Annotated in this window: 40 protein-coding genes, 3 tRNA genes and 1 pseudogene (2 of these 44 cut by a window edge); 18 read left to right on the top strand and 26 right to left on the bottom strand. The window is 65.9% G+C overall.

The window, feature by feature from the left end; all coding sequences use genetic code 11:
- A protein-coding gene (locus tag AC5Y5W_RS09580; RefSeq protein ID WP_500010388.1) for a glycoside hydrolase family 13 protein crosses the window boundary here: on the top strand, positions 1–486 show its 3' portion. Its footprint begins 1,086 nt before the window's first position; the window shows 486 of its 1,572 coding nt (coding positions 1,087–1,572); the start codon falls outside the window, past its left edge; its stop codon occupies positions 484–486.
- Here AC5Y5W_RS09580 and AC5Y5W_RS09585 read toward each other — a convergent pair whose 3' ends face one another.
- The 5 genes from AC5Y5W_RS09585 to AC5Y5W_RS09605 all read right to left on the bottom strand — a co-directional run bounded on the left by AC5Y5W_RS09585 (position 487) and on the right by AC5Y5W_RS09605 (position 9,027).
- Complete coding sequence (locus tag AC5Y5W_RS09585; protein WP_499884408.1) at positions 487–900, bottom strand: acyl-CoA thioesterase; 414 nt, start codon at positions 898–900, stop codon at positions 487–489.
- Positions 897–5,849 (bottom strand): NAD-glutamate dehydrogenase, encoded by a 4,953-nt coding sequence (locus tag AC5Y5W_RS09590; RefSeq protein WP_500010389.1) that lies wholly within the window; start codon positions 5,847–5,849, stop codon positions 897–899. The genes AC5Y5W_RS09585 and AC5Y5W_RS09590 overlap by 4 nt, the downstream gene beginning before the upstream one ends.
- A gap of 49 nt (positions 5,850–5,898) precedes the next feature.
- The gene (gene ettA / locus AC5Y5W_RS09595) at positions 5,899–7,575 is read right to left on the bottom strand and encodes an energy-dependent translational throttle protein EttA (RefSeq protein ID WP_500010390.1); all 1,677 of its coding nucleotides are present in this window, start codon (positions 7,573–7,575) and stop codon (positions 5,899–5,901) included.
- Between the two features lie 72 nt (positions 7,576–7,647).
- Positions 7,648–8,076: a single-stranded DNA-binding protein gene (ssb, locus tag AC5Y5W_RS09600; protein ID WP_500010391.1), complete on the bottom strand. Its 429-nt coding sequence runs from the start codon at positions 8,074–8,076 to the stop codon at positions 7,648–7,650.
- A gap of 183 nt (positions 8,077–8,259) precedes the next feature.
- Positions 8,260–9,027 (bottom strand): LppX_LprAFG lipoprotein, encoded by a 768-nt coding sequence (locus AC5Y5W_RS09605; protein WP_500010392.1) that lies wholly within the window; start codon positions 9,025–9,027, stop codon positions 8,260–8,262.
- Between the two features lie 206 nt (positions 9,028–9,233).
- Here AC5Y5W_RS09605 and AC5Y5W_RS09610 point away from each other — a divergent pair, with 206 nt between their 5' ends.
- A complete protein-coding gene (locus AC5Y5W_RS09610; protein ID WP_500010456.1) occupies positions 9,234–10,571 on the top strand; it encodes an MFS transporter in 1,338 nt (445 codons plus the stop codon).
- Between the two features lie 5 nt (positions 10,572–10,576).
- Here the strand turns inward: AC5Y5W_RS09610 and AC5Y5W_RS09615 are convergent, their stop codons facing one another.
- From AC5Y5W_RS09615 to lipQ, 5 genes are all read right to left on the bottom strand, one after another.
- On the bottom strand, positions 10,577–12,589 hold the full coding sequence (locus AC5Y5W_RS09615) for a bifunctional copper resistance protein CopD/cytochrome c oxidase assembly protein (RefSeq protein ID WP_500010393.1): 2,013 nt from the start codon (positions 12,587–12,589) through the stop codon (positions 10,577–10,579).
- A 23-nt stretch (positions 12,590–12,612) separates the two neighbouring features.
- Entirely contained in the window at positions 12,613–14,955 is a 2,343-nt protein-coding gene (locus tag AC5Y5W_RS09620; RefSeq protein ID WP_500010394.1) for a glycerol-3-phosphate 1-O-acyltransferase, read from the bottom strand.
- Positions 14,952–16,568 carry an HAD-IB family hydrolase gene (locus AC5Y5W_RS09625; protein ID WP_500010395.1) on the bottom strand — a complete coding sequence of 539 codons (1,617 nt, stop codon included), beginning with the start codon at positions 16,566–16,568 and terminating at the stop codon, positions 14,952–14,954. The genes AC5Y5W_RS09620 and AC5Y5W_RS09625 overlap by 4 nt, the downstream gene beginning before the upstream one ends.
- A gap of 53 nt (positions 16,569–16,621) precedes the next feature.
- Complete coding sequence (locus tag AC5Y5W_RS09630; RefSeq protein ID WP_500010396.1) at positions 16,622–18,094, bottom strand: wax ester/triacylglycerol synthase family O-acyltransferase; 1,473 nt, start codon at positions 18,092–18,094, stop codon at positions 16,622–16,624.
- Between the two features lie 183 nt (positions 18,095–18,277).
- Positions 18,278–19,558 (bottom strand): esterase LipQ, encoded by a 1,281-nt coding sequence (gene lipQ / locus AC5Y5W_RS09635; RefSeq protein ID WP_500010397.1) that lies wholly within the window; start codon positions 19,556–19,558, stop codon positions 18,278–18,280.
- Positions 19,559–19,752: 194 nt separating this feature from the next.
- Here lipQ and AC5Y5W_RS09640 point away from each other — a divergent pair.
- The 3 genes from AC5Y5W_RS09640 to glgX all read left to right on the top strand — a co-directional run bounded on the left by AC5Y5W_RS09640 (position 19,753) and on the right by glgX (position 22,841).
- Positions 19,753–19,826: transfer RNA gene (locus AC5Y5W_RS09640), tRNA-Arg, on the top strand.
- A 67-nt stretch (positions 19,827–19,893) separates the two neighbouring features.
- Positions 19,894–20,646, top strand: a complete 753-nt coding sequence (locus tag AC5Y5W_RS09645; RefSeq protein ID WP_500010398.1) for an enoyl-CoA hydratase — start codon at positions 19,894–19,896, stop codon at positions 20,644–20,646.
- Between the two features lie 29 nt (positions 20,647–20,675).
- Complete coding sequence (gene glgX, locus AC5Y5W_RS09650; RefSeq protein WP_500010399.1) at positions 20,676–22,841, top strand: glycogen debranching protein GlgX; 2,166 nt, start codon at positions 20,676–20,678, stop codon at positions 22,839–22,841.
- Positions 22,842–22,850: 9 nt separating this feature from the next.
- Here the strand turns inward: glgX and AC5Y5W_RS09655 are convergent, their stop codons facing one another.
- Genes AC5Y5W_RS09655 through AC5Y5W_RS09675 form a run of 5 tightly spaced genes read right to left on the bottom strand, consistent with a single transcriptional unit; the run spans position 22,851 to position 28,870 of the window.
- Positions 22,851–23,669, bottom strand: coding sequence for an HpcH/HpaI aldolase/citrate lyase family protein (locus AC5Y5W_RS09655; RefSeq protein WP_500010400.1), 819 nt, complete (start codon positions 23,667–23,669; stop codon positions 22,851–22,853).
- Positions 23,669–24,163: a MaoC family dehydratase gene (locus AC5Y5W_RS09660; protein ID WP_500010401.1), complete on the bottom strand. Its 495-nt coding sequence runs from the start codon at positions 24,161–24,163 to the stop codon at positions 23,669–23,671. The genes AC5Y5W_RS09655 and AC5Y5W_RS09660 overlap by 1 nt, the downstream gene beginning before the upstream one ends.
- Positions 24,160–25,320: an acyl-CoA dehydrogenase family protein gene (locus tag AC5Y5W_RS09665; RefSeq protein WP_500010402.1), complete on the bottom strand. Its 1,161-nt coding sequence runs from the start codon at positions 25,318–25,320 to the stop codon at positions 24,160–24,162. The genes AC5Y5W_RS09660 and AC5Y5W_RS09665 overlap by 4 nt, the downstream gene beginning before the upstream one ends.
- A complete protein-coding gene (locus AC5Y5W_RS09670) occupies positions 25,317–27,314 on the bottom strand; it encodes an acetyl/propionyl/methylcrotonyl-CoA carboxylase subunit alpha (protein WP_500010403.1) in 1,998 nt (665 codons plus the stop codon). Before AC5Y5W_RS09670 ends, AC5Y5W_RS09665 begins: the two co-directional genes overlap by 4 nt.
- A 5-nt stretch (positions 27,315–27,319) precedes the next feature.
- A complete protein-coding gene (locus AC5Y5W_RS09675; RefSeq protein ID WP_500010404.1) occupies positions 27,320–28,870 on the bottom strand; it encodes a carboxyl transferase domain-containing protein in 1,551 nt (516 codons plus the stop codon).
- An 81-nt stretch (positions 28,871–28,951) separates the two neighbouring features.
- Between AC5Y5W_RS09675 and AC5Y5W_RS09680 the strand changes: the two genes are divergently transcribed.
- Both AC5Y5W_RS09680 and AC5Y5W_RS09685 read left to right on the top strand, forming a co-directional pair.
- Positions 28,952–29,575 (top strand): SACE_7040 family transcriptional regulator, encoded by a 624-nt coding sequence (locus AC5Y5W_RS09680; RefSeq protein WP_500010405.1) that lies wholly within the window; start codon positions 28,952–28,954, stop codon positions 29,573–29,575.
- A gap of 67 nt (positions 29,576–29,642) precedes the next feature.
- Positions 29,643–30,383: an MmpS family transport accessory protein gene (locus AC5Y5W_RS09685; RefSeq protein WP_500010406.1), complete on the top strand. Its 741-nt coding sequence runs from the start codon at positions 29,643–29,645 to the stop codon at positions 30,381–30,383.
- Here the strand turns inward: AC5Y5W_RS09685 and AC5Y5W_RS09690 are convergent.
- Entirely contained in the window at positions 30,380–31,708 is a 1,329-nt protein-coding gene (locus AC5Y5W_RS09690; RefSeq protein ID WP_500010407.1) for an MFS transporter, read from the bottom strand. The genes AC5Y5W_RS09685 and AC5Y5W_RS09690 overlap by 4 nt on opposite strands.
- Before the next feature lie 79 nt (positions 31,709–31,787).
- On the opposite strand from AC5Y5W_RS09690, the gene cmrA reads away from it, so the two are divergent.
- The gene (gene cmrA / locus AC5Y5W_RS09695; RefSeq protein WP_500010408.1) at positions 31,788–32,591 is read left to right on the top strand and encodes a mycolate reductase; all 804 of its coding nucleotides are present in this window, start codon (positions 31,788–31,790) and stop codon (positions 32,589–32,591) included.
- Between the two features lie 4 nt (positions 32,592–32,595).
- Here cmrA and AC5Y5W_RS09700 read toward each other — a convergent pair whose 3' ends face one another.
- Complete coding sequence (locus tag AC5Y5W_RS09700) at positions 32,596–34,167, bottom strand: helicase HerA-like domain-containing protein (protein ID WP_500010409.1); 1,572 nt, start codon at positions 34,165–34,167, stop codon at positions 32,596–32,598.
- 101 nt (positions 34,168–34,268) lie between these two features.
- On the opposite strand from AC5Y5W_RS09700, the gene orn reads away from it, so the two are divergent.
- Both orn and AC5Y5W_RS09710 read left to right on the top strand, forming a co-directional pair.
- Entirely contained in the window at positions 34,269–34,925 is a 657-nt protein-coding gene (gene orn / locus AC5Y5W_RS09705) for an oligoribonuclease (RefSeq protein ID WP_500010410.1), read from the top strand.
- A 35-nt stretch (positions 34,926–34,960) separates the two neighbouring features.
- A tRNA-His gene (locus AC5Y5W_RS09710) sits at positions 34,961–35,036 on the top strand.
- 464 nt (positions 35,037–35,500) lie between these two features.
- On the opposite strand, the gene AC5Y5W_RS09715 is transcribed toward AC5Y5W_RS09710, so the two are convergent.
- The 3 genes from AC5Y5W_RS09715 to AC5Y5W_RS09725 all read right to left on the bottom strand — a co-directional run bounded on the left by AC5Y5W_RS09715 (position 35,501) and on the right by AC5Y5W_RS09725 (position 37,588).
- Complete coding sequence (locus tag AC5Y5W_RS09715) at positions 35,501–36,799, bottom strand: type II toxin-antitoxin system HipA family toxin (RefSeq protein ID WP_500010411.1); 1,299 nt, start codon at positions 36,797–36,799, stop codon at positions 35,501–35,503.
- A complete protein-coding gene (locus tag AC5Y5W_RS09720; protein WP_500010457.1) occupies positions 36,789–37,088 on the bottom strand; it encodes a helix-turn-helix domain-containing protein in 300 nt (99 codons plus the stop codon). The genes AC5Y5W_RS09715 and AC5Y5W_RS09720 overlap by 11 nt, the downstream gene beginning before the upstream one ends.
- 272 nt (positions 37,089–37,360) lie before the next feature.
- Positions 37,361–37,588: a hypothetical protein gene (locus tag AC5Y5W_RS09725; RefSeq protein WP_500010412.1), complete on the bottom strand. Its 228-nt coding sequence runs from the start codon at positions 37,586–37,588 to the stop codon at positions 37,361–37,363.
- Positions 37,589–37,793: 205 nt separating this feature from the next.
- Between AC5Y5W_RS09725 and AC5Y5W_RS09730 the strand changes: the two genes are divergently transcribed.
- Positions 37,794–38,474 (top strand): hypothetical protein, encoded by a 681-nt coding sequence (locus AC5Y5W_RS09730; RefSeq protein WP_500010413.1) that lies wholly within the window; start codon positions 37,794–37,796, stop codon positions 38,472–38,474.
- A gap of 19 nt (positions 38,475–38,493) precedes the next feature.
- On the opposite strand, the gene AC5Y5W_RS09735 is transcribed toward AC5Y5W_RS09730, so the two are convergent.
- Entirely contained in the window at positions 38,494–39,708 is a 1,215-nt protein-coding gene (locus AC5Y5W_RS09735) for a L,D-transpeptidase (protein WP_500010414.1), read from the bottom strand.
- Between the two features lie 142 nt (positions 39,709–39,850).
- On the opposite strand from AC5Y5W_RS09735, the gene AC5Y5W_RS09740 reads away from it, so the two are divergent.
- The 4 genes from AC5Y5W_RS09740 (at position 39,851) to AC5Y5W_RS09755 (ending at position 42,555) form a co-directional block, all read left to right on the top strand.
- Positions 39,851–39,923: transfer RNA gene (locus AC5Y5W_RS09740), tRNA-Lys, on the top strand.
- Positions 39,924–40,188: 265 nt separating this feature from the next.
- A complete protein-coding gene (locus AC5Y5W_RS09745; protein WP_500010415.1) occupies positions 40,189–41,160 on the top strand; it encodes a metal-dependent hydrolase in 972 nt (323 codons plus the stop codon).
- Complete coding sequence (locus tag AC5Y5W_RS09750) at positions 41,157–41,345, top strand: ferredoxin (protein WP_499884435.1); 189 nt, start codon at positions 41,157–41,159, stop codon at positions 41,343–41,345. The genes AC5Y5W_RS09745 and AC5Y5W_RS09750 overlap by 4 nt, the downstream gene beginning before the upstream one ends.
- Before the next feature lie 4 nt (positions 41,346–41,349).
- Positions 41,350–42,555 carry an NAD(P)/FAD-dependent oxidoreductase gene (locus AC5Y5W_RS09755; protein WP_500010416.1) on the top strand — a complete coding sequence of 402 codons (1,206 nt, stop codon included), beginning with the start codon at positions 41,350–41,352 and terminating at the stop codon, positions 42,553–42,555.
- A 51-nt stretch (positions 42,556–42,606) separates the two neighbouring features.
- Here the strand turns inward: AC5Y5W_RS09755 and AC5Y5W_RS09760 are convergent, their stop codons facing one another.
- Complete coding sequence (locus AC5Y5W_RS09760; RefSeq protein ID WP_499884437.1) at positions 42,607–42,834, bottom strand: DUF3618 domain-containing protein; 228 nt, start codon at positions 42,832–42,834, stop codon at positions 42,607–42,609.
- A gap of 163 nt (positions 42,835–42,997) precedes the next feature.
- On the opposite strand from AC5Y5W_RS09760, the gene bcp reads away from it, so the two are divergent.
- A complete protein-coding gene (bcp, locus tag AC5Y5W_RS09765; protein WP_500010417.1) occupies positions 42,998–43,471 on the top strand; it encodes a thioredoxin-dependent thiol peroxidase in 474 nt (157 codons plus the stop codon).
- Here bcp and AC5Y5W_RS09770 read toward each other — a convergent pair.
- The 4 genes and pseudogenes from AC5Y5W_RS09770 to AC5Y5W_RS09785 all read right to left on the bottom strand — a co-directional run bounded on the left by AC5Y5W_RS09770 (position 43,422) and on the right by AC5Y5W_RS09785 (position 55,873).
- A pseudogene (locus AC5Y5W_RS09770) lies at positions 43,422–44,797 on the bottom strand (dipeptidase). The gene bcp and the pseudogene AC5Y5W_RS09770 overlap by 50 nt on opposite strands.
- Positions 44,798–44,981: 184 nt before the next feature.
- Positions 44,982–45,377, bottom strand: a complete 396-nt coding sequence (gene acpS, locus AC5Y5W_RS09775) for a holo-ACP synthase AcpS (RefSeq protein ID WP_500010418.1) — start codon at positions 45,375–45,377, stop codon at positions 44,982–44,984.
- Positions 45,378–45,441: 64 nt separating this feature from the next.
- A complete protein-coding gene (locus tag AC5Y5W_RS09780; protein WP_500010419.1) occupies positions 45,442–54,657 on the bottom strand; it encodes a fatty acid synthase subunit beta domain-containing protein in 9,216 nt (3,071 codons plus the stop codon).
- Between the two features lie 493 nt (positions 54,658–55,150).
- Positions 55,151–55,873 carry a DUF1906 domain-containing protein gene (locus tag AC5Y5W_RS09785; protein ID WP_500010420.1) on the bottom strand — a complete coding sequence of 241 codons (723 nt, stop codon included), beginning with the start codon at positions 55,871–55,873 and terminating at the stop codon, positions 55,151–55,153.
- 299 nt (positions 55,874–56,172) lie between these two features.
- Between AC5Y5W_RS09785 and AC5Y5W_RS09790 the strand changes: the two genes are divergently transcribed.
- Both AC5Y5W_RS09790 and AC5Y5W_RS09795 read left to right on the top strand, forming a co-directional pair.
- A complete protein-coding gene (locus AC5Y5W_RS09790) occupies positions 56,173–57,411 on the top strand; it encodes a serine/threonine-protein kinase (protein WP_500010421.1) in 1,239 nt (412 codons plus the stop codon).
- A gap of 82 nt (positions 57,412–57,493) precedes the next feature.
- Positions 57,494–57,671: the start of an aromatic ring-hydroxylating oxygenase subunit alpha gene (locus tag AC5Y5W_RS09795; RefSeq protein WP_500010422.1), read on the top strand. It continues 962 nt past the right edge of the window; 178 of the gene's 1,140 nt are visible here — the first part of the coding sequence; it begins with the start codon at positions 57,494–57,496; its stop codon lies off the right edge, out of view.

Below are 57,671 nucleotides of genomic sequence, written 5' to 3' on the forward strand. Positions count from 1 at the left end.
GTGTTCATCTACAACGGGGAAGAGCTCGGACTACCGAACGCGGAGTTGCCCGATGAGGTGCTGCAGGACCCGACGTGGGAACGCTCGGGGCACACCGAGCGTGGCCGCGACGGGTGCCGCGTTCCGATGCCGTGGGACGGTGACATACCGCCATTCGGGTTCTCGACCGCTGCCGACACGTGGCTGCCGATTCCACCGGACTGGGCGGCACTGACCGCCGAGAAGCAACGTGCCGATACCGGCTCGACGCTGGCGTTCTTCCGGCGCGCGCTCGAACTCCGCAGCCGCCGAGCGGAATTCAAAGGCTCCCGGATCGACTGGCTGACCGCGCCGCCCGGTGCGTTGATGTTCACCCGCGGCGAGTTGGTGTGCGTGCTCAACGCCGGGAATCGGCCGCTACGGCTGCCCGAGGGTGAAATTCTGTTCGCGAGCGCACCCGTCGCAGACGGTGAATTGCCGTCGAACGCTGCGGCCTGGCTGTTGTAGCTACCGCTGCCACCGCTGCAGGTACTCCCGATGGTGCGGCGTGAGCCGCACCAGCCGCTGCTCGTCGATGTGGACTGCGGCGAGCTGTGTTTCGGCCACCACCGCGGGTTTGGCGGCCGGATCGGCGTTGACTGACCGCACCTCATAGCCGACCGTGAAGTCCACCGCTCTCAGCCGCTTCACCCACATGGTCACCTGCAGCGGCGAATCCGCCAGTCGGAGCTGATCTTTGTAGGTGACCCGCACGTCGGCGATCAGCAGACCGATGGTGGTGATATCGGCACCGAAGGGTTCCCGCAGAAACGGCACGCGGGCCTCTTCGAGAATGGTGACCATGGTGGCGTGGTTGATGTGCTGGTACATGTCGATGTCCGACCACCGCACCGGCACAGGTGCGACAAAGCCATTGGTCACCCCGATGATCCCCGTCCGCTAGTGCGCGTCATGCGCCGAATCTGACGTGCTGCCACCGACAGCGTAGCCAGGTCCTTGTCACCGCTTTCATAGATCTCGGTGAGCGTGCGACGTGCCCGCTCGACTCGCGACGCGCTGGTGTGTTCCCATTCGCCGATCTTCTCTTCGGCGCTCTCGTCCGGCTCGCCGACAGCCAGCACGTCGAAACACAAAGCGCGCAAAGAGGCGTAGATGTCATCGCGAATAGCCAAGCGCGCCAACGAATGCCAGCGGTCTATCCGGGGCAGCTCAGAGACCGCGGTCAGCAGCCCGTCGGTACCGAGGCGGTCCATCAGCGCGAAGTAGGTGTCGGCGACCTCCGCGGCGTCCCGGTCGTCGATGTCCGCGATGTCGATGATGTCGAGCAGGCTGTAACGGTACAAACCGGTGGCAACGCTGTAGGCCAACTCGTCCGGGACGCCCTGGGAGATGAATTCGGCGGCTTCCCTCTCGACGATGGCTTTGTCGTCACCGCGCACCCACTCCGAGATCCGTGGCGCCAACGCCCGTACTGTCTTGGCGAACCGGTTGATCTCGGCGCCGACTGCCAGCGGCTGTGGCCGGTAATTGAGCAGCCAACGCCCGGACCGGTCGATCAGCCGGCGGGTATCCAGCGTCATGCGGTCCGACAGTGAAACGGACAAGCCGGCCGCGCGGATCTGGCGCCACAACTCCCCCACCCCGAAAATCGCATCGGTCGCCACATAGGTGCGGACCGCGTCGACCGGGCTCACGCCAACATCTTCGGTGATGCGGTAGGCATAGGTGATGCCGCTGGTGTCGATCAAATCGTTGATCAGCAGGGTGGTTACGATCTCGCGGCGCAGCTGATGGGAACGGATCTCGGCACCCAACCGCTCCCGCAGCACCGCCGGAAAGTACTGCGGCAACCAGGAAGCGAACACTTCCTGATCGGGTAGGTCGGTGCCCAGCAACTCGTCTTTGAGCACGAGCTTGACATGTGCCATCAGCGTGGCCAGTTCCGGTGAGGTGAGCCCGAGCCCGGCCTCGGCGCGCCGGTGGATCTCCTTCTCCGTCGGCAGGGCTTCGAGCTCGCGGTTCAGGCCGCGTTCTGCCACAAGGTATTTGATCTGGTCGGCATGGACCGGCAGCAAGCTGGCGGCATTGGCCCGGCTGGTACCCATCAGGTCGTTCTGGTCGATGTTGTCGGCGAGCACCAAGTCGGCGACTTCGTCGGTCATCGACTCCAGTAGCTCGGTACGTTCCTCGGGCTTGACCTTGCCGGCGGTGACCGCGGCGTCGACCAGGATCTTGATGTTGACCTCGTGGTCGGAGCAGTCCACACCGGCTGAGTTGTCCATCGCGTCGGTGTTGATCCGGCCGCCGCACAGGTCGAACTCGACCCGGCCAAGGGAGGTGACGCCGAGGTTTCCGCCCTCGGCAACGACCTTGGCGCGCAGCTGGTTCGCGTTGACTCGTACCAAATCGTTGGCCCGGTCGCCGACATCGGAGTCGGATTCGGTTTCGGCCTTGATGTAGGTGCCGATACCGCCGTTGTAGAGCAGGTCCACCGGCGCTTTGAGGATCGCGCGCACCAGGTTGGGCGGTGCCATCTCGCTGACGTCGTCCTCGATCCCCAGCGCGGAGCGGACCTGATCGCTGATCGGGATGGTTTTGTGTTCGCGGCTGTGGACCCCGCCGCCTTCGCTGATCAGCGACGTGTCGTAGTCGTCCCAGCTGGAGCGAGGCTGCTCGAACAGCCGGCGGCGTTCCTCCCAGGAAGCCGCGGCATCCGGATCGGGGTCGAGGAAGATGTGCCGGTGGTCGAAGGCGGCGACCAACCGAATGTGTTTGGACAGCAGCATGCCGTTGCCGAACACGTCGCCGCTCATATCGCCGATCCCCGCCACGGTGAAGTCTTCGCTTTGAGTGTCGACGCCCATCTCCCGGAAATGGCGCTTGACGGCCTCCCACGCGCCACGGGCGGTGATGCCCATGGCCTTGTGGTCATATCCCACCGAACCGCCGGAGGCGAACGCGTCGCCTAGCCAGAACCCGTACGACTTGGCGAGGTCGTTGGCGATGTCGGAGAACGCGGCGGTGCCTTTGTCGGCGGCCACCACCAGGTAGGCATCGTCGCCGTCGCGACGCACCACCTCGGGTGGGGCGCTGACCTCACCGGTGGTGTGGTCGACGTTGTCTGTGATCTCGAGCAGGCCCGAGATGAACAGTTTGTAGCAGGCCACGCCCTCCTCGCGGCTGGCGTCTCGGTGTGCGGCGGGGTCACCGGTGGGCAGCGGCGGCCGTTTGACGACGAATCCACCCTTGGCGCCGACGGGGACGATGACGGCGTTCTTCACTGCCTGCGCCTTGACCAGGCCCAGGATTTCGGTTCGGAAGTCGTCTCGACGGTCCGACCAGCGCAGCCCACCGCGTGCCACGTAACCGAATCGAAGGTGCACGCCTTCGACGCGCGGCGAGTAGACGAAAATCTCGAACTTCGGTCGAGGCAGCGGCAACTCGTCGATCAGTTGGGCGTCGAGCTTGAGCGCGAGTACGTTTCGGCTTCGAGCCGAGCCCTGCTGTGTCACGAAATAGTTGGTCCGTAACGTTGCCTGAATCAGCGAGGCGAACGCTCGCAGAACGCGGTCGGTGTCGAGGCTCTGCAGCGCGTCGATGTTCGCGGCGACGGTCGCGGCCGCGGATTGGGCATCCCGGCTCTTCGGCGAACTGGACGGGTCCGGATCGAACAACGCCTCAAATAGCGCGACCAGCGCCCCTGCGGTGTCCGGGTTTTCGGTGAGCACCGATTCGATATGTGGCTGGCTGTAGGGGAAACCGGCCTGCCGCAGATACTTTGCGTAGCTGCGTAGCACTACGACTTGCGGCCAGGTGAGGTCGGCGCGCAGCACCAGCTCGTTGAATCGGTCGATCTCGACGCGCCCCTGCCAGATCGCGGTCACCGCGTCGGCGAATCGCTGTGCGGCGGCTTCGCGCTCAGGCCCTTCTGACGCCAGGGAGATAGTGGGATGCGGCGAGATCTTGAATTGATAGATCCACACCTCCAATCCGTCGGAACGGGCGACGCTGAACGGTCGCTCCTCGAGCACCACCACGCCCATCGATTGCAGCATCGGCAGCAGTCGGCTCAGAGACGCTGTCCTGCCGCCCAAATACCACGTCAGCAGCGCGATCCCGTCGCCGTCGTCGTGATCGGAGAACACCAGTTTGACCGAATCGTCGCTCAACGACTCGATGACCGCGATCTCCTTGATGGCGTCGGCGGGAGCGACGGCCTGTTTGTATGCCTCCGGGAAAGCCGCCGCGTAGTGTTCGGCCTCGCGTTGCGCGATGGAGCCGCTTTGCACAGCACCGAGCAACCGGTCGCCCCATGTGCGGGTAGCCTCAGTCAGCAGGCCCTGGATGCGTACGCGGTTGGCCTCGGAGGTGTCGACGCCCGACGAAGCGGATGCTTCCGACAGCCGGACGACGAAATGCACTAGCGCCCAAGGCGCCTCGCTGACCCGGGCGGTATATTCCAGGCTGGTGCCACCGAATTCGCGGACCAGGGTGTCCTGCATTTCCAGCCGGACGGCAGTGGTGTAGCGGTCGCGCGGCAGATAAACCAGACACGACACGAGTTGTCCGAGCCGATCGGCGCGCAGGAACAGCAGTGCCCGTCGCCGCGACCCGAGATCCACGACGGCCCTCGCCATCGTTAGCAGCCGTTGGGCGTCCAGGGCGAACAGCTCCGAACGCGGCACCGTCTGGATGATGTCGAGCAGCAGTTGCCCCGGATGACTGGGGTCGCGTTCGGACAACGCGAGCGCCTCTTGCACCTGGCCGGCGATCAACGGGATCTCCAAGACGTTGGCGTTCATGGCGGCGACGGTGAAGAGTCCGACGAACCGATGCTCGACGACGCGGTTGCCGCTGTTTTCCCGGATGACGACGATGTAGGGGTAGGCGCCGAAACGCACATAACTGGGAGCGGTCGCCTGGGCGAGCACCAGTAGCTTGTTGTCTTCGGTCAGCCGGGGCCGCGACGCCTTGCGCAGCCTCAGCACGCCCAGTCGCGCTGATTCGTCGACGGACACCTGCCCGTCGAGCACCGGGCCACGTTGGTAACCCAGCAGGATGAAGTGTCCGTCAGCCAGCCAGCGCAACAGGGCGGCGACATCACGTCGGTCCGGGCCCGAAAAGCGTCCGTCCCGGTCGGTTTCGACGTTGTCGGCCAGTCCGTTGAGGGTCGCGGTCATCGCGGTGGAATCGGCTGCGACCTGGCGGACGTCGGCCATCACGTTGGGCAGCAGTCGTTCGGCCTCGGCGAGGGCTTTGCGGTGTGCCGACGGTGAGAGCTGCACGTGGATCCACATCTCAGTGATCTGGTGGCCATCGCCCGGCGCGGGCCCGGCGCTGTTCGGTCCGACGCTCACCAGATCGCCAGAGGGGTTGCGGCGCACCGCGAATACCGGATTCATGATGCCGACATAAGCCACCCCCAGCCGATGCAGCAGGACCGCGACGGAGTCCATCAGCATGGCGCCGTACTCGGTGACCACTTGCATCGCGGGGCCGATGCCCGCACGGTCGTCGGCCGGATAGACCGCCACCCGAGTGTCGCCGGGGCGGCGGTGCTGCGCCAGGCGGAAATGGGCGCTGAGCATCGCCGGTGTCACCGCCCCGGCAGCGGCGCGGTTGATAACGGCGGTATCAGCGAACTGCCGGTCGGTGTCGGGCGCGTCGCCGTGCGGGCCACGGTAGGTAGCGGTGTAAGCCTTCGGAATCCAGTACGGAATGTCGTCCGCCCCGGCGAATTCGGTCCAGCCGGCCGGCAGCTGGAAGTCGTGCTTTGACGCCGGTGCAGGACGTGCCGGAGGCCCGGGGTGGGGATGGCCCCGATTGGCGGGGCCCGGATGTTCCGGTCGTCCCCCTGGGTCAATCGTCATGCCGACGGCTCCTGACTCAGCACGCCTACCAGCGCTGCTGCCGCCGACACTAGTCGCGAGTGAGCCTGCGGTGGGTCACTCTGTGCGGACGGGCGGCCTCCACGCCGAGTCGTTCGACCTTGTTTTCTTCATACGCACCGAAGTTGCCTTCGAACCAGAACCACTTGGCCTCGTTGTCGGCGTCGCCCTCCCACGCCAAGATGTGCGTACAGGTGCGGTCCAAAAACCAGCGATCGTGTGAGATCACCACCGCGCAGCCGGGGAATTTCTCCAATGCGTTCTCCAACGAGCTCAACGTCTCGACGTCGAGGTCGTTGGTGGGCTCGTCGAGCAGGATCAGGTTGCCGCCTTCTTTGAGCGTCAGCGCCAAATTGAGTCGGTTGCGTTCGCCACCAGACAGCACCCCGGCCGGCTTCTGCTGGTCGGGTCCCTTGAAACCGAAGGCGGAGACATAGGCGCGCGACGGGATCTCGCTTTGCCCGACCTGGATGTGGTCGAGGCCATCGGAGACGACCTCCCACACGGTCTTTTTGGGGTCGATCCCGGCGCGAGTCTGATCGACGTAGCTGATCTTGACGGTCTCGCCGACCTTGACGGTGCCGCTGTCGGGTGGTTCGAGGCCGACGATGGTCTTGAACAGCGTGGTCTTGCCGACCCCGTTGGGTCCGATGACACCGACGATGCCGTTGCGGGGCAGCGTGAACGACAGATCCTTGATCAGCGGGCGCCCTTCGAAGCCCTTGTCCAGGTGTTCGACCTCGACCACCACATTTCCCAACCGCGGGCCGGGCGGGATCTGGATCTCCTCGAAGTCGAGCTTGCGGGTCTTTTCCGCCTCGGCGGCCATCTCCTCATAGCGCTGCAATCGCGCCTTGCTCTTGGCTTGCCGTGCCTTGGCGCCGGAACGCACCCAGGCCAGCTCGTCTTGCAGGCGCTTTTGCAGCTTGGCGTCCTTGCGGCCCTGCACCGCCAGCCGCTCGGTCTTCTTCTCCAAATAGGTGGAGTAGTTGCCCTCATACGGGTACGCGCGGCCCCGGTCGAGTTCGAGGATCCATTCGGCGACGTTGTCGAGGAAGTAGCGGTCGTGGGTGACCGCCAGGATCGCCCCCGGGTAGCTGGCCAGGTGCTGCTCGAGCCACTGCACGCTTTCCGCGTCCAGGTGGTTGGTCGGCTCGTCGAGCAGCAGCAGGTCGGGTTTGGACAGCAGCAGCTTGCACAACGCGACCCGACGCCGCTCGCCGCCGGACAGGTGGGTGACCGGCTCATCGGGCGGCGGGCAGCGCAACGCGTCCATCGCCTGCTCGAGCTGGGAGTCGATGTCCCAGGCGCCGGCGTGGTCGAGCTCTTCTTGCAGCCGACCCATCTCCTCCATCAGCTCGTCGGTGTAGTCGGTGGCCATCAGTTCGGCGACCTCGTTGAACCGGTCGAGCTTGATTTTCAGTTCGCCGAGACCTTCTTCGACATTGCCGCGAACGGTCTTCTCCTCGTTCAGCGGCGGCTCCTGTTGCAGGATGCCGACGGTGGCGCCGGTGGCCAGGAAAGCGTCCCCGTTGTTGGGCTTGTCCAGGCCGGCCATGATCCGCAAGACGCTCGACTTGCCGGCCCCGTTGGGGCCCACGACACCGATCTTGGCACCGGGCAGAAAGCTCAGTGTGACGTCGTCGAGGATGACTTTGTCGCCGTGCGCCTTGCGGACCTTTTTCATCGTGTAGATGAACTCAGCCATGCAGCAGTGTTACCTCTCTGGTCTTTCGGAAGTGCTCGTGGCCCATCCTAGGCAACGCTGCGGCAACGCCGACTAAGCCGATAGCGGCAGGCCGGTCTCGACTTCCGCCACGGCCTCAGGCTGCGATGACGCGTCGGTTTCTGCGGCAACCGTCTTTTCCACCCGCGCGATGCAGCGGGACAGATCGGGGCCGACGGCTGTGGCCCGCATTTCCAGCGACGACCGGCGGATGCCCTCTTTGTCCTCGTACTCGCTGGTGTGCACGTGGCCGGCGACGATCACTGCCGAGCCCTTGCGCAGCGACGCGCCCACGCCGGTGACCAGCCGGCCCCAGCAGTTGACGGTGACGAATAGTGAATTGCCGGGCTCCCAGGTGCCGTCGGGGCCCCGTCGGCGCGAGTTGCTCGCGACGCGGAACTTGATCACCTCTTGGTCGCCGACCTGGCGGCGTTGTAGGTCGTTGACGATGTTCCCGACTACGGTCAGCGGCGTTTCGAACATTGCTCATCCCTTCCGGATTGCGGCGGTCGCTTCGGTGCCCGCCGGTGCTGCTCACATTGAGCGCCGGCGGCGCGACACTCCGGCCGGATCAACCTCCGCAATGGGTGGCAGCTGTGGAGAAACTGCCTTCTGGGGATAAGGCTCCGCTAGCAACGGCGCCGCGACGAAACGCCTAGTCGGCGATCACGCCAGCGCAGGCCTGTCGACAGTGACCGGTACGTTCCAATTCGAGAAAAACATCTCGATGTAGTCGTCCTTGCTCGGTCCGAACATGGCCTGCACGAGCTGGTGGTCTCCGCTTTCCTGGATCCAGACAGTGGTTGACATCCGCTTGGTGGTGCCCAGCGGCACGATTTTGTTCACCGCGTCCGCGGTGACCTTGCCGGAAACCCGAATTGTCTGCTGGCCGCCGACGGTTTCACGGCCTTCGACTTTGGGATCGATGAAATCGGACATCATGTTGGCCAGCCCAGTGTCCGGGTTCAGCATTGCGGCTACGTCGTAGACGTTGGACGTAGGCCCGTAATCTTTGAAGCCCTCACCGGGCAGCGCCACATACAGGCGGCTGTCGAATTCGACAAATGCGATCTCAACTTCCGCGGCCATGATCGTGATCTTGGCATTGCCCTTGGCCGCGGGACCGGGTTCCCTGGACAGGTCGCCCTCCAACCTCTTGACCGGCATCTCCGCAATTTTGCCGGCCACAGATTGCACCACGTGCACGCTCTTGAGGTCCTTGGTGGTCGTGCTGGACTCCTTGAGCAATGCCGCCGGGTCCGGCAGCGGCTCGTCGGCCTGCTTCGAGGGCGAAGTCGACGATGACGCTGACGACGACAACGGTGGCGACGACGTTGACGACGACGGCGGCGGCGGCGAGGACGCGGGAGCGCAGCCGGCGACAAGGGCAACAAGGACGCTTGCAACGGCCGGTACGGCTAGAAGCCTGGACATGCCAGACATCGTAGGGGGCACCGCTGCCGCCAGCGCAGGCCGCTTTGGTTGCGGCGGTATTCGCCTTGGAACGTCGAGGAATTGGGCGAGCCGGGCGAGTGATATACCGTCTTGCGGTGGCTACCACAAGCCGACGAGACAGCGATGAACACACTCACCACCGGAAGTGGGCACGCCACGAGATCCGGGTTTCTGATCCGGCGGCCATGCGCCGATCGATCGCCGGCACCGCGATCGGCAATTTCATGGAGTGGTACGACTTCGGCATCTACGGCTTCCTGGCCACCACGATCGCGCGGGTGTTCTACCCCACCGACAGCTCCAGCGCAGTTGGTCTGATCGCCACCTTCGGCACCCTGGCGGCCGCGTTCGCAGTGCGGCCGTTCGGCGGGGTTGTCTTCGGTTCGCTCGGTGACCGGATTGGCCGCAAAAAGGTCCTGGTCATGACAGTCACGCTGATGGCGGTAGGCACCACGGTGACCGGTTTGCTTCCCGGCTACGAAAACATCGGCATCTGGGCGCCGGTCCTGCTCATCGTCACCCGAATCCTGCAGGGCTTCTCCACCGGCGGCGAGTACGTCGGCGCGATGACCTACGTGAGCGAACACGCCCCGGACCGCAGCCGCGGCACGCTGGCCGGGTTTCTGCCGCTGGGCACGCTGAGCGGGTATGTAGTGGGCGCGGCAGTGGTGACGGGCTTGCAGACGCAGCTGTCCATCGCCGACATGGCGAGTTGGGGCTGGCGCATCCCATATCTGCTGGGCGTCCCGTTGGCCCTCGTCGCGCTGTTCATGCGGTTGCGGATCGAGGAGTCGCCGGCCTACGAGCAGATGAGCGAGAGCGAGAGCGAGACCGGTAAGGGCGGCTGGCAGCAATTCGAGCAGACGGTCGTGCAGCATCGGAAGTCGCTGCTGATCGTCATGGGGTTGGTGCTGGCGGAGAATGTCACCAACTACATGCTCACCGGGTATTTGCCCACGTACTTCAAGCAAGTCGGCCGCATCAGCGGCAGCAGTGGACTGTTGATGATCGTGGCGGTGCTGGTCATGATGCTGGTGGCGGTGGTGTCGGTCGCAAAGTTGTCCGACCGCATCGGCCGCAAACCGATCCTGTGGACCGGGTGTGGCCTGCTCATCGTGGCCTCGATCCCGGCATTCCTGCTGATCCGCCATGGCACGGGCTACGCGGAAAGGCTCATCGGGGTGATGCTCATCGGGATGATGCTGCTGTGCTTCAGCAGCGTCACGCCGTCGACGCTACCGGCGCTCTTTCCCACCAATGTGCGTAACTTCGCGGTGGCCATCGGGTTCAACATCTCGGTATCGGCGTTCGGCGGTACCACCCCGCTGATCGCCGAGGCACTGGTATCCGGCACCGGCAGAGTGATGGTGCCGGCCTACATCCTGATGGCCGCGGGTGTGGTGGGCGTGGTCGCGGTGTGGTTTACCCCGGAGGTGGCCGGTAAGCGCTTACCCGGTTCCGGACCGTCGGTGAAGACCGAGCAGGAGGCGCACGCCATCGTCGAGGCAGGGCTGCGGGAGTAGCCGGCTTAGCGCTGGCCGGACGTGTCGCGGCGGGCCAGTTCGGCCAGCATCGCGTTATAGGCGGCCAACTCGGCGTCGTCGTCTCGTTCGGCGGCGCGGTCCAGCCGCTTGGCGGTGCGCTGATCGCTGCGGCTCCACTGCACCAGCAACGCGATCATCACGATCACGAGCGGCATTTCACCTGCTGCCCAAGCGATTCCACCACCGAGTCGTTGGTCGCCGAGCAGATCGGTATGCCAACTCAGCTGCAGCGAGCGATAGAAGCCTTCGCCGAGGATGTCGCGAGTGCCCATGAGGACCACCCCGAAGAAGGCGTGCAGCGGCAACGACGCAAACACGACCGCCACTTTGGCCAGCGGCGGGATCGGCCGCGGTGTGGGGTCGATGCCGATCACCACCCAGTAGAAGAGGTAGCCGGTGAGGAGGAAGTGCACGTTCATCAAGACGTGGCCGACATGGCTGCCGGCTGCGGCGTCGAAGATGCCGCCGAAGTACAGCCCGTAGAACCCCGCGACGAACAACACGGTGGCGACCACCGGGTTGGTGAGGAACCGCGACAAGCGGCTGTGCAGCGCGGCCAACAGCCATTCCCGCATACCGGGTGGCTCACCACGCCCGGCAGCCGGCAGCGCCCGCAGGGCGAGACTGACCGGAGCGCCCAGCGCCAACAGAATCGGAATCAGCATCGACAGCACCATGTGGGCGGCCATGTGCATGCTGAACATGGCCGGCATGTAGCGGCCCACCCCCGAGGACGTCACGAACAGCAGCACGCCGCAGCCCAGCAGCCAGGTCAACGTCCGGCCGCGCGGCCAACTGTCGCCGCGGCGATGCAGTCGACGCACGCCGGCCACATACAGCGCCGCGGCCACGATTGCCGCGGTGCCGAAGATCAGGTCGAAGCGCCAGTCGAACAACACCCGGACGACAGTGGGCGGTCCGGCGAAGTCGTATCCGATCGCTACCTCGGGAATCGACGGCCGGATGATCGGCGGCGGTGGCGGCGGTGTGCGGCCCAGCCCGACGGCGATCCCGAAGGTCACGCCGAGCACCGCGGCCTCGATCAGCGCCAGCCGGATCAGAACGCGTCGCGCGTTCGGATCTTTTTGCAGCGCAGCGACTCCGGTGCGTCGTTGTCGGTAGCCGACGACACCGAGCAGACACAAGGCGACGAACTTGGCGATCACCAGCCGCCCGTAGTCGGTGGTCATCAGATCCGACGGAACAACCCGCACCAGGGCATTGACGACTCCGCTGAGGGCCATCGCGGCAAAACACCACAGCGCCAGCGCGGAGAACCGCCGCGCCACCAGGTCGGCGTGTCCGCCGCCGCGCGTGGCATGGGCCAACAGCACCAGCAGGCCCCCGGCCCACAGACCGGCGGCGACGAGGTGGATGAGCAGGCTGTTGGTGGCCAGGTCATGCGACCCGCCCGCCGACGAGTGTCCGGTCAGGCCGAGGGGCACCAGCGTCACCAGGGACCCGGCCAGCAGCAGCGGCGTCCACGACCAGCGCAGCACCGCCAAACTGGCCATCATCACCGCGGCGGCGATCAACGCGGTCCACCGCCAGGCGTCCGCCGTGTTGATCAGCCCGGCCAGCGACCAGAGTGTCACCGGGTTGAGATGGGCGGACAGCGGCTGACCGGAGACGTCGGAAATGGTCAGCGGGACCAGCAGCGCCGCACACACCGCCCACCCGCCGGACGCGACGGTGCCCAGCCGCAACGCGCGATAGCCGTCTGCGTCGAGCACCCCGCTGTCTTGCGGTGGCACCAGAAATGCCGCGAACAGAAACGACCCGACCGCCAGCACCGCAGCGATCTCCCCGGCGGCGCGTACGAACGGTAATCCCAGCGTGGTCGCCGGACCCGGATCGGGCAGTCCGGTAGCGATCAGCGCGTCGGCCAGCGACAACGCCGCAATACCGGCGGCTGTGCAGCCGGCCAGTGCAGCGACGCCGGCCAGCAGCGGCCACACCGTAGCGCGCCGCCGGCTGGCAATCGCCGCATCCGTCATGGATACAGGGTAGAAGCGGGTAGCTAGCTTGCCGCGCGCCGCCGGGCCTCGACTTCACGGGCGACGAACTGATGGCGCGCGATCTGCGCCACGTGGTCGAAATCGTGCAGAATCTCGCGCAACTCGCGCCTGAACGCGTTGCGTCGCTCGGCCAGGTCCGCGGCAGGCTCCAACAGGTGCTGGTCGGCCACCACCTGGCGGGCGGTGGCGAACAACAGCGTCGACACCGGTTCGCTGCTGCTGACCCGGCCCTGCGCGACGTATTGGCGGCCGACGCCGAGCGCCAACTGGGTCAATTCTTTCTCACCGATATCGGCCGGGGCGTCGCGCAGAACGTCGGAGACGATCTCGTAGGCCTCGAAAAACACCCGAAGCATGGCGTCTGACATCAACGGTCGCTTCTCGAAGAGCATCGCGTCGATCTGGTCGCCGCCGGCCGCGACGTGAGCTTCCCAATCCTGGTGCCACGCCATCTCTTCGGCGATGTTGTCGCGGAACGCCGCTGAATCGGCGAAGTAGAAGTCGAATTTCAGCAGGTCTCTCAGCCGCATGGCCTGTTTCCAGAACGCCTCCACCCGATCGCCGTCGGCGTGCCCGGCATGGGCCAGCGCCAGTTCGACGATCGCGGTCTCCAGAAAGGCATGGATCACCGAGTTACGGTAAAACGCTGCGGCGTGCTCGTCTTCGGGCGCGATGCGCCACACCGGTTCTCGGCCACCGTCTACGCGGGTGACCGGATGCCCATTAGACAGCGCATCCACCGCCGCGCGAACACCCTCCGGTGTGCGTAGCCGCAGCGCACTGGTAGACACCGGGGTTTGTTTGCGCTCGAGGTAGTCCAGCGAATCCTGCAGGGTGTGGTGCAGCTGGCCAAGGGTCAACGCCACGCCGTGGGTGGTCAGTAGCAGCGCAGACACCAGCCCGGTGGCGTTCACCGGGGTTGCCCGTAGGATCCGCCACGCGACCTCGAACGACATCTTCTGCAGGGCAAGGCGTCTGGCGGCTTCGTCTTGTGCTATCGAGCCGCCCGGCGGCCCAAGGTGTTGGCGCATCGAGACGGCCTCAGGAAAGCGGACATAGATTTTGCCGTAGTTGCGTTCGCCCTGGGCTTTGATGAAGTTGTACAGCCAGCTGAAGCCCTCGGGCCGTTTTTCGCCGCCGCGCGCGTAGGCGGCATATTCGGCGGTTTCATGCAATTGGTCGAAGCTGATCGAAACCCCTTGCAGCAGAATGTCGTCGCTGCGGGCATCCAGATACGCGTCGGCCACATAACTCATCAGTCCAAGTTTGGGCGGCAGCATCTTGCCGGTACGCGAGCGGGTACCCTCGATTGACCAGCTCAGGTTGAATCGCTTCTCGACGACGTAGCCGACGTACTCCTTGAGCACGTATTTGTAGAGCGGGTCATTGCCGATGTTGCGCCGGATGAAGATGACGCCGGAGCGGCGCAGCAAGGGGCCCATCACACCGAATGCCAGATTGATGCCGGCGAAGACGTGCACTGGGGGAAGCCGGTTTTCCTGCATCGCCACCGGCATCACCGCACCGTCGATGTAGGACCGGTGCGAGAACAGCAGCACCGCCGGATGGGTTTCCAGCGCGGTGCGCATCGCCGCTACCTGGTACTCGTCGTAGTCGATTTCCGGCTCGAATCCCCGGCTGAGCATTCGGCCCAGGACGGACACCATGTCCACCGATACCCGGCTCCACCCGGTGGCGAGCTCATCCAGCATCTCGCCGGCTTTCTCGACAGTGGCCCCCGGGATCTTCTCCAGCCCGGCGCGAAAACGCGCGGATGCCAATATCTCTGGCCGCACCAGTCGCGGCGATTTGTATTGCGGTCCCAGAATTCGGTATTCGGCGCGTTCCATCGCCAACAGCGCGCGACGGGTGACGAAGTGCGCGAAATCCCGTGGATTTTCGCCCACCGTGATGTCCCGCCACTGCTGGCGCAGCTCGGACACCTTCGCCGATTCGCCGGCCACCACTCGGGCCCGAGAAGGCGCGGAGCGCACGATCTGCCGCTGCTGGCGCTCGCTGGGGTGATACGGGTCCCGTCCCGGCAGCAGCGCCGACACGCGACTCAATGCCGACGCGTCGGCACGCGGCATCCAGAACACCCGCACCGGCACGATCGACCGGTCCTCGTCGATCTCGAGCTGCTCGACGAGTTGCGCGAAGTCGGCGGGTTGCGCGTTACGTGGGGGTAGCCGCAACACCACGATGTTGGTCTCCGGGTAGCGGGCGCGCTGTCCATCCAGCCAGCGCTCAAGCAGATCCGCTTCGACCGGCGAGGACACCGACGCCAACACCAGCGTGTCGTCGGTCGTGGTGAATGCGCTGGGATCGGCGGCAACCGACGTCACGATCGTCCTTTCGGCCGTGGTGCGCGTGGTTGAGGCTCGGCCTTCGCCGCCTTGTTGGCAGGCGCTTGACGGGACTTTGTCGCGCGCTTGCGCGGTGCGGACTTGGTGACCCGGCTGTATAACGCGGCTTCCGGGAGCTCGTCGACGGGCCAGTCGGCCAGCGCGTCTAGATACAGTTGGCGAACTTCGGCGATCCGGTCCGACAGCGCGTCCAGCGTCCAGTTGCTCACCGAAATCGGCGGGAAGACAGCGACATCGACCGTGCCGGGATTCATCGTGCTGGAGTTTCGGGCGGCGACGACCTCGGCGTTGCGGATCACGATCGGGACGATGGGAATCCCCACTGCCATCGCCATGCGGAAGGCGCCTTTTTTAAACGGCCCGACGGTCGTGGTGTCCAGCCGGGTGCCCTCGGGCGCAATCACGATCGAAAGCCCGTTTTTGGCGCGCTCTTCGGCCTCGTGCAGCATCTCCACCGCAGCGTTCGGATCGTCGCGGTCGATGAAGACGGTGTCCAGCAGCTTGCCGAGCGTGCCCATGACCGGGTCGCTGGCCAGTTCCTTCTTGCCGACGCCGACCCAGTTGTCGCGCACCAGCGCCGCGGTGATCACCGGGTCGGCCTGGTTGCGGTGATTGAAGAGGAACACCGCCGGCCGCTGCGCGGTCAGGTTCTCGCCGCCGACGACGTTGAGGTGTACACCGCTGGCGGCCAGCAACAGCTGCGACCAGGTTGAGGTGAAGAAGTTCACGCCGCGGCGCCGGCTGCGGGTCAGCAGACCGATCCCGACCGCACCGGCGGCGACCGGGACCATCGAGCCGATGCCGACCGCCGCGCGCAGCGGCCCCGTGATCCCGCCGCCGCCGCGGCTGGTGAATCGCAGAATGGGCCAGCCGCGCCGACGGGCGACGGCGGCCATCTTGCCTTCCGGATTGGTCGGTCGCGGGTTGCCGACCAGATACATCAACGCGACATCCTCGTCGCCGTCGGCGTAGAAGTAGCTGTCCGTCAAGTCGATGTCGTGCTCGGCGGCAAACCCCTGCACGGCCGTGGCTTTGCCCGGCCCCCACAGAATCGGTTTCACCACACCGCCGGTGAGCACCCCGTTCTCGTCGGTCTCGAACTTGTTCGTCAACGTGTTGGGAATGCCGAGGAAGCGGGCCACCGGCTCGACCTGCAAGGTCAGCGCCGAGGAACTGAGCACCACGGTGTGACCGCGAGCTTGATGCGCGCGCACCAATTCCCGCATCTCCGGATAGATCCGGCTCTCGATTTTCTGGGCGAACAACCGCTCGCCGATTTCCTCCATATCGCTCATCGGGCGTCCGCGCAGCGCCGAGGAGGCCTTGAGGATGAGTTCCTCGAACTCGATGCGGCCGAGCTGATGGTTCAGGCCGGCCTGGATCATGCCGATCAGCTCACCCACGCCCATCTCGCGACGCCGGAAACGTTCCTGGGTCAAGATCACGCCGGTGAATCCCGCGACCAGGGTTCCGTCCATGTCGAAGAACGCGCCGATCTTGGGGCCGGGCGGGCTGGCCATGATCTCGGCCACCGAGCCGGGCAGCCGAAGATCACGGGGCGTCTTTCGCCCCGAGCGGTCCTCAGCGGTCATTCGGCGCCGCTCCTTCTCATCGCTTCGCTCTGCATCGTCGCCGGCGCGGGCCGTCATGAGCCCGATGCCGATCGGCTCGACTCGGCGGACGCGGCGGCGAAGGAGGCGGGCACCGCGTGCGGCGCAGGCTCGCCGGCCAGCGCGAGGATCTCGTCGAAACCCTCCAACAGACAGCGGGCGAACAATTCCTCATGCCGGACAGCGGCCCGGTCGTAACGCGCGGTGATCGTGCACATCCCGCCCCGCGATATCAGCACGACCATTATCGCCACCCCGGGCAAGGGGCCAATGCCGTACTGGCGCAGGACTTTTGCGCCGGCGATGTAGGTGTCACCCGGATAGACGGGCACGTTGCTGGCCTGCACGTCGGCGCTGACCACCGAGCCGGTCATCGACTCCAGCAACGGCGCCGGCAACACACTGAGCACCGGTGCGATGGACCCGATGATGTCCATGGCCGGCTCTTCGCGGCGCTGCGTCATCTGCGCGCGGATCTTGCGCATCCGGGCCACCGGATCGGCCGTTCCCACCGGTGCGGCCAGGTTGACGCCAGTGAACCGGTTGCCGCCGGCGGGATCGGCTTCGGCGCGCAGATTCACCGGTACCGCCATCGGCAACGTGGCAATCGGCACACCGAGGGCATCGTGGTAGCGGCCCAGCGCCCCGCACAGGCCGGCCAGATAGGCGTCGTTGATCGATCCGCCGCCGCTCTTGGCGGCTCGGTGCAGATCCGACAGTGGGATGTCGAGCGCCTCGGTGCGGGTGGCCAGGCTACGCCGGCGCAGCAGCGGCGACGGTTCGGCGGCCCGGCTCATCACCCGGACTCCCGAGCGGGCATAGCTGAGCGCTCCGGCCAGCGCCGATGCGGGGCGCAGCACCGTCCGGCCGACCGCCGACGCCGCTCCCCACACCGCGCCCCGGACGCCGTCGACCACCGCTCCGGGCAGTTGGTTGATGCCTTCGCGCATCAGGTCGTTGGCGGACAGATCTTGCGGAATGGGTTGCGGCGGCGCGGGCACGGCCGGCGGATCCCGCTCGAGGTCGTAGATGTGCGCGAACATCTCCACGCTGCCGACACCGTCGGTGACGGCATGCGACAGGTGCAGCAGAGTCGCCGCCCGTCCGTCGGCAAGCCCCTCGATCAGGGTGGCGGTCCACAGCGGGCGGGCGATGTCCATCGGCGACTGCAGCATTACCTCGGCGAGGTCGACCACTTCGCGTAGGGTGCCCGGCGCCGCGACGCGCATCCGTCGCACATGGAAGTCCAGGTTGAAGTCGGGATCGACCACCCAGCGCGGCGCGGCGGTCGGCAATGTCGGCACGACGACTTTCTGCCGCAGCCGCAACACGCGCCGGGATGCATTGTCGAATCGGGTCCGAAAACGCTCCCAATCCGGGGTGGTGTCCAGAATTTCCAGCGCCATGATCCCCGAGCGGGTCCGTGGGTTGGCTTCTCCGCGGTGCAGCAGATAATCGACCGCTCCCAGCGCGGTGGGCAATCCGGCCGCGTCGACCGACTCAGCCATCCTGGCCATCCCCAGCTCGACGCGTCAGCCCTGACTTCGCCACTCCGCCCTCCGTTTCGCACGCTCACACAACGCTAGTCCGGTTGACGCGGCGGCGGTAGCCGAATGTGCGGATCGGCTCGCTGGACTGAACACCGATGGAATTGCAAACGAAATAGCCTGGCGGGCGGAGGAATTGGTAATTCAGCCGGTCGCGCGGCGGGCAATCGGAGTCGCCGATGTAACCTGTTTGCGCAAAACACGTCTGCGGGAGCGGAGATAGCGCCCATATACAACACCGAAAAAGTCGGCGACGGCATCGGCCACCAGCTGTGACCGGACGGTTCCTACCGTGTCGAAGGCGTGGTGAGCGTTAGGCAGCTCGGCGTGGCACACGGTGCGGGCGCCCGCGTCGCGTAGTGCGGTCGCAAAAGTCTGGGCCTGCGCCCGGGGAATTAACGAATCGTTCTCGCCGTGCAAGACGAAAAACGGCGGAGCGCCATTGTGCGCGTGTGAAATCGGCGACGCCGATTCGAACAGTCCCGGGTCGTCGGTATAGCGCTTTTGCATTACGAAGCGCTCCAGGAACGGCAGCATCAGCTCGTGCATTTTCGCGGTGTCGGTGAAGTCGTAGACGCCGTAGTAGGGTGCGGCCGCCTGAACGCTGGTGTCGGTCTCTTCGAATCCGGGCTGCAGCCGCCCGTCGTTAGCGGTGAGCGCCGCCAACGAAGCCAGGTGGGCGCCTGCCGAGCCACCGGTGACCGCGATGAAGTTCGGGTCACCGCCGTAGTCGGCGATGTTGTCGCGGACCCACGCGATCGCCCGCTTGACGTCGACGATGTGGGCCGGCCACGCCTTGCCCGGGCTCCTGCTGTAATCGATCGACACGCAGATCCAGCCGAGTTCGACCAGCCGGCCCATCAGCGGATAGGCCTGACCCCGTTTGCCGTTGATGGCCCACCCGCCGCCTGGGACTTGGATCAGGACCGGAGCCTGACATCCTTCCGCCAAGTCGGGATGACGCCAAATGTCCAACAAATTGTGGCGGCCTCCCGGACCGTAGGCAATGTTCGACGTCTTGGCCGCGTAGCGGCGGCGATGCCCGGCGACGTGCAGCACGCCGCGACGGGCACATTCGGGCCGGTCGGTGACGGGGTGGGACACCAGATCGCGAAAATTCGATCCGAAAGACTCCTCGAGCGCCGCGCCCAGGATGTGGTCGGCCCGCTGGGCCGCCCAGGTCGTCGCGACCCGGCCTACCGAGAGTGGAGTCACCCCGGACAGCGCGTGCCCGGTCACTACGTGCGGGGGAAATTCCGCCGATAACCAGCCCGCGAACCAGCCCAGCAGCGATGGGGACCCGCGCACCAGCAGCGCTCCGGTGCGATAGGCGTCGATCGGGACGGCCGCCAACTCGCGTCCCTGTCGCAGCGCTTCGGCACCGACCCGCGAGCACCGAGTCGTCACCGTCGTGGCCATGCTCATAACACCGCCGCTCCTCGCAATCGGCCGTACGCGTCGCCGCCCCGGCTGCTTGAGGCCATCGGTAGCGTACGTGTGTCGCGGCTCACACACTAGCGAATCGTCGTTCCCGCCCAGGGGATTTCGCGCGGCGTTGCGTGTCCGGGCTGAGGGTTTCGCGTCGTTGGATACACTGACCTGGGCATAAAAGTTTTCCGGCCCCCGTAGCTCAGCTGGACAGAGCGCATGACTTCTAATCTTGTGGTCGCAGGTTCGAGTCCTGCCGGGGGCGCCGACCTGACACTGATGTGACAACTGGGGCATTTGAGGCGCCCAGATCCAACCCACGGAGGTGCCCTGTGCCCGATCTCGTGCGTTACACCGTCGACAATCGCGTCGCGCTGATTACCGTCAACGATCCCGACCGGCGCAACGCCGTCTCCGCCGCGATGTCGGCGCAGCTGCGGACCGCCGTCGAGCGGGCCGAGGCCGATCCGGACGTGCACGCCGTCGTTGTCACCGGCGCAGGCAAGGCGTTTTGCGCCGGAGCTGATTTGACCGCCCTGGGTGAGGCGGCCGAGGAAGGACTGTTGCAGATCTACGACGGCTTCATGGCCGTCGGCAAGTGCACGTTACCCACGATCGCGGCGGTCAACGGCGCGGCTGTCGGCGCCGGGCTGAACCTGGCGCTGGCCGCCGACGTGCGCATCGCGGGGCCCGCCGCGGTGTTCGACGCCCGGTTCCAGAAGCTGGGACTGCACCCCGGCGGCGGTGCCACCTGGATGCTGCAACGGGCGGTCGGTCCGCAGGTCGCCCGCGCTGCTTTGCTCTTCGGTATGCGTTTTGACGCGGAATCCGCTGTGCGCCACGGGTTGGCGCTCCGCATTGCCGATGATCCGGTGGCCGCCGCGCTGGAGCTGGCCGCCGGGCCTGCGTCTGCTCCGCGCGAGGTCGTGCTGGAGACCAAGGCCACGATGCGCGCCACCGCCAACCCAGGTTCGGTTGACGACGAGCAGCACGAGTCGGCCAAGCGCGCCGAGCTCGGCCCACAGGCCAAATCCATCCGGTCGCCCGAATTCGCTGCAAGGTTGGCCGCGGCTCGGCGCGGGTAACCGCTTTCGGAACAACCGGGAGGGGCACCATGACCGAAACTGTCGGCTCAGTCGGCCAGCAGGGGGCGGCCAACGCATGGGAACAGTGGCCGGGCAAGGCCTATCCACTGGGCGCGACCTACGACGGGTCGGGTACCAATTTCGCGGTGTTCAGCGAGGTCGCCGAGAAGGTTGAGCTGTGCCTGTTTGACGCCGACGGCGTTGAGTCCAGAGTGGCGTTGCTCGAAGTGGACGGATTCGTCTGGCACGGCTTCCTGCCCGAAGTCGAGCCGGGTCAGCACTACGGCTATCGGGTGCACGGGCCGTATGACCCGCCCGCCGGGCACCGGTGCAATCCGAACAAGCTGCTGATCGATCCGTACGCCAAGGCGATCGACGGCAACTTCGAGTGGGACCAGTCCCTGTTCAGTTACAACTTTGGCGATCCCGACAGCCGCAACGACGACGACTCCGCGCCGCACATGCCGAAGGCGGTGGTGATCAACCCGTTCTTCGACTGGGGCGCCGACCGGCCGCCGGGCCACGAGTACGCCGACACAGTCATCTACGAGACCCACGTCAAGGGCCTGACCCAACTGCATCCCGATATCCCGGAGCGGATGCGCGGCACCTACGCCGGCATCGCGCACCCGGCGATCATCGAGCACCTGCAGAGTCTGGGGATTACCGCTATCGAGCTGATGCCGGTACACCACTTCGCGAACGACTCGACGCTGGTCGACAAGGGACTGTCAAACTACTGGGGCTACAACACGATCGGGTTTTTCGCACCTGATTTCAAGTACACCTCCAGCACCACCCCCGGCGGTCAGGTGCAGGAGTTCAAAGCCATGGTGCGCACCCTGCATGAAGCCGGTATCGAGGTGATACTCGACGTCGTCTACAACCACACCGCCGAGGGCAACCATCTGGGTCCGACGCTGTCGATGCGCGGAATCGACAACGCCGGTTACTACCAGCTGGTCGACGACGACCGGCAGTATTACATGGACTACACCGGAACCGGCAACAGCCTCAACGTGGGCCATCCCCACACGCTGCAACTGATCATGGACTCGTTACGGTACTGGGTCATTGAGATGCACGTCGACGGCTTCCGATTCGACCTCGCCTCGACGCTGGCCCGCGAGTTCTACGACGTCGACCGGCTGTCGGCGTTTTTCGAACTGGTCCAACAGGATCCGACGGTCAGTCAGGTCAAGTTGATCGCCGAGCCGTGGGACGTCGGGCCGGGCGGCTACCAGGTCGGAAACTTCCCGCCGCAGTGGACTGAGTGGAACGGCAAATTCCGTGACACCGTTCGCGATTATTGGCGCGGCGAGCCGGCGACGCTCGACGAGTTCGCTTCCCGGCTGACCGGCTCGGCGGATCTCTACGAACACACTGCCCGGCGCCCGGTGGCCTCGATCAACTTCGTCACCGCGCACGACGGGTTCACGCTTCGGGATCTGGTCTCCTACAACGAGAAACACAACGAGGCCAACAAGGAAGACAACAACGACGGCGAGAGCAACAACAAGTCCTGGAACTGTGGTGTGGAAGGCGCGACCGACGATCCCGACGTCAACGCGCTACGTGCCCGCCAGCAACGCAATTTCCTGGCGACAACGCTGTTGTCGCAAGGCGTTCCGATGATTTCTCACGGTGACGAGCTGGGCCGTACTCAGAACGGCAACAACAACGGATTCTGCCAGGACAATGAGCTCACCTGGGTTCATTGGGATAAGGCGGACACCGAGCTGGTCGACTTCACGCGTCAGGTTTCCGCGCTGCGCACCGCTCACCCGCTGTTTCGCCGCCGCCGCTTCTTCAACGGGTTGCCGGTACGGCGCCGCGGCGCCGAAGGGCTGCCCGACATCTCCTGGCTGCAACCCGACGGGTCGGAAATGAGCGACGAGGACTGGGAGTCCGGATTCGGTAAGTCGATCGCCGTCTACCTGAACGGCTTGGGTATGCCCGACCTTGACAGCCGTGGGCAGCGGGTGACCGATGACTCATTTTTCCTGTGCTTCAACGCGCACCACGAACCGATCGAGTTCACGCTGCCGCCAGCGGAATTCGGCCAGGCCTGGATGCCGGTCGTCGATACTGCCGAGTTGGCCGCGAATGGCGAAGAGCAGGAACCGATCACCGCTGGCGGCACCGTTCGCGTGGAGGCACGGGCGATGGTGGTGCTGCAAGCCGACTCTGACTGACTGAGACTGCTACGCGCCAGAGTCGGCCGCCAGCTTCACGATCCGCTCCGCTCGCCGCAACACTGGCGCGTCCACCATGAGGCCGTCGAATGCAAAGACGCCGCGGCTATCGGCGGCGGCGGCCAGCACGCGACGCGCCCACTGCACCTGGTCGGCCGAGGGCGCGTAACCGGCGCGGATCACCGGGACCTGGCTGGGATGGATCGCAACCTTGGCGTCGAAGCCGACCGCGACGGCGTCGTCGACCTCGGCGCGCAACCCGTCGAGGTCTTTGATGTCGAGATAGACCGAGTCGAGGGCAAGTCGGCCGTAGGCCTTGGCCGCCAGCAGCGACTGCGAACGGACGTGGCGCGCCACTTCGCGGTAGCTACCGTCCGGGTAGCGGTTATTGGTACCGCCGAGCACGGCGAACAGATCTTCGGCGCCCCACATCACGGCGACAGCGTTGTCGACGCGGATGTTCTCGGTGACTGTGAGTGCGCCCATGGGTGATTCGACCAGGACGATCACGTCGCGCGGCGCCAGCGCAGCGACCTGTTCGGGTGCTTCGCATTTGGGCAACATCACGGTGTCGTAGCGGGTACGTGCCAATGCTTCGAGGTCGGGCTGCTGGTCGGCTGTGCCGAATGGGTTGACGCGCACCACGGTGCGCGCGGGATCGAGTGGGACGTCGACGAGTGCTTGGCGCGCGGCCGGCCTGTCCGCGGCCGCCACCCCGTCTTCGAGGTCGAGGATCACGACATCGGCTGCCGCCGCGGCTTTTTCGAACCGCTCCGGGCGGTCGGCCGGGCAGAACAGCCACGCCGGTCCGGGATTCTGCAGGCCCATCAGCCGGCGGCCTCGGCCGGTTGCATCCGCACCATAGTCTTACGGGTCGCGGTGGCGACGACATCGCCGTGCTGGTTGCGTCCGGTGTGCGCGAAAGTCACGATGCCCTCCCCTGGCCGGCTCTTGGATTCCCGTTTCTCGGTGATCACGGTTTCGGCATACAACGTGTCACCGTGAAACAGCGGTTTGGGGAACGCGATTTCGGAGAATCCCAAATTACCGACGATCGTGCCCTGGGTCAGCTGTGCGACGGATAATCCGACCAGCGTCGACAGCGTGAACATCGAGTTGACCAGCCGCTGATTGAACGGCGGCAGCGCGTCGGAGAACGCCGCATCCAGGTGCAGCGCTTGGGTGTTCATCGTCAACGTCGTGAACAGCACATTGTCGGCTTCGGTGATGGTCCGGCCGGGGCGGTGCAGATAGCGCACGCCGGTTTCGAACTCCTCGAACCACAATCCGCGCTGGATCACTTCACGCTCATGCGAACTCACAGCCCCACCTCTCGGGCGATCAGCATCAACTGCACCTCGCTGGTGCCCTCGCCGATTTCCAGGATCTTGCTGTCCCGGTAGTGACGGGCCACCGGGAATTCGTTGATGAATCCATAGCCGCCGTGGATCTGGGTGGCATCGCGGGCGTTGTCCATCGCCGCCTCGCTGGCCACCAACTTGGCGATCGCGGCTTGCTTTTTGAACGGTTTGCCGGCCAGCATCAGCGCGGCAGCGTCGTAGTAGGCGGTGCGGGCGGTGTGGGCGCGCGCCTCCATCCGCGCAATGGTGAACTCGATGGCCTGATAGCGGCTGATCGGCTGGCCGAACGCCTCACGCTCCTGCGCATATTTGACGCTCTCGTCCACACAGCCCTGGGCAGCGCCGGTGGACAGGGCAGCGATCGCAATCCGGCCCTCGTCGAGAATGCGCAGGAAGTTCGCATACCCGCGGCCGCGTTCGCCGAGCAGGTTTTCCTCGGGCACCCGCACGTCCTCGAAGGTCAGCGGGTGGGTGTCGGAAGCCTTCCAACCGACCTTGTCGTAGGCCGGTTCGACGGTGAACCCCTTGGTGGGCCGCGGCACCAGGATCGACGAAATCTCTTTTCGCCCATCCCGTTCACCGGTGACCGCGGTGACCGTGACCAGCTTCGTAATGTCGGTGCCCGAGTTGGTGATGAATTGTTTGGACCCGTTGATCACCCAGTCGCCGTTGTCGAGGCGCGCGGTGGTCTTGGTGGCGCCGGCGTCGGTGCCGCCACCGGGTTCGGTCAGGCCGAACGCGCCCAGTGCACGCCCACTGGCCAACTGCGGCAACCACTCCCGCTTCTGCTCGTCGCTGCCGAACCGGTAGATCGGCATGGCGCCCAGTGACACACCGGCCTCGAGGGTGATCGCCACACTTTGGTCGACCTTGCCCAGTTCCTCCAAGGCCAGGCACAGCGCGAAATAGTCGCCGCCCATTCCGCCCCACTCCTCGGGAAAGGGCAGGCCGAACAGACCCATGTCGGCCATCCCGGAGACGACCTCATAGGGAAATGAATGCTCGGCGTCGTGGTGGGCCGCGACCGGCGCGACAACGGTCTGCGCGAAATCGCGCACGGTCTTGGCGAGCTGTTGATACTCGTCGGGAAGCATCCCGGTCGCCAGGAACTCAGTCATTGGTCATCCTTTGTTATTGCTGTGGTATCCACCGTGATTCGGGCCAACGGCTGGCCCACCTTCACCTGGTCTCCGACCCCGACTAGAAGCTGCACGACGCCGTCGACGGGGGCCGACAGTGCATGCTCCATTTTCATCGCCTCGACGGTGACAACGACGGTCCCCGCCGTGACTTCGGCGCCGTCCTCGACGCCCACCGCGACGACGGAGCCAGGCATCGGGCTGGTCAATTCGGCGTCGCCGCTGTGCGCGTCGTCAGGGCGTACCGACGCTTCACGGACCTCCTCGAGCACCACGGTAGCGCCGCGGCCGGCCAACCAAATCTGGTGGTCTGCTTCGGCGACGGTGTACTCGGTCCGCACCCCGTCCAGTGTGATCGCCAACCGGTCTCCTGTGAATTCTGCGCGCAGCGAGTGGTTGTCGCCGTCTTCGATGCACGCCGTGGCGCCGGCGGGACTTCCGGTGAGGTGGACGTGGTCGATGCGGTCACCGGCGCGTAGCCGAATGCTCACCGGCGCGGCCGCCCCGACGCGCCAGCCGGACGGAACCTCCCACAGATCGGCGACCGGCGCCGGCCAGAGCCGCAACCACCGGTAGGCCGCCGCGGCGATGAATTGGTCGTCGGTGGGCGGCGCCGCGGTGAAATCCCCGGCCCGCCGGTCCAGCAGCCCGGTGTCGAGTCGGCCGGCGGCGACGTCAGGGTCGGCCAGGAGAAACCGGGCGAACTCGACATTGGTGACCACACCGAGCACCGCAGTCTCCGATAGCGCCCGGTCGAGTGCGCGCAACGCGGCCGAGCGGTCTGCGCCATGGGCGATCACTTTGGCCAACATCGGATCGTAATCGCTGCCCACGACCATTCCGGCGCGCAAGCCCGAGTCCACCCGCACGCCAGAACCGTTGGGCTCGACCAACTCCAGCACGTCGCCGCCGGTGGGCAAAAAGCCGTGCGCGGGATCCTCGGCGTAAACCCGGGCTTCGATGGCATGCCCGTGCATGGCGATATCCGGCTGTCCCGCGGTCAGCTTCTCCCCGGCGGCGATGCGGACCTGCCACTCGACCAGGTCCCAGCCCGTCACCATCTCGGTGACCGGATGTTCGACCTGTAGCCGGGTGTTCATCTCCATGAAGAAGAACTCGTCGGGCCGGTCAGCCGAGACGATGAACTCCACCGTGCCCGCGCCGGTGTAGTCCACGCTGCGCGCGGTGTCGCAGGCCGCTGCGCCGATGCGGGCCCGGGTCTCGGCGTCCAGCAGCGGCGACGGCGCTTCCTCAATGACTTTCTGATGCCGTCGCTGCAGGCTGCACTCCCGCTCGCCCAGGTGCACCACGTTTCCGTAGCCATCAGCCACGACCTGAACTTCGATATGCCGGGGCCGCAACACGAATCGCTCCAGAAAAAGCGTGTCGTCGCCGAACGCGGCGGCCGACTCGCGGCGGGCGCTCGCCAATGCGGCGGGCAGGTCGGCGGGCCGCTCGACCAGCCGCATGCCTTTGCCTCCCCCGCCGGCCGACGGCTTGACCAGCACGGGGTAGCCGATGTCGTCGGCGGCGGCGATCAGCTCGGCGTCGGTCAGGCCCGGCCGGGCGATACCGGGAACCACCGGGACGCCGAACGCCGCCACGGTGGCCTTGGCGGTGATCTTGTCGCCCATGGTCTGGATGGCCGCCACCGGCGGGCCGATGAAGGTCACTCCTGCCGCGGTCAGTGCGGCTGCGAAATCGGCGTTCTCGGAGAGGAATCCATACCCGGGATGCACCGCTTGTGCCCCGGTGCGCTGTGCTGCGTCGACGACGGCGGCGATGTTGAGGTAGCTGTCCCGTGCGGGTGCCGGTCCGATCGCCACGGCCAGGTCCGCTTCGGCGACGTGGCGGGCGGCGGCGTCGGCGTCGCTGTAAACGGCCACCGCACGGATGCCCATGGTCTTCAACGTACGAATCACCCGGACGGCGATTTCACCGCGGTTGGCGACTAAAACGGTATTGAAACCCATCACCCTCACATCCGGAATACGCCGTAGGAAACCGGCTCCACGGGCGCGTTAGCCACCACCGAAAGAGCCAAGCCCACAACGGTTCTGGTATCGGCGGGGTCGATCACGCCGTCGTCCCACAGCCGGGCGGTCGAATAGTACGGGTTGCCCTGGTGTTCGTACTGCGCGCGGATGGGGGCCTTGAAGGTGTCCTCCTCTTCGGCCGTCATCTCGCCGCGCACTGTCGCCAGCACCGACGCGGCCTGCTCGCCGCCCATCACCGAGATCCGGGCGTTCGGCCACATCCACAGGAAGCGGGGCGAATACGCGCGACCGCACATCGAATAGTTGCCCGCACCGTAGGAACCGCCGATCACCACGGTCAGCTTGGGCACCCGGGCGCATGCCACCGCGGTCACCATCTTCGCGCCGTTTTTGGCGATACCGCCCGCCTCGTAGTCACGGCCCACCATGAACCCGGAGATGTTCTGCAGGAACAGCAGCGGCACCATCCGCTTGTCGCACAGCTCGATGAAATGTGCACCCTTCAACGCGGATTCGGAAAACAGCACACCGTTGTTAGCGATGATGCCCACGGGATGGCCGTGGATGCGGGCGAATCCGGTGACCAAGGTGCTGCCGTACTCCGCCTTGAACTCGCTGAATTCGCCGCCGTCGACGATGCGGGTGATGACGTCGTGCACGTCGTAGGGAATCCGCGGGTCGACGGGCACCACGTCGTAGAGCTCGGACTGATCGGCGACCGGTTCCACAGTTGGCACGACGTCCCAGGCCCGCGGTGGCCGCGGGCCCAGGGTGGAGACGATGCGCCGGACGATGCGCAACGCATCGCGGTCGTCGTGCGCGAGATGATCGGTGACACCGGAAGTCTTGGAGTGCAAATCACCGCCGCCGAGCTCTTCTGCGGTGACCACCTCTCCGGTGGCGGCCTTCACCAGCGGCGGCCCGCCCAGGAAAATGGTGCCCTGGTTGCGCACGATGACGGCCTCGTCGCTCATCGCCGGCACGTAAGCCCCACCGGCCGTACAGGATCCGAGCACAGCGGCGATCTGCGGGGTGCCCTCGGCACTGAGCTTGGCCTGGTTGTAAAAGATCCGCCCGAAATGCTCCCGGTCGGGAAACACCTCGTCCTGACGCGGCAGGAACGCGCCGCCGGAGTCGACGAGATAGATGCAGGGCAACTGATTCTGGCCGGCGATTTCTTGGGCCCGCAGGTGCTTTTTGACGGTGATCGGGTAGTACGTGCCGCCTTTAACGGTGGCGTCGTTGGCCACGATCATGCACTCGCGGCCGGAGATTCGACCGATGCCGGTGATGATGCCCGCGCCGGGGCACTCGTCGTCGTACATGCCATCGGCGGCCAGCGGCGCTACTTCCAGCAACGGGCTGCCGGGGTCGAGCAGGCCGTCGACGCGATCGCGCGGCAACAGTTTGCCCCGGTCGACATGGCGTGCGCGAGCGCGTTCCGAGCCACCCAGCGCCGCGGCGCCCAGCTTGTCGTGCAACTGCGCCACCAGCGCACGGTGCGCCTCGCGATTGGCCGCCGCAGAGGTCATGTATCTTCCGCCAATTTCGGTTAATGACGACTAACTCGTGTTATGTTAGTGGCGATTAACCGAACTGTCCAGGAGGCCGTTATGGCAGCGTCTGCCCCGGCCGACCCCGAGGTCCCGAATCGTCGCAGCCAGCTGAAGTCCGACCGGCGCGCGCAACTGTTGTCGGCGGCCGAGCGCCTGTTTGCCGAACGCGGGTTTCTGGCGGTGCGGCTGGAGGACATCGGCGCGGCGGCCGGTGTCAGCGGGCCGGCAATCTACCGGCACTTCCCCAACAAGGAGTCGCTGCTGGTCGAACTCTTGGTGGGGATCAGTACCCGATTGCTCGCCGGGGCGCGGGCAGTGCGGTCCGCGAGCAGCGACACCGCCGAGGCGCTGGACGGCCTCATCGATTTTCACCTCGACTTTGCGCTGGGCGAGCAAGATCTGATCCGTATCCAGGACCGCGACCTGGCACACCTACCGGCCAGCGCCGAGCGGCAAGTGCGCAGCGCGCAGCGGCAGTATGTCGAGGTCTGGGTGGGCGTGCTGCGCGAGCTGGCGCCCGGACTGCCCGAAGCCGACGCACGGCTGATGGCTCACGCGGTGTTCGGCCTGTTGAACTCGACACCGCACAGCATGAAACGCGACACCCGGGCCGCGCGCTCACGTGCGGTGATGCGATCGATGACGGTCGCCGCGCTGTCTGCCGGTGGTGAGAGCCAGTGATACCGGCCGCTCAGGTGCGTCGATAGCCTGCATCGTTCTGCAGGTACCCTGCCACCATGAGGTGGGCATGAACGATCCACGTCGACCCGGGCACTTCCGCGGGTCACGGCAGGAGGCCGAACCGACCGAGCGGCTGCGTCAGCCTTATCCGCAGTACAGCGATCCCGCGTACGGCGGTCAATCGTCCTACGGGCCTCCGCATCGCCCTGGACCGACCGAAACCAATCCCACCGAGAAGCTGCCGCAGTACTGGATGCAAGAGCAGTGGTCGCAAGGTCAGCCGCCGCAGGACCAGCCGCCGCAACGTCCGAAAGCGCCGCGCTGGTTGTGGATTGCCGCCGCCGCAGCGGTGTTGCTGGTCATCGCTATGGTGATCGCGTTGCTGATCGCCAATGGCTCGGCCAAGAACCAGACCACCGTCGCGCCACTGCCCACCATGTCCGGCTCGAAGGCGCCGTCCTCGGCCACGTCGAGATCGCCGAGCAGCAGCGCCGCCGCGCCCAGCCAGTCTGCTGAACCAAGTGAAACGACCGGCGCGGCCGGTACCGACTCCGTCGTCTACAACGTCAACGGCGACGGCCGGGCGATCAGCATCAGTTATGTGGACAACGGCGGCATGCACCAGACCGAGTTCAACGTGCCGCTGCCGTGGAGCAAGGAAGTCAGCCTGCCGAAGTCCGGCAACCAGAAAGCCAGCGTCACGATCGTCAATATCGGCCACGACGTCACCTGCACCCTGACGGTGGCTGGTGTTCAGGTGCGCGAGAAGACCGGTATGGGCGTGACCGTCTGCGACGCACCGGATTAGGCGGTTCGCGGCAGATTCGCGGCGGCATCACGGCGCGGCGCGCGCACCATGAGCATGGCCACCAGTCCGGTACCCAGCACCAGACACAATCCGCCCATGCCGGCACGGACGGCGCCGAACACGTCGACGAAGACAGAGAACAGCCACGGCGCCAAAAACGACACCGCCCGCCCAGTCATCGTGTACAGGCCGAAGGCCACGCCTTCCTTGCCGTGTGTCGACATCCTCAGCAGCAGGGTGCGCGCCGACGACTGGGCCGGTCCGATGAACACGCACAGCAGCAATCCGCAGATCCAGAACGCTCGAGGGCCCGACAACGTCAGCAAGGTGAGTCCCGTCGCGATGATCGCCGCCAGTGAGCCCACGATCACCGGCTTGGATCCGATCCGATCGTCGACCAGCCCGCCGGCGACCGCACCCAGCGCGGCCACCACGCTGGCGGCCACCCCGAAGATCAGCACATCGGCCGCCGAGATTCCGTAGGCGTTGACGCCGAGCACCGCACCGAACGTGAAGACCCCGGCCAGTCCGTCCCGGAAGATCGCGCTGGCAACCAGGAAATACACCAGGTTGTGATCGCGGCGCCACTCGGCCCTCAGGTCCGCCCATAGCTTGCGGTAACCGCCCGGCGCCGCCGTGTCGGCCGCGTTGGTTGCCGGCAACCGGTGCGCGGTGAACAGCAACGGCAGGGCCAGGATCGCCAGCCAGGCGGCGGCCAGCAGCATGGCGGCGCGAACATTCATGCCGCCGGCGGTGGGCAGGTGCAACAATCCGCGGGTCTCGCCGGTACCGGAGATGAAAGCCAGGTAGACCACCAGCAGCAACACCACGCTGCCGGCGTACCCGGAAGCCCAGCCCAAGCCCGAGATCCGCCCGAAGGTCTGTGGGGTGGAAAGCTGCCGGAGCATGGCGTTGTAGGGAACGCTGGCGAGATCGCCGCAGGCCGCGGTGGCTGCCAGCAGGGCCAATCCGGGCCACAGGTAACCGGGTTGGTCGCGGATCAGGCTCATCGCGGCGGTCAGCACCACCGCCAGGCCGGTCAGGGCGGTCAGCGCAATGCGCCGGCGGCGCGGGGCTTCCACCCAGACGCCGACGACGGGCGCCAGCAGCGCGATGGTCAGCCCGGCCAGCGCCAGTGACCGGCCCAACCAACTAGCGGGCGTGGTACCGCCGCCGATGCCGACGCCGACGGTGCCGGTCAGATAGACGGAGAACACGAACGTCACCACGATCGCGCTCAGACCGGTGGTACCGCAGTCCCACAACGCCCACGCGAACACTGTGGATCGCCCGGCGGGGCGCGAACCCGCAACCGGGTTGCTCATGCAAGGCACTGTAATTACGGTCGCCGACCCGCCGCGCCCGGCTTCGCCGCGCTCGCGATCGGCTCCTACGATTGGCCGCATGCCCGTACCCGCTCCCAGCCCCGACGCGCGTGCCGTTGTCACCGGGGCCTCGCAGAATATCGGCGAAGCGTTGGCCACCGAACTGGCCGCGCGCGGCCACAGTTTGATCATCACCGCGCGACGCGAGGATGTGCTCGCCGGGCTTGCCACGCGCTTAGCCGACCAGTACGGGGTTGCCGTCGAGGTGCGTGCCGCCGATCTGGCCGACCCCGCCGACCGGGCCAAGCTATGCGACGAACTGGCCACTCGGAATATCTCGATCCTGTGCGCCAACGCGGGCACCGCCACCTTCGGAGCGGTTTCGGGTCTCGATCCCGCGGCTGAGAAGGCGCAGGTGCAGCTCAATGTGCTTGGGGTGCATGACCTTGCGTTGGCGGTGCTGCCGGGGATGGTTAAACGGCGCGCGGGCGGCATCCTGATTTCCGGTTCGGCAGCGGGTAATTCGCCGATTCCCTACAACGCCACCTATGCCGCCAGCAAGGCGTTCGTGAACACGTTCAGCGAGTCATTGCGCGGTGAGCTGCGCCGCTCCGGTGTACACGTCACAGTGCTGGCGCCAGGGCCGGTACGCACCGATCTTCCGGATCCAGCCGAGCAGTCGCTCGTCGAAAAGCTGGTGCCGGACTTCTTGTGGATTTCTACCGAGCACACCGCCCGGGTCTCGCTGGATGCCTTGGCGCGCAACAAGATGCGCATCGTCCCCGGTGTGACGTCGAAGGCCATGTCGGTGGCCAGCCAATACGCTCCGCGGGCAATCGTCTCGCCGATCGTCGGCAGCTTCTACAAGAAGCTGGGCGAGTGACGCGCTAGCGCCGCCGCTTGCCGGTGCCCATCATGCCGCGGGTGATTTCGCGGCCCATAGCGGTGCCGGCTGAACGCGCGAAGCTCTTGGCGGCCGGACTGGCGAAGATGTTTTTCACCCAGCGGGTGAAGCGCTTCCACCAGCCGAGCCGCTCCGTCGGCGGCTCGGGCGCCGGCGTGCGCTTGCCCTTGGTCTTGGCCGGTGGCGAATCATCCTGAGGCGCTGACTTTTCCGCGGTCAGCTTTTCGTAGGCCGACTCCCGGTCGATGGTCTCGCCGTATTCGGCCTGCAGCGGGCTGGACTTGGCCGCCTGCTTGATGGCGTCGGTGCCGATCGCGGCCATCAGCGAACGCGGCACCCGCATCCGGGTCCACGACACCGGTGTGGGTGCGCCGCGCTCGGAGAGCACGGTGACGATGGCCTCGCCGATGCCCAGCGACGTCAGCGCCGACTCCAGGTCGTAGACATCGGTTTTCGGATAGGTCTTGACCGTCTTGGTGAGCGCCTTCTGGTCATCGGGCGTGAACGCACGCAGGGCATGCTGGACGCGGGCGCCCAGCTGGGAGAGCACGTCGTTCGGGATGTCGGTCGGCAACTGGGTGCAGAAAAACACCCCCACGCCCTTGGAGCGGATCAGTTTGACGGTCTGCTCGACCTGCTCCAGGAACGCCTTGGAGGCATCGGTGAACAGCAGGTGGGCCTCGTCGAAGAAGAAGACCAGCCTGGGTTTGTCGGCGTCGCCAACCTCGGGCAAGAAGGTGAACAGGTCGGCCAGCACCCACATCAGGAAGGTGGAGAACATCACCGGGCGTGCCGCCTGGTCGCCGAGTTCGAGCAGCGAGATGACGCCGCGACCCTGGCCGTCGAGGCGCACCAGATCGTCGGGCTTGAGCTCGGGCTCGCCGAAAAAGGTGTCGGCGCCTTCGGCTTCCAGGTTGACCAGGGCCCGCAGGATGACACCGGCCGTCGTCGAGGACACGCCGCCGAGGGCTTTCAGCTCGCTTTTGCCTTCATCACTGGTCAGGTGGGTGATGACCGAGCGCAGGTCCTTCAAGTCCAGCAGCTGAAGACCGCGCTGGTCTGCCCAATGGAAAATCAGGCCGAGGGTTGACTCCTGAGTTGCGTTGAGCCCCAATACTTTCGACAGCAGGATCGGACCGAAGCTGGAGATGGTGGCCCGCACCGGCACGCCGATGCCGTTGGTGCCCAGCGACAGGAACTCCACCGGGAAGCCGGTTGCCGCCCAGTCGTCGCTGGTGTCCTTGGCGCGCGCGGCCGTCTTGTCGTTGCCCTCACCGGCGCGCGCCAGACCGGACAGATCGCCCTTGACGTCGGCCATCAGTACGGGGACGCCGGCCGCCGAGAGCTGCTCGGCGATCAGCTGCAGTGTCTTCGTCTTCCCGGTTCCGGTGGCACCGGCCACCAGACCATGGCGGTTGATCGTGGCCAACGGGATACGGATCTGCGCGGTCGGGTCGGCGGTGCCGTCGACGACGACCGTGCCCAGCTCCAGAGCCTGGCCCTCGACCGCATAACCGGCTGCGATCTGCTGGGCGGGGGTTGTTTCAGAGCTCATGGTCCGACATGCCTCCTCAGTAGTCCCCAGTAATGCGGGCAAACCTCGACATTAGTGGCACCTGACGGTGCCGGGCAGCGGCGACGGCTAACGTGTGCGTGGTGAATGCGGCGCGCGACCAACTGGTGTGGATCGACTGCGAGATGACCGGGCTGAACCTGGCGTCGGACAAGTTGATCGAGATCGCCGTCCTGGTGACCGATGCTGACCTCAATATTCTCGGCGAGGGCGTCGACGTGGTGATCCACACCGACGACGCGGCGTTGTCGTCGATGATCGACGTCGTCGCCGACATGCATGCCCGCTCGGGCCTGATCGACGAGGTGCGCGCCTCCGCGGTTGACCTGGCCACGGCCGAGACGATGGTGCTCGACTACATCCGCCAGCACGTCAAACAAGCCAAGACGGCGCCGTTGGCGGGAAACTCGATCGCCACCGACCGCGGGTTCATCGCGCGCGACATGCCCGTCCTGGACTCGTTTCTGCACTACCGGATGATCGACGTCAGTTCGATCAAAGAGCTGTGCCGGCGCTGGTATCCGCGCATCTACTTCGGCCAACCGGCCAAGGGGCTGGCGCACCGCGCGCTGGCTGACATCCATGAGTCCATCCGCGAGCTGCAGTTCTACCGGCGTACCGCATTCGTCGCGCCGCCGGGCCCCGCTACCAGCGACATCGCCGCGGTGGCCGCCGAGTTGGGGCCCGCGACGGACGCGCCAGAGGAAATCGATTCGGCCGTCGAGCACCCGAGCCGCTAGTATCGACGTCGCTGCCAGCTGGGCTGGCGGCGATGGTGGCTGTAGTTCAGCTGGTAGAGCACCAGGTTGTGATCCTGGGTGTCGCGGGTTCGAGTCCCGTCAGCCACCCCACAGGTCAGAGGGTGTTGTTCGCTTGGGCCTTGGTTCGGCGATGTCGACATCGTCGCGACCGCGCTACTGCACGGCAGCTTCAGCACCCCGCCGGGGTCGACGACGTAGCCAGTGCCGGCGCTATCCACCGCCACACCGACGGAGTAGCCCCTGAGGCCGGCGAAGGGCAGCACGTCCTGGCAGAGCATCGACGAGTTACTCGACTTGTGGGGGCAGATGATTGACCCGGCGTCAACGAGGCTCGCTCTGGAAGCATCCGCATGCCAGCTTGTCTTCGATGCCCTCACCCACGAACACGACATTCGCGGTGCCCTGGCATGGAGATCCGACAAACCTACTGCCCGCCTTCACACACCTCCTGCCGGCCTTCAGCAACGACGGGATACGACCGCCGAGCGTCGACCTGGTCGAATGATGTAAGGCGCCCAGGGAAGTCAAGGCGGTGTACCGAAACGCAACGGCTCTTACGGGCCGGCGCCGTCCAAGGTGGAATCGGAATCTCCCGATTCCAAAGACACTGACGGCCACGAGCGTCGGGTCCACAACTGATCCAGGTTCGACTTGACCGACTCGGCTCCCGATGGAAGCGCGACGCGCTCGACCGAGCTGTATACGCGCTCCATGCATGACTGTATCGCCGCACGTGCTCGCCGCATCCCCATGCCCCAAGATGCCGCTTCGGCGGTCAGGTCATCGACGTTGATGTCGTCGATACTCGTCTTACCGTTGATCACATGACCTGTGCCCTTGAAGGCGGGATCCAGATACATCACGGGGGCGGCATCGTAGATCGGAGCCAGGGACACGCTCCCATCGCGACTGATCATCACCGAATAGTTTTTGGAGTGAGCGTCACCGTTACCAATCACGACGTTAAACGTCACAGCCTTCAGCAACGCCAATCGAAACCCGTCGGGGTCCAGCGCCCTTGGTGCGGCCACGCGCGCTATGCGTCGTAGCCTCGACCCTAAACGGGTTGCTTCGCTGGTGCTTTCGTACTTGGCCTGAGGATCGAGACCTAGCGCTTGACAGAAATCCTCCTGATGCAGCCGGTTGCCTTCAGGGGTTCGGTCATAACGGACAACGACAATGGCCTCGCGCTCTTCGAACCGCTCTAAACGCGCCTCCGCAGCATTTATGCCTGCCCCACGCGCCACTCGTAACGCCCAGTCTTCCGTCTGAATCAGATGTTTCACGGCGCCGCCGAGTGGCTCAGGCTTGATGATGTGCGTCGAGGCCGCACCGGCTTCAGGCCAGCCCCAGCCGTCGAGGAGATCCACCAACAGCACTTTGTCCTGAATGCCGGCTAGCGATGCCTGTGGTGTGGTGCCCTCGGGCAGGTGGTAGGTCGGCAGGTCCGCGATAAGAGTGTCGGCCTCCTGCTTGGTCAACCGGCGGACTTGGCCGACGCCGGGGTCTGCGCCGTCGGCGAGGATCTGCACAGCGCCGGCACATTCCGCGCCTACCCGTTCCAATAGCGTCATCGTGTCGTTGACTGGTACGCCAGCCTCGGTGGCGATGTGACGTCGCAGGTTGCCCTCTGGCAGAAGACCTTCGATGAATGCCGACACCTGCATCACGCCGTTCCTGTCGTGGACGGGCTGTCGCGAGACGGGCAATGCCAAAGACAGGACTCGACTCCCGTCGCCGAAGGTGTCAAGCGCCTCATCGGTGAATTCCAGACGCAGGCGAAATCGGCGCGGCTCACTCAACCTGGCAACGTGGACGCCGTACAACCAAACGTCAAGTGCCCTACGTGCCATTGATTACCGTCACTCGGGAAAACTTCGGCACTAGCGCGAGCGCGACGCCGCACTCCGATAGCGCGCGCAGCGCTATGTCGACGCTGACAGATTCCCCCCGCTCAAGACGGGAGATGGTCATGCGAGTGACTCCGATACGGTTAGCGAGCTCATCCTGGTGAAAGCCTCGAGCTTGGCGAGCGCGCCGCATGTGTTCGCCGAGTTCGACGGTGTCGTACACGAGCGGTACCGGATGATGCATATTTCGATCATACGACAGACATGTCTCAATGATCAATATTTCGATCATGAGATCGAAGTGCACAAATGATCAATATTTCGAGCATCGCTGACCCGAATGCTCCGATGGTGGCGTCTTCAGCTGATCTTTTCCCTGGCCAGAACGATTACTAGTGCGCGATGAAGGCAGCACCCGGGGTTGTCGCTACGGTGGCGCCTACCGCCGACACCGCATGGCCAGTTGAAACAACCGTGGCCGGTATTGCTGTGGCCTGCGCGCCGACCGACCACGGCACCTCACCGCCGCGAGACGCCCCGCATTGGGTCGATCCGTTGCCTCAGTCAGTTATTGGCTGCGTCGCCGAATGCCATGAGTGATCCCAACGCGTGGCCGGTGTCGGCGACGCCGGACAGACCGTGGTACGCCGCGCCGTTGCGTTCGGTATGACGATGGATTTCGTCGTCGAACCAGCAACCGAATGCCACTACCAGGGCCGCCAACACGAGCAATAGGGCCATCACGTTCAGACCGAGTGGGGTTGTGTGCGGCTGCCTGGTGGGAATCATCATTCGTTCGCCTTTCGTTCGATACTGCGTGCGTGTTGTCGTCCAATCCCCCTGCCCGGCGAAAAGTCCGTCGAACATTGGCGCTGAGGCACCCCATGAAGTAGTCAGGATGCCTCTAGATTCCGATACGTCTTCGTATCCAGTACTAAGGTAGCTGAAATCACGCAGGCTGTCTAGAACGACTCGCAGATTGGATACGTTTCGAGACGTGAGCACCGCCGCAACCGATCCCGCAGACGCCGCCCGGCCGCTGGTGGCCGTCGTCGGCGCAAACGTGCGTCGCATCCGCTCCGAGGTCCTGGGCGCGACACATGACCAGCTGGCCCGCGAAGTCACGGCGCTGGGCTTTCCCTGGAGTTACCTGCGCGTCGCTGCTTTCGAGCGAGGCGAGGTAACCGGGTCTTTGGCGCTCTACCTCATTATTTGCGCAGCGCTCGACCGACTCGCGCAGCCCGACTCCCGCGTCACACTGGCCGATCTGGTCGTTTCCGAGACTCCGATCACGCTGGCCGAGGGCGTGATGATCGACGGCGATGGCGTGCGGCAGGCCTTGGCCGGGGTGCCGCCGGCCAGTCTGTTCGCCGAGGCGCCGGTCACTCCCCCGCGCTTCGCTCTCGCTGGACGCAGCGACGCGGAAGTCGTCACGGCCGCTGGCTATGCCCGGGCCGACGGACAGACCGCCGCCGCCCTTGGGCTCGACCGCGACTCGATGATCACCGCCTGCGCGGGCTTGTGGGGTCGGTCGCTGACTGCCGAGCGCGATGCGCGTGCCGGGGCCGGAGCGTCACGGCGGCAGCTCGGCATCTTCACGTCCGAGTTGCGCGAGGAGTTATCCGGCTATCTCGACATGCAGACCGGGACGGGCGAGCCCGATGGCGTCGGGCTGTAGCCGGTCAGATGAGCGGCCGTCAGGTCTTGGCGTTGCCGGCGTGCCACTGATCCCAGGGAATGTTCCAGTCGCCCAGTCCTTCGGTGCCCGGAAGCGTCGGGCCGACGGTGTGCAGGACTTCGACGATGTCGCCGCGCTTGGTGTGGTCGTAGAACCAGCGGGCGTTGCTGGGACTGACGTTGAGGCAGCCGTGGCTGGTGTTGCTGTGGCCCTGCGCGCCCACCGACCATGGCGCGGAATGGACGTAGACGCCGCTGTAGGACATCTGAGTGGCGAAGTCCACCTCGGTGCGATAGCCGTTGGGCGAGTTGACCGGAACGCCGTAAGTCGATGAGTCCATGATCATGTGCGCGAACCGCTCGCCGATGATGTAGACACCGTTGGCCGTGGGTGTGCTGTCCTTGCCCATCGAGATCGGCATCGTTTTGACGACATCACCATTGACCCGCACAGTCAGCATCTTGGTGGTGTCGTCGGCGGTCGCGATGACCTCATCGCCGATGGTGAAGTGCGTGCTCATGCTGTCCTCGCCGAACACGCCGTCGCCCAAGTCGACGCCGTAGGTATTAACCGCCACGTCGACTGCGGTGCCGGATTTCCAGTATTCCTTTGGCCGCCAACGCACTTCGCGATTGTTCAGCCAGTAGAACGCACCCTCCACGGGTGGATCGGTCGTCACCGCGATGGCTTTCTCGGCGGCGGCCCGGTTGGCGATGTTCTCGTCGAATCGGATGTGCACCGTTTGGCCGACGCCGACCACCTCACCGTCACGCGGCACGGCGTAGGGCATCGTCAGGTTCTTCGGTGAATGGGTCTGGAAGCTCAGCTGTCGGGTCGTCACACCGCCCAGACCGCGCGCTTTGGCGGTGATCGTGTAGCGCCGGTTGTACCCAAGCTGCTCGGTGGTTTTCCAGTGCACGCCGTCCGGGCTCAGTTGACCGCCGATCGACCTGCCGTTCTCGTTGACCATGGTGACCGAAGCCAGCACGCCGTCGTCAGCGCTCACCGTCACCGGGTTATCCACCGCAACGCCGACGGCGCCGTCGGTCACCGAGGCGGTCAGCTTGGGAACCAGCAGGTCACCAAAAGGCGTGCCCTTGTCGAAGATGACGTTCGCCGGCGGCGTGTTGCCGTCGCTGCTGCAGGCGGCGACGCCGAACACCGCCAGCGGCACCATCAGCGCTGCCACCCAGCGCCGACGGCGACGCGCGCGCGTCATCGAATCACCTGACATCTGGCTTTGTCCCCTTGTGGCCCACCGACCCAGTACTACTGCCCAGTAGTCTAGGTGCTGCACGCACGACCGCAGTGCCTACTGTCGGCGATTTCACCCGACGGCGGCAAGTTGTTATTGTGGCGTGTCTAGAACGATCCAAGCGCCGTTAGCTCAGTTGGTAGAGCAGCTGACTCTTAATCAGCGGGTCCGGGGTTCGAAACCCTGACGGCGCACTTACTCCCGTGTCGATAGCGATATCAACAGCTATCGGTCGCAGTCATTCGTCTCAATAGAGAGCTCCCAGGAATCCGGCATCAACCGGTACGCATAACCGCCCGCCCGGGTGGGTAGACGGCGGGTGGAACGGTCCAAGCAGCGCCGTGCCCAACGCGGACGGTGCAATTCGGAGATCCGCCTCGGCGCATTTCCCTCAGCTCGACCGTGCCTTCAAAGAACGATGGGGCCGGGGTTGCCATCGGCCGGCGGGAGGAGCTTCTGATGCCAGAGGTCGAACTTCACCACGAGGGACACCCGAAGTATCGCCGAATGGTCCGTTTCGACTGGTCGGAGACGCCGCTGCATTGGGTGCCCGATGACCCGTTCTCGACGCACATGATGAACGTCTTGCATTTGTTGCTCCCCGAGGGCGAGCGGCACTTCATCAAGGCGGTCTTGGAGGCGTCGTCGCTGGTGGACGATCCGGAGTTGGAAGCGGCCATCAAACCGTTCATTCAGCAGGAGTCCTGGCATGCCTGGGCGCACCAAGTAGTGCTGGACCATTTAGCCGAACAAGGCATCGAGACCAAGCCGTATACCGATCGGCTGGGCAGGACGTTGTCGGTGATGTTGGGTGATCCGCCCAAGTTCTTCCCGCCGGCGTTGAAGCGATGGTGGCTGTACCGGCGCCTGGCCGATGTGGCGGCGCTGGAACATTTCACGGCGATGCTGGGCCAGTGGGTGCTGACGAACCGGGGTCTGGACTATGCGCGTACTGACCCCATGATGCTCGACTTGCTGCGCTGGCATGGCGCTGAAGAGGTGGAGCATCGCTCGCTGGTATTCGATGTCTACCAGCATGTCTGCGGGAACTATTGGATCAGGGCGTTCTCGATGTTGTTCACCGCGCCGCTATTCATCGGCTGGTGGATTGCGGGAGCTCGTTACCTGATGGCCCAGGACCCGACCATTGATCGCAAGTGGCGCTGGCGGGACTGGCTCTGGGCTGCCCGCGAATACCGGTTGCCGGGGCCATGGAAGCTTCTCGTAACGACGCCCGTCCGGTATATGCGGCCCAGCCATCATCCAAACGACGAGGCGTCCACCCAGATGGCGGTCGATTACCTGAACTACTCGCCGGCGGCGAAAGCCGCGCGCGAGCGAGCGCGCGCCCAAGGAAAGTTAGAGGGACCCGACAGCTCCCGGGGCATCACCGGTTCCGAAGAGTCGGCGGAAAGGACCACGGTTCGATGAAGGTTTCGGTGGATCTCGACACCTGCGATGGCAACGGCGTTTGCATGAGCATCTGCCACGAAGTCTTCGACGTACAAGAAGACGGCCTCCACCTCCTCCAAGAGGAGCCGCGCGCGGAGCTGCGACAACAGTTGATAGGTGCCGAGGTGTCCTGCCCCACCCAAGCGATCACAGTAAAGGACTGACCCGATGCCCGGTCGCCAGCTGAGGCAGGTTGTCGTCGTCGGCTCCGGGGTGGCGGGGACACGAGCGGCGGAGACCCTCCGACAGGACGGCTATGACGGCGCCCTGACAATCGTGGGTGCCGAGCGGCACGCTCCCTACCATCGGCCGCCGCTCTCGAAGAAGCTGCTCACCGGAAAGGTGCATAGGGCGGGCGTCGACCTTGCACCTCAATTCGAACTGGAAGCGCGCGTGCTGAGAGGCGCGTCGGCGATCAAGTTGGACATGTCCGCCCGCACCGTCCATCTGCGCGACGAGAACCAAGACTTGTCGTTGGAATTCGACGGACTGGTGATCGCCAGCGGCGCGCTCCCGCGCCAATGGCCGGGCGGCCCGGTTCCCGATGGCGTGTTGCTGCTGCGCACCGTCGAGGATTGCCTGGCGATTCGGGAACGCTTGGATTCACGTCCCCGGGTTGTCGTGGTCGGCGGCGGATTTATCGGTGCCGAGGTCGCCGCGAGTTGCCGATCGCTGGGGCTGGACGTGGTGCTCGTCGAACGAGCCGCCGGCCCGTTGCTGGCCGCGCTGGGTAACGAGATGGCAGCTCGCTGGGGCCAATTGCACCGCCGACATGGCGTGGACTTGCGGGTCGGCGTCGGCGTCGACGAAATCGTCGGTAACGGCAGAGTGGAGGCGGTTCGGCTCACTGATGGGTCGCAGGTCCCGGCCGATCTGGTCATCATCGGCCTGGGCGTGACTCCGGCCACCGACTGGCTCAGCGGCTCGGGATTGCGTGTGGACGACGGGGTGGTCTGCGATGCCACCGGCGCCGCCGAAGACGCCAAAGACGTCGTCGCTGCAGGTGACGTAGCGCGATGGTGGCATCCGCTATATGACCGCTACCTGCGTACAGAACACTGGGACGACGCGCGACGTCAGGGCGCAGCGGCGGCTCGCACGCTGTTGGCAGGCCCCGAAGGCGCCGAGACTTACGATGAGGTGCCCTATTTCTGGTCCGATCAATATGACGTCAAGCTTCAGATGCTCGGTGTAACAACCGATTACGACGCATTCGAGGTCGTTGAAGGCGATCCCGACGCAAGGGAATTCGTCGCGGCATACGGGCGAGGCGGTCGCACCATCGCGGTGCTGGCAACGATTCCAGGGCGGGCGCATGCCTATCTCGATGCCATCCACAAGCGTGCTGACTTTCCGCCGAGGCGTTCGGCTTAACAACTACGGGCTAGTGCGAACGGTCCTGTAGCGCTGCGGCTTCTGCTCCGGTCAGCGATCGCGGATTTTGCGGACCACCAGCACGACGGCGAGCGCCCCAATCCCGGCCAGCGAAACCGCGACCGCGGGTTTCTTGACGAAGGCGACCACTCCGGCTTTGACGTCGTCGGCGATGCGGCGGGGATTGGCCCGCTCGGCCAATGAATCGACGGTCGAGGCCAGTTGGTCGCGGGCCTGGTCGATCTCCTGCTTGATGGTGTCGGGATCCCGGTCCGCCACGCTGTCCTCCCTGTCCTCCCGCACCACCGGCCTGGCCCGGGTGCTACCGAACTACCCTAGTGGCGACCGCAAGCACAGCGAAGCCGGGCGCAGCGGGTCGCCACGCGGTGACCCAGCCAGCCGGTGCCGACGTCGATGCGCCGGTGAAAAGAAAGGGATCGCGTTGACCGACACCGCACGCCTGCAGCCCGGCGACCAAGCGCCCGCCTTCAGCCTCCCCGACGCCGATGGCAACACGGTGTCGCTGGCCGATTACAAGGGCCGTCGCGTCGTCGTCTACTTCTATCCGGCGGCGTCGACCCCCGGCTGCACCAAACAGGCCTGCGACTTCCGCGACAACCTGCGGGAGCTCAACAGCGCGGGACTCGACGTCGTCGGCATCTCCCCCGACAAGCCGGCCAAGCTGGTCAAGTTCCGCGACGCCGAGGGTTTGACGTTTCCGTTGCTGTCCGATCCCGACCGCGAGGTCTTGAGCGCCTGGGGCGCCTACGGCGAGAAGAAGATGTACGGCAAGACCGTCCACGGTGTCATCCGCTCGACGTTCGTCGTCGACGAGAAGGGCAAGATCGCCGTCGCGCAGTACAACGTCAAGGCCACCGGCCACGTAGCCAAGCTGCGGCGCGACCTATCGGTGTAGATCGCCCAGTGCGGCCAGTAGCAGCGCTTCGGTGGTCGCGGCCCGCTCCAGCACCCCGAGGTGCAGGCTCTCGTTGACGCTGTGCGCCTGTGTGGCCGGGTCTTCGACGCCGGTGACCAGGATCGTCGCCTGCGGGAAGGCGGCGGCGAATTCGGCGATGAACGGGATCGAGCCGCCCATTCCCATCTCGACCGGTTCGGCGCCCCAGGCCTGGCGGAATGCCGCGCGTGCGGCGTCATAGACCGGCCCGTCCGCATCGACGACATAAGGCTGGCCGACATCGCCGGCGGTGACGGTCACCTGAGCGCCCCACGGCGCATGCTGTTCCAGGTGGGTGCTTAGCGCGTCGAGGTGCGCGGCGGCGTCACCGCCGGGCGCGACCCGCATGCTGACTTTGGCCCGAGCGCGCGGGATCAGCGTATTCGACGACGCCGCAACGGTTGTGGTGTCGATGCCGATTACCGTGATCGCCGGTTTAGCCCACAGCCGTTGTGGCACCGAACCGAATCCGATTTCGGTCACACCATCCAGCAAGCCGGTTTCGACGCGTACTCGCTCGGCGGGATAATTGACTGCGGCTGCCGTACTTTCGTGCAGTCCGGCCACGGCAACGTTTCCGTCGTCGTCATGCAGACTGGCCAATAGGCGCACCAGCGCGCTTAGCGCGTCGGGAACCACGCCGCCCCACAGCCCAGAGTGCAGCCCGTGGTCGAGGGTGGCCACTTCGACCACGCAGTCGGCGAGCCCGCGCAGCGACACCGTCAACGACGGGACGTCGGTGCTCCAGTTGTCCGAGTCGGCGATCACGATCACATCAGCGGCCAATACGTCGCGATGGTCGGCCAGCAGCCGACCCAGCGACGGCGAGCCCGACTCTTCCTCGCCTTCGACGAACACCGTCACGCCCACTGGCGGGTTGCCGTCGTGCGCCCGAAATGCCGCCAAATGCGTTGCGATGCCTGCTTTGTCGTCGGCGCTGCCGCGTCCGTAGAGTCGGCCGTCGCGTTCGGTCGGCTCGAACGGCGGTGACGCCCACTGGGCTGGATCGCCTTCAGGCTGGACGTCGTGGTGCGCGTACAGCAGCACGGTGGGCGCTCCCGGCGGCGCCGGATGCCGGGCGATGACCGCGGGCGCACCGTCGGCGCTGACGATCTGCACATCGCCAAAACCGGCCTGCGACAGCAAGTCCGCGACAGCTTGCGCGCTGCGGTGGACCTCGCCGCGCCGCGCCGGGTCGGCCCACACCGATTCGATCCGCATCAGGTTCTCCAGGTCACGGCGCACCGACGGCAACAGCTCGCGGACCTCTTCGACCAGTTCACTCATGGTTCCGAGGTTAGTGCGCGGCCAGCGAGTCGCGAGCGTGCGCAGAACCGGAGATCAGCTCGGCGTGTCGGCCGGGGACCCGCACGCTCGCGCGAGGGGCTCGCGCGAGGGGCTCGCGCGAGGGGCTCGCGAGCAGACGCAGACTCGCACGGTTCGGCCAGAATTCGTGCGAGTCTGCGTCTGCTCAGCCGAGCATCTCGAGGATCGCGACCGCGGCGGCGGTGTCGCCTTCGTGGGTCAGCGACACGTGGATGGTCACCTCGGCCAAGTGTTTGGCGATGGCCCCGGTCAGCCGCACTCGCGGTCGCCCCCACATGTCGGTGACCACCTCGATGTCGCGGTGGATACCTTCCGGCAGCACCGGCCGCTGGGAGAACCGCGAGCCCGACCACGCCTTGATCACCGCCTCCTTGGCGGCCCAGCGTGCGGCTAAGTGCCGCGCCGCCGAGGAGCTCTTGTCGGAGGCGTCGCGCCGCTCACCCGGTGTGAAGGTCTCGGCGAACACCGTCCCCGGCTGGTCGACCTGGTCGGCGAACTCCGGAATGGACACCACGTCGATCCCCACTCCGACGATGCTCATTGGCGCCGCTCCTCCTCATCGCTTCGCTCTGCATCGTCGCAGGCGCGGCTCATAGGCACCGAGGCTATCGGATGTAGATGTCGTCATCGCCCAGGCGGGCCGCCGCGTCGAGCAGCATCGCGGCCTCCTGCCGCTTCTCGGACACCGCGTGGTCGAAGCGACGGTCGGCGGGCCGCTCATACATCGGCGGGCCACCGGCGATCGCCGAGGCCAGTCGGCGCTGGCCGGCCAATACCCGAGCGTCAGCGCGCTGCTGATACTCCGCCCGCTGTTCGGAGCTCAGCGTCGCCAGGAACGCCTGCGGGTGCACCAGCGCGATCACACCCGACACGTGCCCGAATCCGAGGCTGGTGACCAGCCCGGCCTTGAGCGGGAACCTTTCGCCGAGCCGCAAGGTGTCTCGCACCCACACGAAGTGCGCGGCCCCGGCCAACTCGTCGTCGACGCAATCGAGGCTGCGGTTGGGCGGAATGACCCCATCGCGCAGGATCTGGCACAGCCCCATCATCTGGAAGACCGCCGCACCGCCCTTGGCGTGTCCGGTCAGGCTCTTCTGCGACACGACAAACAGCGGCGCCCCGTCGGAACGTCCGAGCGAATCAGCAAGCCGCTCATGCAATTCCGTCTCGTTGGGGTCGTTGGCCAGTGTCGAGGTGTCGTGTTTGGAGATCACCGCGATGTCATCGGCGCCGACGCCCAGTTTGGCCAACGAACGGGCCAGCAGCGAATCCTTGCCGCCACGTCCGGCGCCCAGCGCACCGAGCCCAGGTGCCGGAATCGAGGTGTGCACCCCGTCGCCGAACGACTGCGCGTAACCGACCACGGCCAGCACGGGCAGCCCCATCTTGACCGCGAGATCGCCACGGGCCAGCAGGATCGTGCCGCCGCCCTGGGCTTCCACGAAGCCCAGCCGGCGCCGGTCGTTCGGCCGGGAGAACTTCGCATCGCTGATGCCCCGGCCGCGCATCATGCCGGTGTCGGCGGTGGCCGCCATGTCGCCGAACCCCATGATTGCTTCCAGCGTCAGGTCGTCGAACCCGCCGGCGACGACCAATTCGGCTTTGTCCAGCCGGATCTTGTCGACACCCTCCTCAACCGACACCGCCGCGGTCGCGCACGCGCCGACAGGGTGGATCATCGAGCCGTAGCTGCCGACATAGGACTGGATCACATGGGCTGCAACGACATTCGGCAATACCTCCTGCAGAATGTCATTCGGCTTATTGCGGCCCAACAAATTACCGTGGTACATCGTCTGCATGGACGTCATGCCGCCCATCCCGGTGCCCTGAGTGCTGGCCACCAGTGTCGGGTGCACGTAACGCATCAGCTCGGCCGGGGTGAACCCGGCAGACAGAAACGCGTCGACTGTGGCCACGATGTTCCACAACGCCACCCGGTCGATCGACGTCGCCATGTCGGGGCTGATGCCCCACACCGTCGGGTCGAAGCCGGTCGGGATCTGCGCACCAACCGTCCGGGACAGCTTGGTCTTGCGTGGCACCCGAATTTCGGTGCCCGCTTTGCGGATCACCTGCCAATCGGAGGAGTCGGGCACCGGCCGGATGACGGTGTGGTCTGGGTCGAACTGGACGAACGCGCGAGCGTCGGCCTCGCTGGACACCACGAACGCGAAGTCCTTATCCAAGAACACGCTCACCAACAGCGGTGAGGCGTGGTCAGGGTCGATCGCGCCGTCGTCAACGAACTCGCGGATCCCGACCCGTTCCACCACGGTGTCGTGGTAGCGCTCGACGAGTTCAGCTTCGTCGACGAGATCACCGGATTCGGTGTCATACCAACCCGGTTGCGGGTCGTCTTCCCAACGGATCAGTCCGGTGGTCCAGGCCAGTTCCAGCACTCCGGCCGCCGACAGTTCGTTTTCGACCTCCATCTCGAACCGGGTCCGCGACGAACCGTACGGGCCGAGCTCGGCGCCACCGACGACCACCACCAGGTCGGCCGGGTCGACGTCGAGGTCGTCCCATTCCGGGGGCGGCGCCGGGCGGTAGCCGCGCGGCGGTGATGGCAGCGCAGCGATGGTGCCCTCAGGCGTGGTGTCGTCGGCCGTCGCGTCGGTGGCTGTCTCTTCGCGAGCTTTGGCGGCCAGTTCGGCCATGTCCAGTTCGACGTCGCCGAGCCCGCCGGTCAGGTCCACCTTTATCGGCGACTGGGCGGCAGCGGCCTTGGACTCGATGTCGCAGAGCCCCAGCAGCATGCCGGCCATCTCGTCGGTGGAATACGTTGTCACGCCAGCGTCTTCGACGGCGCTGACGATGGCGTCGTTGTGGCCCATCAAACCGGTGCCGCGAGTCCAGCCGATCAGCGCATGCGCCAAGCTGACTCGCTGCGCCCACGACGATTCGGCGTGCCAACGAGTCACCACGGCGTCGAGCGCGGACTTGGCTTCGCCGTACGCGCCGTCGCCACCGAACATGCCGCGGTTCGGTGAGCCGGGCAGCACCACGTGCAGCCGTGACGCGATGTCCCGGTCGGCGCCGATGCCCGACAGGCCACCGATGAGCCGCTGCACGGCCCACAGCAGCACCTTCATCTCCATCTCGGCGCGCGACCCGGCCTCCGACAGGTCACCCGCGACGCGGGGTGCCGCGAACGGGAACAGCAATGTCGGGGTTTGGGCGTCCTTGATGTGAATCGACTGCGGCCCAAGGCTTTCGGTTTGCTCGGTGCCGATCCAGTCGACCAACGCGTCGATGTCCGAGTAGGACGCCATGTTGGCGGCCACCACCCACAGCGCACCGCCGTAGCGGGCGTGGTCGCGATACAGCTGGCGGTAGAAAGCCAGCCGTTCGTCGTCCAGCCGCGATGTGGTCACGATGACGGTAGCGCCACCGTCGAGCAACCGTCCAACCACCGATGCGGCGATCGAGCCCTTCGACGCGCCAGTGACCACGGCAACTTCGTCGCTGTAGCGACCCTTATCGGGATTCTCCGCGCCGCCGGCGATCCGCCCATACAGCGTGGCGTGCAGCTGACGTCCGGCGGCCAGCGACTTGCCCTGCCACCAGGTCGCCTGCGTCGCCACAACATGTCCGGCACCCTCGAACCGCTCGGAAAGCCGGGTCCAGTCGGCATCGACCTCGTCCTCGTCGGCCAGCCACAGCTTGACCAAATCCTCACGTGCGCTGGCCCAGCGGTCGTCGAAGACGACGGCTTTCTTGGCGTCGAATACCGGCGCCACCAACCGCGGCCAGTCGGAACCCAGTTCGGCGGTGACCAGATCGATGAGTTCGGCGTCGGTAGCGGCCGCGGGCGCGCTGACCGGGTCGTCGAGGCCCAACTGACCGAGCACCAGACGGGCCGCCGACGCCAGCACGCCGTCGCGGCCAGTGATCTGGTCGGTGAATTCGCTCAGCGCAGCCGCGTCGACTGTCGCGCCACCGCCGGCTCCGGAGGATGGCAGCGCCACCGCAACTCCTTGCCGCGCAGCCACCGCAGCGACCGCGGCATCGATGACCTTGTCGACCGACGCGGCGTCAGCCAACGCGCCCTCATGCAGGTTGCCCAGCGCGCCGCCACGGACACTGGTTCCCTCGCGGGTGCCCAGTGCGACCTCCACTGTGACGTGCTTGACCCAACCGTCGCCGAGTTCCCAGGTCTTTTTCACCCGCTCGCCGATCGCAGCCGGCCGCTTGCCCGACGGGCCGAACGCCGTGCGCAGCTGGTCATTGATCGCGTCGGAAAGCACTGGCCCGTAAGGCTTGTAGGTGCGGGCCAGCTTCGTGACCTGTGATCGCAGCCCGGCCAGGTCGGCGTCGGCGGCGCCGTCGATGGCGCCCAGGTTCAGCTCCGAGCCCAGGTCGACCAGCAGCTGGTTACGTCGTGAGGACGCACCGTCGGTGATCGACTCGATGGAGTCGAGCGCTTCGATCTGGTCCATGCGCATCTTGGCTGACAGCGCGATCAGCGTCAGTGTGGCGTCCGCGGCGTCGAACGAGAGGTCGTCGGGCCGCGGGCCACTCGAGGTCGCGGGCGCTGGCGCGGCGGGAACGGGCGCCGCCTCTGCGGTCACCGGTGCGGCCACCTCGGAATCCGCAACCGCCTCGTCCGCTTCTTCCGGCTCGGGGTCGGTGTCGGTGGCGAACAGCACGGGGGCGTCGCGCTCGGCATTGAGCACTTCCACTGTGCTGTGGGCAAATTCGGGCAGCTTGAGGGTGTTGGTGGCCAATCCGGCGACGGTCGGCGAAGACTTCACCCCGATTTCGACGAACCGCTCCACACCCAGACCGCCGGCCGCCTCTTCGGTGAACAGCAGGTCCTGCGTTTCGATCCAGCGCACCGGGCTGGCGAACTGCCAGGCCAGCAACTCGATGAAGATCGTGCGCATCATCTCGCTGGGCCGCTCGGACCGCCAGGCGTCGTAGTCGGCGAGGATCTCGTCCAGCGGTTCGGCAGGCACCAGATCCCGGATCTCCTGAATGAAGTCGCGGTCCAGGGTGAACGGCCGCGGCACCAGGTTGGGAATGTAGCGCCCGACGATCAGGTCGGGATCCTTGTCGCGCGGCAGTAGCCGCTCCAACGACCGGCGGAATTCGGCCACACCGACTCGCAACACACGCGAGTGGAACGGCACGTCGATGCCCGGCACCAGAATGAACGAGCGCTTGCCGCCGGTGATCTCGCGGCGCCGCTCCACTTCGGCTTCCAACGCTTCGAGACCGCGCACCGTGCCGGCGATCGCGTACTGCGAGCCGCGCAGGTTGAAGTTGACGATCTCAAGAAACTCACCGGTATTCGCCGCGATCTCGGCGACGAATCCAGGCACGTCGGCGTCGGGCAGATCGATCTGCGACGGGCGGATGGCGGCCAGCCGGTAGTTGGAGCGGCCCAACTCGTCACGCGGCACGATGTCGTGCATCTTCGAGCCGCGGTGGAACACGGCCTCCAGCAGTGCGTCGAGTTCGAATACGCCACTGACGCAGGCCAGCGCGGTGTACTCCCCGACCGAGTGGCCGCACGCGATGGCGTCTTCGACAAATGCGCCCTGCTCACGCATCTCGGCAACCTGGGCGGCTGCCACCGTCGCCATCGCCACCTGAGTGAACTGCGTCAGGAACAACACGCCGTCGGGGTGTTGGTAGTGCACGGCGTTGGCAATGATGCTGGTCGGGTTGTCGCGGACCAGGTGCAGCACCGAGAAGCCCAGCGTGTCACGGGTGAACCTGTCGGCCTCGTCCCACACCTTGCGGGCGGCCTTGGATCGGGCCCGGACGTCCATGCCCATGCCCTTGTGCTGAATACCCTGGCCGGGGAAGGCATAGACCGTCTTGGGCGCGGCCAGCCGGGCCGTCGCCGACATGACGAGATCCGGACCAATCTTTGCGCTGACCTCCACAACCTCTGCACCCTGGTCGATTCCGACCCGGTCGACCCGGAAGTCCACCTCGTCACCCGGGCGCACCATGCCCAGGAAACGCGCGGTCCAGCCGATCAGCCGGGCCGGTGGTCGGGCCTGCCCGTCGGTAGCGGTCACCACGTGCTGCGCCGCGGCCGAGAGCCACATGCCATGCACGATCGGCGATTCCAGGCCCGCCAACAACGCGGCGGCCCGGTCGGTATGAATCGGGTTGTGGTCACCGGAGACCACCGCGAATGGCCGCATGTCGACCGGCGAACTCAGCGCGACGTCGCGGCGACGGCGCCGCGGGGTGTCGGTGGCGTTGTCGGACACCGCGCCACCGGCCCGCTGCGGGTCGGTCAGCTCGACCGCCCCGGTGCGGCCGCGGATTGCGAACCGCTCCTCGAGTTTGGCCAAAACCGTGCCGTCTGAACTCGCGACCGCCACCGAGACCGGAACCACCCGGCCGACCTCGGTGTCGGTGGCCGTCGAAGCCGTTGCGGTAACGGTCAATTCGGCCGGAACGGTGGGCAGCTGCCCGACCAGATGCGCGGCATGATCCAAGTGCACCAGACTCAGCAGGCCCTCCACCACCGGCACCCCGGTGTCGGTAACGGCCGAGCCGATGGTGGCAAACACCGCGGGCCAGCAACGGCCGACCAGTGCGTCGGGCACGGTGGTCAGGCCGGGCGCCAACGGCTCGCCGAAGGTGGCCGTGACGCCGGTGTGGTCGGCCACTCGCTCGGGGTCCCAGCCCACGGTGACGGTGGCCGTCCCGTCGTGCACCGGCGGCAGTGCGTCCGGCCCCTCGACCCCCGCAGCGATGGCCAGCACCGACCGCATCGCGCTCGCCGCATCGTCGGTGTCGACCACCGGGGTGCCGCCGTCGACGGTGGCGGCCGGCAAGGTGAACCGGATGTCGATCCAGGTGCCAGATAACGGCACGCTCAGCACAACCTGATCACCGTCGGTGTGCAGCCGCGCTCCGGTGGACGGATGTGTGGCAGTGCGGTTTTCGTGCACCTGCCACTCGCCCGGATCGGCGATGCGGTGCACCGGGTTGGTGGCAGCGCGACCTGCCCACAGCACGTCGGGGGCGTCGAGCACAACAGCCAACGGCCCACTCACATCGGCGCGGCCCTGGCGGCGTGCGGTCACCGACTCCGGTTGCCCGTTGGCCGAGAACAGCTCGTCGATGGCGGCCTGCTCGAAGCGGTCCAGCAACTCCCCGACCGGCTCGTCGAGCCGGGTGATACCGGCCACCGCGGCGGTGCCCGGGATGATGCAGACCTGGTCGGCGTCGTAGCGGGCATCGTGTGCCTGCCACAGCGAATCGCTGCGCCACCAGCGCCGTACGTCCTTGTCGATGACCGGCACGAAGTTGACCGGCTTGCCCAGCGTCTTGCACAACGTGACGAAGAACGACACGTCGGCCGGGTGCAGCTGGACGGTCTCGGCGTCGGGGTAACTCGAAAGAAGAACGGCGATGGCCTCGTTGGCGTTTTCCAGGAGCCGCTCGTCGTTGAACAACGTCTCGATTGGGCCGTAGTCCTGCGTGTGCAAACGTGCTTCAGCTCGCTGCAGCATCTGTTCGAAACGGTCACGCCAGGTGTCGGCCAGCCACGGGCTGCCGGGCGACGCGGTGTCGGCGGTCGAATCGCCGGCGCCGATCGCCAATTCGACGTAGCGTTGCAGCCACTGCAGATACGTCATCTCGGCGACGTCACCGAAGTACGGCTTGGCGGTGTTGGCCATCGCGGCGATGAGCTCGTCGCGGCGGGCGGCCACCGCTTCGGCATCTCCGGCGACCTCGTCGAGCAGGCGGCCGCACCGCGAGGCGGTGTTGTCGATCTCGTGGATGTCCGCGCCGAGTTGGCTACGGCTGGAAGCCATGCCGCCCTGCGCTTTTCCGGCGCTGATCCACTGGTCGGTGCCCTGCGTCTCGACCAGCATCCGCTTGACCGACGGCGAGGTGGTCGACTCCTTGGTCGCCATCGCAGCAGTGCCGACCAGGATGCCGTCAACCGGCATCAGCGGGAAGCCGTAGGACGCGGCCCAGTGTCCGGTCAGGTATTCGGCTGCCCGCTCGGGGGTGCCGATGCCGCCGCCCACGCAGACGGTGATGTTGGGCCGCGATCGCAGTTCGGAGTAGGTGGTCAGCAGCAGGTCGTCGAGGTCTTCCCAGGAGTGGTGACCGCCGGCGCGGCCGCCCTCGATGTGCATGATCACCGGCTTGGTCGACACCTCGGTGGCGATGCGGATCACGGAGCGGATCTGCTCGACGGTGCCCGGCTTGAACACCACGTGAGTAATCCCGATTTCGTTGAGTTCGTCGATCAGTTCGACGGCTTCTTCCAGTTCGGGAATTCCGGCGCTGACGACCAGTCCGTCGATCGGGGCGCCGGACTGACGGGCCTTCTGTACCAACCGCTTTCCGCCGACCTGCAGCTTCCACAGATACGGGTCGAGGAACAGCGCGTTGAACTGGAACGTGCGGCCCGGCTCCAAGAGGCCGGTGAGCTCCTCGATGCGGTCGTCGAAGATCGGTTCGGTGACTTGGCCACCGCCGGCGAGCTCGGCCCAATGGCCCGCGTTGGCGGCAGCAGCGACGATCTTGGCATCGACGGTGGTCGGTGTCATACCCGCCAGCAGGATCGGCGAGCGGCCGGTCAGCCGGGTGAACTTCGTTGAGAGCTTGACTCGCCCGTCGGGCAGGCTGACCACCGAAGGCGCGTAGCTCGACCAAGCCCTCGCCACCTCAGGGACGGCGCCGACCGTGAACAGATTGCGTTGACCCCCGCGGGTGGCCGCGGGCACGATCCCGATACCCAGGCCGCGGATGACCGGGGCGGTCAAGCGGGTCAAGATGTCGCCCGGCCCCAAGTCGAGAATCCAGCGAGCCCCGGCGTCGTGGATCGAAGCGACCTCCTCCACCCAGTCGACGGGCTTCACCAACACGGACTCGGCCATGGCGCGGGCCAAGTCGACATTCAGGCCTACTTTTTCGGCCCAGTCGGCAACGATGTCGATGCCATCAGCCAGCCGCGGCGTGTGGAAACCCACCTCGACCTGCACCGGCTCGAAGACGGGCGCGAAGACATCGCCGCCGCGAATCTTGTTCTTGCGGTCGGCTTCCTCTTTCTCCGAGATCTGCTTGCAGTACAGCTCGAACCGTGACAGCTGCTCGGGAGTCCCGGTGATGACGACGGCGCGCCGGCCGTTGCGGATGGACAGCACCGGCGGCAGCACGGTCCGGACGTCTCGGGTGAACTCTTCGAGCAACCGCTGGATGCGGTCGGGGTCGGCGTTGGACACCGACACCATCGGCGAGCGGTCCCCCAGCGCCGAGATGCCGCGCCGGCGAGCTACCAACGTGCCGGCCGCACCGATCAACTGCGCCAGCGCCAGCAGTTCGATATCACGTGCACCCGCGGTCTTCAGCGCCTCAACCGCCAGCACGCCTTGCGAGTGTCCGGCCAGCGCCACTGGCGGGTTGCCGGACAGGTCGAGGCCCTGGCGCGCCAGTGTGCGCACGGCGGCAATCTGGCTGAGCAGCACGCCGGGCAGCGAGACTGCCGCCGAGGTCAGATGCTTGGCGGAAGGAATCGGATCCTCGGCGGCCAGCGCGCGGACCCAACGCAGCGGTTCGAAGCCGATCGGACGCACCACCACCAGCTCATCGGCGACCGGTTCGAGTAGCAGATGCGCCTCGCCGACCAGCGTCGTCAACTCCGACTCGATACCGGCCGAGGACACCAGCTCTTCCAGGCTCTCCAGCCAGGCGCTGCCCTGGCCGCCGAACGCGACGGCAAAGGGCTCGCCGGCAGTCAGACGATCGACGAGAGCATGAGCGCCCTGCGTGGCCTGCGCGGTCATCTTGTCGCGGTCGGCGGACACCCGGTCATGCTCGTGGATCGTCACGTTGCCAATCTCCCTGTAATGCTCGTATCGCTGCGGTGTCAGAGCGGCGCTGCCCTGGGTGTCGTTGAGTCCCCGTCGGAATCCCCGGCCCTACTCGACTGACTCGCCCATCACCGGGGCGCCGAAATCGAGCGTCGGCTGCAATAAGAGTGTCATAAGAACCGGTGCGTTTTCCTGTGCCGATCGGTTACTAGCGAGTTCTACGCGCGGGTAATGGTTACGTGGGTAACACGCCGTCGAACCGCGCCCGAAAGCGTCTGGACCAAACCTGCTGCATGCAGGTGGTTACGGTCGAGTAGGCACAACAGTGCAGATCACGGCAGTATTGTTATTAAATCGTTATGCGCAAAATCTGAGCTGCGGCGTCGGCGTGTGACTGCGCCGGTTGTCTGGTCGTCTGGCGATCAGCGGAACCCGAGGGCGCGCCGGAAGTTTGCTGGAACTTACCCGCGAGTCAGCTTTGCCCACAGTGTTGCGACGCCGGCGACCAGGCTCAGTTCCACTGCCCGAATTGCGGCTTGACGATGTTGTTGATGTCCACCCCGACGCCGCCGACGCTGCGCTTGTCGATCTCGACCTGGTGCAGGCTGGCAGCCGGATGGGTGAAACCTTTCGGCGAGCCCCAGTTGTGCTGCCAGAAATACGAGCCCAGGCCGTCCTGCAGCGCCCAGTCGATCGTTTTGGAGTTGGCGTAGACGCCGGTGCGCTGGTGGCCGAGCACGGATTCCCAGCCGCGCAGATACGGTGCGACCTGCTGTTTGTACTGCTCATAGGACGGGTCATCGTCGATTGAGGCGTAGATCGGAGCGCCCACCGGCCCCCCCGCGGCGGTGTGCAACTGCCATCCACGCTTGGCATGAGCGACGCCGGCGTTTTGGCCACCCAGCCAGTCGGCGGTGTCCTGCTTGCCGTACTGGTAGCACGACACGATCTTGAGACCGCCCTGATAGAGGTCACGTGCCTCGGGCAGCTGAATCGGCTTGCCCAGCATCCAGGCGCCTCCGGGCCGGCGATCCGAGACGTAGCGGATGGACCCGGCCGCACCCGCGGCCTTGATGTCGCTGGCCGGGATGACCCCGGCCGCATAGTCGAGCAGGATGCCCAGCTGACTCGCCGAGGCGACGGCGGCGCACACTGCGGAACAGCCGGCGCCCAAACCGAGCAGAGCCGGCGTCGCGGCCGCGTATTTGAGCACGTCGCGCCGAGATATTGACACGAGTCACAGAGTACGACAAATGCATCATTAACCACACTGACGCCACGGGTCACAGCTGTATCTGGTGTCGGCTGGTCAGCCCGGGCGCGACAGGCGTGGGTTTAACCGGCCCGCGGCGGGTATACAACAGCGGTTGCGGGGGCGGCGCGCCGCTTAGGAACCTTTTCTGGACGACTTCGGAACTGTTCCTTGGGGGTCGAGGTCACGAGGCGTGCACCAACGGCCGATACCAGCGCATCGTGCTGTCCCCTACCTGCAGATAGCGGATGGAGAGCACGCCTACTGATGGAAATCTGCCCGTGGCGTTAACGAATGGCGCAACGGCTGCTGGATTCCGGATTATCCGGCTGATTGGCACCGGCGGAATGGGTGAGGTCTATCTGGCCGAGCACCCGAGGTTACCGCGCCGGGAAGCACTCAAGGTTCTGGCGGCAGACGTATCGGCTGACCCCGAGTTCCGCGAGCGGTTCAACCGAGAATCCGACTTGGCGGCGACACTGTGGCACCCACACATCGTGGGGCTGCATGACCGGGGTGAGTCCGACGGCCGGTTATGGATTTCGATGGACTATGTCGACGGCGCCGACACCGCTCGACTGTTGCGCGACAGCTATCCGACCGGGATGCCGCCTAGCGAGGTTGTCGAGATCATTCGCGCGATCGGCGAAGCTCTCGACTATGCCCACAGTCACGGGTTGTGCCACCGGGATGTCAAACCGGGCAACATTCTTCTGAGCCGGCCCAAATGTGGGAAACGACGAATACTGCTGGCGGATTTCGGTGTCGCGCGTCGCCTCGACGACATCAGCGGATTGACGCAGACGGACACCACTGTCGGCACCGTCAGCTACGCCGCACCCGAGCAGCTGATGGGCCATCCAGTGGATGAGCGGGCCGACCAATATGCATTGGCCGCGACAGCGTTTCACCTGTTAACCGGTTCGCCACCGTTCCAAAGCAGCAACCCGGCCGTAATGATCGGCAAGCACCTCAACGAGCCGCCGCCGCGGATGAGTGAGGTCAGGCCGGAGCTTGCCGGTTTCGACGCCGCCCTTTTCCGCGCCCTCGCCAAGGACCCCGCCGACAGATTCCCGCGTTGTCAGGACTTCGCCAACGCGCTCGATCCCTGCGCTGCCGCTTCATCTGCTCCCACAAAAGCGCACACTGATGCGGCCACCAGGCAGGCGCGCGCCGCGCCCAACCCCGTCACTGCACGACGGCCCCCCGAGGCCGTCCCTACGCGGCCGGCCCGACATCTATCGGGTGCGCGCGAAACGGGCTGGCTTGACTCTTGGCGCCCAACGCAGGAGATGCCAGCCCCGTGGCAGCGGCGGCAGCTGCGTCGACGTCACCCAATACGGAGGGCAGTCGTCCTCACCTTGGTCGTCGTGACACTGGCGGTGGCCGCAACCTTCATCTTCGTGACGTGGCTCTTCCCAGGTGAGCAACAGCCCCCGTCATCGGTGACACCCTCCCCTGCTACCACCGCTACGCCCACGCCATTGCCATCACACGAGCCGGGACTACGGCTCAAGTAGCTGGGCGGACCGCGGATGCGGCCGGGCGCGATTCCAGTCAAGGCCGTGACCCTACGACCGTCGCAAGGTGTGTACTAAGAGCATGGACCGCGACCAGCTCATCGACCTGACCCGACGTGCAGTGAAGTTGGCGCGGGACAAGACTACCGACCTTGCCCCGGCCGTACATACCGTCGACGCGCTCGACTACACCTCGAGCGACCGTCACGAGCGCGATGTGGCGATGCTGCTGGCCAGCCCGCAGCTGGTCGGCTACGTCT

It is taken from the genome of Mycobacterium sp. NGS51 (genome assembly GCF_059812525.1).

What these genes read in the sequence shown, in the direction of transcription:
- cmrA (WP_500010408.1), top strand. Translation starts at nt 31,788, where the DNA reads ATGCCCGTACCCGCTCCCAGCCCCGACGCGCGTGCCGTTGTCACCGGG.
- AC5Y5W_RS09625 (WP_500010395.1), bottom strand. Translation starts at nt 16,568, where the DNA reads ATGACCGCTGAGGACCGCTCGGGGCGAAAGACGCCCCGTGATCTTCGG.
- ssb (WP_500010391.1), bottom strand. Translation starts at nt 8,076, where the DNA reads ATGTTCGAAACGCCGCTGACCGTAGTCGGGAACATCGTCAACGACCTA.
- AC5Y5W_RS09675 (WP_500010404.1), bottom strand. Translation starts at nt 28,870, where the DNA reads ATGACCTCTGCGGCGGCCAATCGCGAGGCGCACCGTGCGCTGGTGGCG.
- acpS (WP_500010418.1), bottom strand. Translation starts at nt 45,377, where the DNA reads ATGAGCATCGTCGGAGTGGGGATCGACGTGGTGTCCATTCCGGAGTTC.
- glgX (WP_500010399.1), top strand. Translation starts at nt 20,676, where the DNA reads ATGACCGAAACTGTCGGCTCAGTCGGCCAGCAGGGGGCGGCCAACGCA.
- AC5Y5W_RS09655 (WP_500010400.1), bottom strand. Translation starts at nt 23,669, where the DNA reads ATGGGCCTGCAGAATCCCGGACCGGCGTGGCTGTTCTGCCCGGCCGAC.
- AC5Y5W_RS09735 (WP_500010414.1), bottom strand. Translation starts at nt 39,708, where the DNA reads ATGTCAGGTGATTCGATGACGCGCGCGCGTCGCCGTCGGCGCTGGGTG.
- AC5Y5W_RS09745 (WP_500010415.1), top strand. Translation starts at nt 40,189, where the DNA reads ATGCCAGAGGTCGAACTTCACCACGAGGGACACCCGAAGTATCGCCGA.
- AC5Y5W_RS09670 (WP_500010403.1), bottom strand. Translation starts at nt 27,314, where the DNA reads ATGGGTTTCAATACCGTTTTAGTCGCCAACCGCGGTGAAATCGCCGTC.
- AC5Y5W_RS09725 (WP_500010412.1), bottom strand. Translation starts at nt 37,588, where the DNA reads ATGATGATTCCCACCAGGCAGCCGCACACAACCCCACTCGGTCTGAAC.
- AC5Y5W_RS09755 (WP_500010416.1), top strand. Translation starts at nt 41,350, where the DNA reads ATGCCCGGTCGCCAGCTGAGGCAGGTTGTCGTCGTCGGCTCCGGGGTG.
- AC5Y5W_RS09610 (WP_500010456.1), top strand. Translation starts at nt 9,234, where the DNA reads ATGCGCCGATCGATCGCCGGCACCGCGATCGGCAATTTCATGGAGTGG.
- AC5Y5W_RS09605 (WP_500010392.1), bottom strand. Translation starts at nt 9,027, where the DNA reads ATGTCCAGGCTTCTAGCCGTACCGGCCGTTGCAAGCGTCCTTGTTGCC.
- AC5Y5W_RS09590 (WP_500010389.1), bottom strand. Translation starts at nt 5,849, where the DNA reads ATGACGATTGACCCAGGGGGACGACCGGAACATCCGGGCCCCGCCAAT.
- lipQ (WP_500010397.1), bottom strand. Translation starts at nt 19,558, where the DNA reads ATGAGCATGGCCACGACGGTGACGACTCGGTGCTCGCGGGTCGGTGCC.
- ettA (WP_500010390.1), bottom strand. Translation starts at nt 7,575, where the DNA reads ATGGCTGAGTTCATCTACACGATGAAAAAGGTCCGCAAGGCGCACGGC.
- AC5Y5W_RS09680 (WP_500010405.1), top strand. Translation starts at nt 28,952, where the DNA reads ATGGCAGCGTCTGCCCCGGCCGACCCCGAGGTCCCGAATCGTCGCAGC.
- AC5Y5W_RS09685 (WP_500010406.1), top strand. Translation starts at nt 29,643, where the DNA reads ATGAACGATCCACGTCGACCCGGGCACTTCCGCGGGTCACGGCAGGAG.
- AC5Y5W_RS09750 (WP_499884435.1), top strand. Translation starts at nt 41,157, where the DNA reads ATGAAGGTTTCGGTGGATCTCGACACCTGCGATGGCAACGGCGTTTGC.
- AC5Y5W_RS09720 (WP_500010457.1), bottom strand. Translation starts at nt 37,088, where the DNA reads ATGATCGAAATATTGATCATTGAGACATGTCTGTCGTATGATCGAAAT.
- AC5Y5W_RS09715 (WP_500010411.1), bottom strand. Translation starts at nt 36,799, where the DNA reads ATGGCACGTAGGGCACTTGACGTTTGGTTGTACGGCGTCCACGTTGCC.
- AC5Y5W_RS09665 (WP_500010402.1), bottom strand. Translation starts at nt 25,320, where the DNA reads ATGACTGAGTTCCTGGCGACCGGGATGCTTCCCGACGAGTATCAACAG.
- AC5Y5W_RS09615 (WP_500010393.1), bottom strand. Translation starts at nt 12,589, where the DNA reads ATGACGGATGCGGCGATTGCCAGCCGGCGGCGCGCTACGGTGTGGCCG.
- AC5Y5W_RS09690 (WP_500010407.1), bottom strand. Translation starts at nt 31,708, where the DNA reads ATGAGCAACCCGGTTGCGGGTTCGCGCCCCGCCGGGCGATCCACAGTG.
- AC5Y5W_RS09630 (WP_500010396.1), bottom strand. Translation starts at nt 18,094, where the DNA reads ATGGCTGAGTCGGTCGACGCGGCCGGATTGCCCACCGCGCTGGGAGCG.
- AC5Y5W_RS09700 (WP_500010409.1), bottom strand. Translation starts at nt 34,167, where the DNA reads ATGAGCTCTGAAACAACCCCCGCCCAGCAGATCGCAGCCGGTTATGCG.